35 protein-coding genes and 2 pseudogenes are annotated in these 54175 nt (G+C 63.6%); 9 read left to right on the top strand and 28 right to left on the bottom strand.

Going from position 1 to position 54175, the window contains the following annotated elements:
• Window positions 1–147 precede the first annotated feature (147 nt).
• Window positions 148–1071, bottom strand: a complete 924-nt coding sequence (locus tag HLH25_RS17575) for an AraC family transcriptional regulator (RefSeq protein WP_182975307.1) — start codon at window positions 1069–1071, stop codon at window positions 148–150.
• Window positions 1072–1465: 394 nt separating this feature from the next.
• Between HLH25_RS17575 and HLH25_RS17570 the strand changes: the two genes are divergently transcribed.
• From HLH25_RS17570 to HLH25_RS17550, 5 genes and pseudogenes are all read left to right on the top strand, one after another.
• On the top strand, window positions 1466–4651 hold the full coding sequence (locus tag HLH25_RS17570; RefSeq protein WP_182975306.1) for an efflux RND transporter permease subunit: 3186 nt from the start codon (window positions 1466–1468) through the stop codon (window positions 4649–4651).
• On the top strand, window positions 4644–5819 hold the full coding sequence (locus tag HLH25_RS17565; RefSeq protein ID WP_182975305.1) for an efflux RND transporter periplasmic adaptor subunit: 1176 nt from the start codon (window positions 4644–4646) through the stop codon (window positions 5817–5819). Before HLH25_RS17570 ends, HLH25_RS17565 begins: the two co-directional genes overlap by 8 nt.
• 2 nt (window positions 5820–5821) lie before the next feature.
• Entirely contained in the window at window positions 5822–7288 is a 1467-nt protein-coding gene (locus HLH25_RS17560; RefSeq protein WP_310889140.1) for an efflux transporter outer membrane subunit, read from the top strand.
• 189 nt (window positions 7289–7477) lie between these two features.
• Window positions 7478–7666 (top strand): type II toxin-antitoxin system CcdA family antitoxin, encoded by a 189-nt coding sequence (locus HLH25_RS17555; protein WP_182975311.1) that lies wholly within the window; start codon window positions 7478–7480, stop codon window positions 7664–7666.
• A pseudogene (locus tag HLH25_RS17550) lies at window positions 7667–7972 on the top strand (CcdB family protein).
• Window positions 7973–8157: 185 nt separating this feature from the next.
• Here the strand turns inward: HLH25_RS17550 and HLH25_RS17545 are convergent.
• The 17 genes from HLH25_RS17545 to HLH25_RS17465 all read right to left on the bottom strand — a co-directional run bounded on the left by HLH25_RS17545 (window position 8158) and on the right by HLH25_RS17465 (window position 34333).
• A complete protein-coding gene (locus tag HLH25_RS17545) occupies window positions 8158–10401 on the bottom strand; it encodes an AAA family ATPase (protein WP_182975304.1) in 2244 nt (747 codons plus the stop codon).
• 534 nt (window positions 10402–10935) lie between these two features.
• Window positions 10936–12003, bottom strand: coding sequence for a hypothetical protein (locus HLH25_RS17540; protein ID WP_220791888.1), 1068 nt, complete (start codon window positions 12001–12003; stop codon window positions 10936–10938).
• The gene (locus HLH25_RS17535) at window positions 12003–13055 is read right to left on the bottom strand and encodes a DNA cytosine methyltransferase (RefSeq protein ID WP_182975302.1); all 1053 of its coding nucleotides are present in this window, start codon (window positions 13053–13055) and stop codon (window positions 12003–12005) included. Before HLH25_RS17535 ends, HLH25_RS17540 begins: the two co-directional genes overlap by 1 nt.
• 473 nt (window positions 13056–13528) lie before the next feature.
• A complete protein-coding gene (locus HLH25_RS17530) occupies window positions 13529–14944 on the bottom strand; it encodes a TolC family protein (RefSeq protein ID WP_182975301.1) in 1416 nt (471 codons plus the stop codon).
• A 20-nt stretch (window positions 14945–14964) separates the two neighbouring features.
• Window positions 14965–16092 carry an ABC transporter permease gene (locus tag HLH25_RS17525; RefSeq protein ID WP_182975300.1) on the bottom strand — a complete coding sequence of 376 codons (1128 nt, stop codon included), beginning with the start codon at window positions 16090–16092 and terminating at the stop codon, window positions 14965–14967.
• The gene (gene rbbA, locus HLH25_RS17520; RefSeq protein WP_375288997.1) at window positions 16089–18869 is read right to left on the bottom strand and encodes a ribosome-associated ATPase/putative transporter RbbA; all 2781 of its coding nucleotides are present in this window, start codon (window positions 18867–18869) and stop codon (window positions 16089–16091) included. The genes HLH25_RS17525 and rbbA overlap by 4 nt, the downstream gene beginning before the upstream one ends.
• An 8-nt stretch (window positions 18870–18877) precedes the next feature.
• Complete coding sequence (locus HLH25_RS17515) at window positions 18878–19867, bottom strand: HlyD family secretion protein (protein ID WP_182975298.1); 990 nt, start codon at window positions 19865–19867, stop codon at window positions 18878–18880.
• 90 nt (window positions 19868–19957) lie between these two features.
• Window positions 19958–21223 (bottom strand): MFS transporter, encoded by a 1266-nt coding sequence (locus tag HLH25_RS17510; RefSeq protein ID WP_220791887.1) that lies wholly within the window; start codon window positions 21221–21223, stop codon window positions 19958–19960.
• Between the two features lie 86 nt (window positions 21224–21309).
• Window positions 21310–22680, bottom strand: coding sequence for a bifunctional enoyl-CoA hydratase/phosphate acetyltransferase (locus tag HLH25_RS17505; RefSeq protein ID WP_182975297.1), 1371 nt, complete (start codon window positions 22678–22680; stop codon window positions 21310–21312).
• Between the two features lie 277 nt (window positions 22681–22957).
• On the bottom strand, window positions 22958–23968 hold the full coding sequence (locus HLH25_RS17500) for a dihydroorotate dehydrogenase-like protein (RefSeq protein ID WP_182975296.1): 1011 nt from the start codon (window positions 23966–23968) through the stop codon (window positions 22958–22960).
• Window positions 23969–24184: 216 nt separating this feature from the next.
• Window positions 24185–27808: a pyruvate:ferredoxin (flavodoxin) oxidoreductase gene (gene nifJ / locus HLH25_RS17495; RefSeq protein WP_246402656.1), complete on the bottom strand. Its 3624-nt coding sequence runs from the start codon at window positions 27806–27808 to the stop codon at window positions 24185–24187.
• Window positions 27805–29457 carry an NAD(P)-binding protein gene (locus tag HLH25_RS17490; protein ID WP_246402653.1) on the bottom strand — a complete coding sequence of 551 codons (1653 nt, stop codon included), beginning with the start codon at window positions 29455–29457 and terminating at the stop codon, window positions 27805–27807. Before HLH25_RS17490 ends, nifJ begins: the two co-directional genes overlap by 4 nt.
• Before the next feature lie 305 nt (window positions 29458–29762).
• A complete protein-coding gene (locus HLH25_RS17485; protein ID WP_182975294.1) occupies window positions 29763–30674 on the bottom strand; it encodes an N-acetylmuramic acid 6-phosphate etherase in 912 nt (303 codons plus the stop codon).
• A 7-nt stretch (window positions 30675–30681) separates the two neighbouring features.
• On the bottom strand, window positions 30682–32193 hold the full coding sequence (locus HLH25_RS17480) for a sodium:solute symporter (protein ID WP_182975293.1): 1512 nt from the start codon (window positions 32191–32193) through the stop codon (window positions 30682–30684).
• 87 nt (window positions 32194–32280) lie between these two features.
• A complete protein-coding gene (gene cynS / locus HLH25_RS17475) occupies window positions 32281–32730 on the bottom strand; it encodes a cyanase (protein WP_182975292.1) in 450 nt (149 codons plus the stop codon).
• 15 nt (window positions 32731–32745) lie between these two features.
• Window positions 32746–34137 (bottom strand): sodium:solute symporter family protein, encoded by a 1392-nt coding sequence (locus tag HLH25_RS17470; protein ID WP_182975291.1) that lies wholly within the window; start codon window positions 34135–34137, stop codon window positions 32746–32748.
• Window positions 34130–34333 (bottom strand): DUF3311 domain-containing protein, encoded by a 204-nt coding sequence (locus HLH25_RS17465; RefSeq protein WP_182975290.1) that lies wholly within the window; start codon window positions 34331–34333, stop codon window positions 34130–34132. The genes HLH25_RS17470 and HLH25_RS17465 overlap by 8 nt, the downstream gene beginning before the upstream one ends.
• A gap of 181 nt (window positions 34334–34514) precedes the next feature.
• Between HLH25_RS17465 and HLH25_RS17460 the strand changes: the two genes are divergently transcribed.
• Window positions 34515–35627: a P1 family peptidase gene (locus tag HLH25_RS17460; protein WP_246402652.1), complete on the top strand. Its 1113-nt coding sequence runs from the start codon at window positions 34515–34517 to the stop codon at window positions 35625–35627.
• 27 nt (window positions 35628–35654) lie between these two features.
• Here the strand turns inward: HLH25_RS17460 and HLH25_RS17455 are convergent, their stop codons facing one another.
• From HLH25_RS17455 to HLH25_RS17445, 3 genes are all read right to left on the bottom strand, one after another.
• Window positions 35655–36119 carry a nuclear transport factor 2 family protein gene (locus HLH25_RS17455; RefSeq protein WP_182975288.1) on the bottom strand — a complete coding sequence of 155 codons (465 nt, stop codon included), beginning with the start codon at window positions 36117–36119 and terminating at the stop codon, window positions 35655–35657.
• Window positions 36120–36189: 70 nt separating this feature from the next.
• A complete protein-coding gene (locus tag HLH25_RS17450) occupies window positions 36190–37314 on the bottom strand; it encodes a phytanoyl-CoA dioxygenase family protein (RefSeq protein WP_182975287.1) in 1125 nt (374 codons plus the stop codon).
• Window positions 37315–37523: 209 nt separating this feature from the next.
• Window positions 37524–39620 (bottom strand): putative bifunctional diguanylate cyclase/phosphodiesterase, encoded by a 2097-nt coding sequence (locus HLH25_RS17445; RefSeq protein WP_246402651.1) that lies wholly within the window; start codon window positions 39618–39620, stop codon window positions 37524–37526.
• Window positions 39621–40395: 775 nt separating this feature from the next.
• Here HLH25_RS17445 and HLH25_RS17435 point away from each other — a divergent pair.
• On the top strand, window positions 40396–41490 hold the full coding sequence (locus HLH25_RS17435) for an ISL3 family transposase (protein ID WP_246402670.1): 1095 nt from the start codon (window positions 40396–40398) through the stop codon (window positions 41488–41490).
• A gap of 486 nt (window positions 41491–41976) precedes the next feature.
• Window positions 41977–42114: a hypothetical protein gene (locus tag HLH25_RS17430; RefSeq protein ID WP_182975285.1), complete on the top strand. Its 138-nt coding sequence runs from the start codon at window positions 41977–41979 to the stop codon at window positions 42112–42114.
• 13 nt (window positions 42115–42127) lie between these two features.
• On the opposite strand, the gene HLH25_RS17425 is transcribed toward HLH25_RS17430, so the two are convergent.
• From HLH25_RS17425 to HLH25_RS20685, 3 genes and pseudogenes are all read right to left on the bottom strand, one after another.
• Window positions 42128–43543 carry a GGDEF domain-containing protein gene (locus tag HLH25_RS17425; RefSeq protein WP_182975284.1) on the bottom strand — a complete coding sequence of 472 codons (1416 nt, stop codon included), beginning with the start codon at window positions 43541–43543 and terminating at the stop codon, window positions 42128–42130.
• Window positions 43544–43939: 396 nt separating this feature from the next.
• Window positions 43940–44356: pseudogene (locus HLH25_RS17420) on the bottom strand (integrase core domain-containing protein); the annotation flags it as partial.
• Between the two features lie 533 nt (window positions 44357–44889).
• Window positions 44890–45090 (bottom strand): hypothetical protein, encoded by a 201-nt coding sequence (locus HLH25_RS20685; protein ID WP_310889141.1) that lies wholly within the window; start codon window positions 45088–45090, stop codon window positions 44890–44892.
• An 82-nt stretch (window positions 45091–45172) separates the two neighbouring features.
• Between HLH25_RS20685 and HLH25_RS17415 the strand changes: the two genes are divergently transcribed.
• Window positions 45173–45490 (top strand): GNAT family N-acetyltransferase, encoded by a 318-nt coding sequence (locus HLH25_RS17415; protein WP_182975283.1) that lies wholly within the window; start codon window positions 45173–45175, stop codon window positions 45488–45490.
• Window positions 45491–45586: 96 nt separating this feature from the next.
• On the opposite strand, the gene HLH25_RS17410 is transcribed toward HLH25_RS17415, so the two are convergent.
• The 4 genes from HLH25_RS17410 to ilvD form a co-directional block, all read right to left on the bottom strand.
• On the bottom strand, window positions 45587–47185 hold the full coding sequence (locus tag HLH25_RS17410; RefSeq protein WP_182975282.1) for an efflux transporter outer membrane subunit: 1599 nt from the start codon (window positions 47183–47185) through the stop codon (window positions 45587–45589).
• Window positions 47182–48363 (bottom strand): efflux RND transporter periplasmic adaptor subunit, encoded by a 1182-nt coding sequence (locus HLH25_RS17405; RefSeq protein WP_182975281.1) that lies wholly within the window; start codon window positions 48361–48363, stop codon window positions 47182–47184. Before HLH25_RS17405 ends, HLH25_RS17410 begins: the two co-directional genes overlap by 4 nt.
• The gene (locus HLH25_RS17400; protein WP_182975280.1) at window positions 48363–51536 is read right to left on the bottom strand and encodes an efflux RND transporter permease subunit; all 3174 of its coding nucleotides are present in this window, start codon (window positions 51534–51536) and stop codon (window positions 48363–48365) included. Before HLH25_RS17400 ends, HLH25_RS17405 begins: the two co-directional genes overlap by 1 nt.
• A gap of 496 nt (window positions 51537–52032) precedes the next feature.
• Window positions 52033–53889, bottom strand: a complete 1857-nt coding sequence (gene ilvD / locus HLH25_RS17395; protein ID WP_182975279.1) for a dihydroxy-acid dehydratase — start codon at window positions 53887–53889, stop codon at window positions 52033–52035.
• Window positions 53890–54175 lie beyond the last annotated feature (286 nt).

Genomic DNA, 54175 nt, shown 5'->3' with positions numbered 1-54175 from the left:
AGGCACCCAAGACCATCCTTATCGCCATCGCACGCCAGCTTCTCGTCATCCTCAATGCCATGATCCAGAAAGGTCAGACTTTGCAGATCACATGATCAACACAGTTGCCCCTTTCATTGCCGAAAGGGGGGAAACCAGCCCGCGACGTCATTCCGCCATTGCAAGATCACGCACGCCGATCGCATTTTCCGCGCGGATACGCTGCGCATCCCTCGCCGGCGGGCTGCCGAACATCCGCCGATATTCCCGGCTGAACTGCGACGGGCTGTCATACCCCACCGCAAATCCGGCCTCGGCGGCATCCACCCCACCGCTCATCAATTGCCGCCGCGCCTCCTGAAGGCGCAGGCGGGTCCGGTATTGCAGCGGACTCATCATGGTGGCCGCCCGGAAATGACGGTGGAACGACGACGGACTCATGGCCGCCAGTCGCGCGACCTCCGCGATATCGAACGCTTGTGCATAATGCGTGCGGATCCAGGCGATCGCCCGGTTCAGATGGGAAAGATTGCTGCCGACGGTGGCGATCTGCCGCAACACCCCTCCCTGCGGTCCTTGCAGCAGGCGATAAAGCAGTTCCCGCACGATCGAATCCCGCAGAAACGCCATGTCTCCCGGCTCGTCCAGCAACCCGACCAGCCGCGTCACGGGGTCGAGGATATGCCGCGTCAGGTCGCTGACGACCATGCAGCGCGAACAATGCAGCGACTCTCCGCCCTGCCCGTGCTGCATTTCCAGCAGCACGTCGGCAATCTGCACGGGGTCCAGCGTCAGGCATAGCGCCAGATACGGCTCGTCCGCACTGGCACGGGTGATATGGCTGGTCACAGGCAGATCGACCGCCGTCACCATATATTTGCTGGCGTCGTAATCGAATGTCTGGTCGCACAGCATGACCTGCTTGCTGCCCTGCACGATCACGCAGAAGCGCGGTTCATACACCAGGTCCATGGGCGTGGTCGGCGCGTCGGCGCGAAACAGCAGAAGACCCGGCAGAAGCGTGTTCGTGCTCGGCTTCACACAATGCCGTTCGATCGCATCGCGCAGACGATCCAGCAGGTCTCGCGTCATCCTTCCCTCCCCGACAGGTTCCCGCTCCCCATAGCGCATATCCGATCCGATCACCGAGACGTTTCACCCCAGCAGCGCGGATCGTGCAATCTTTTGATCGGATCATGTCATCATAAAATACCAACCAAACAGAAATAAAAAAAATCATATTTATATACAGTCGTATAATAAGATCCCGCCATTCGACTGTTCCGCGCCAACCCGTCTATCTAACAGGATCATGCAATAACGCGGGCGGATCGCTCTACCGTTCCCGCCGTGAAAGGTTGCATGATCCCCGCAAGCCTCCGCCGGACGCGCTCCGCATCGTTCCACGACACAGCCATCGCGGACGGGGCAGCCCGGCATCTTCGGAGCACCCCGTCGCTCCTTCATCCATCACATAGAGAGACCCATGGGTATCGTCGCATTCGCGCTCCGACGGCCATACACGTTCTTCGTCGCGGGTGTCCTGATCCTGCTCACGGGCGTCACCGCACTGTTCCGCACGCCCACCGACGTCTTCCCCGCCATCGACATTCCGGTGGTGACGGTCGTCTGGTACTATGACGGGCTGGACGCGGCGGAAACGGAAAAACGCCTCAGCACCTATACGGAATTTTCCGAAAGCTTCTTCGTCAACAACCTGCGCACCATCGAAAGCCAGACCACCCCCGGCCTGGTGCTGCAAAAGCTGTATTTCCAACCCGGCGTGAATGTCGATCTCGCGGTGGCGCAGACCGTCTCGGCCACGAACTCGATCCGCTCCTTCCTGCCGCCCGGCGTGCAACCACCGATCATCATGCAGTACAGCGCCTCGTCCGTGCCCGTGCTGCAACTCTCGCTGTCATCCGACCACCTGACCGAGAGCGAACTGTACGATTACGGCGTCTATCGCATCCGCCAGCAGCTCGCCCCCATTCCCGGCACGATGCTGCCGCCGCCCTATGGCGGCAAGATCCGCCAGGTCATGGTGGATATCGACAGCACAAGACTGGCCGGCCTGGGGCTGACGCCGCTGGACGTGTCCAACGCCATCAATGCACAGAACCTCACCCTGCCCGCCGGGACGACCAAGTTCGGCCCCACGCAATACGATCTGCGCATGAACGGCATGCCCAATATCGCGGCCCAGCTCAATCAGGTGCCCCTGAAACGCGACCCCAGGACCGGCGCCATTGTGCGCATCGCCGACGTGGCGCAGGTGCGCGACGGCACGGCGGTGCAGCAGAACGTGGTGCGCCGCGAAGGGCAACGCTCGGTGCTGCTGTCGATCATGAAGGCCGGCAACGCCTCGACGCTCGACGTGGTCAACGCCATCCGCGACAAGGTGCTGCCGGTCACCCGCGCCGCGGCGCCGCCGGGCATGAAGATCGACGAACTGTTCGACCAGTCGGTCTTCGTCAAGGCCGCCATCTCCGGCGTGGCGTCCGAAGCCGTGATCGCCGGCCTGCTGACGGCGGCGATGATCCTGGCCTTCCTGGCAAGCTGGCGCTCGACGCTGATCGTCGCGGCGTCGATCCCGCTGGCCATCCTGTCCTCGATCGCCATTCTTTCGATGACGGGCCAGACCCTGAACCTGATGACATTGGGCGGCCTGGCCCTGGCTGTCGGCATCCTCGTCGACGACGCCACGGTCACGATCGAGAACATCCACCGCATCCGCCACGACGGCGCCGAACTGCGGCGTGCCGTCCTGGACGGCGCCGCCGGCATCGCGCTGCCCACCCTGGTCTCCACGCTGGCGATTTCCTGCGTGTTCGTCTCGGTGGAATTCCTGACCGGCCCGTCACGCTTCCTGTTCACGCCGATGGCTCTGGCCGTGGTCTACGCCATGCTGGCCTCCTACGCCATCAGCCGCACGCTGGTGCCGATCCTGGCCGCCCTGCTGCTGGGGGCGGAAGAAGAACAGGCCAGACGGCGGCGGGAAGCCGGCCTGCCACCCGGCCGCATCGCCCGCTTCGGGCAAAGGTTCGACCATTATTTCGAACGTCTGCGCGACCGCTATGTCGCCCTGCTGCACCGGCTGATCGCCAGTTCCTGGAAGGTACCCGCACTGGCAGGCGTCATGCTGGTGGCAGCGGGCCTCGTGGCCACCCAGGTCGGCCAGGATTTCTTTCCCGCCATCGATGCGGGCGAATTCCGCCTGCATGTCCGCGCCCCCGCCGGCACGCGGATCGAAAGCACCGAGAAGATCTTCGATCGCGTCGAAGACACGATCCGCCAGATCGTGCCGGACAGCGAGCGCGACCTGGTTCTGGACAATATCGGCATTCCATTCCGCTACAGCATGCCGTTCGACGACGGCACCACGATCGGCCCCAATGACGGACAGATCATGGTGGCGCTGAAGGAGCATCACCGCCCCACCGCCGATTATATCCGCACGCTGCGCACCGAACTGGCCCGGCGCTTCCCCGACTGCGTGTTCTATTTCCAGCCGGCGGACATCGTCACCCAGATCCTGAATTTCGGCATCCCGGCCCAGGTCGATATCCGCATCGCCGGCTACGACCAGGCCAACAATCGCAAGGTGATGCGCGCCATCCTGCACGAGGCCGCACAGATCCCCGGACTGGTGGACGTACACCTGCACCAGCAGATCGCGGCCCCCGAACTGCTGATCGCCATCGACAGGGTCAGGGCCGAGGATCTGGGGCTGACGCTGAACGACGTCGCGCGCAACGTCATGGTCTCGATGGCCTCGTCCAATACCGTCACGCCCAATTTCTGGGTCGATCCCGCCACCGGCATCCAGTATCCGCTGGCGGTGCAGACGCCGCAATATCGCGTCAACGGGCTGGGCGACCTGCTGAACACCGTGATATCCCCCGCCCGCGGCGCAACCGGTACGCCCTCCCTGCTCAGCAGCGTCGCCACGATCTCCCGCGGCATGGCGCAGAACGTGATTTCACACAGCAATATCCAGCCGGTTCTCGATATCGACGCCAGCGTCGAAGGACGCGACCTGGGTAGCATCGCACGCGCCATCGACCAGATCGTCGCCCGCCATCGCGGCCAGTTGTCACCCGGCAACACCATCACGGTGCAAGGCCAGATCGACAGCATGCGCTCGGCCTTCGGCCGGCTGGGCATCGGGCTGATGGTGGCGGCGCTGGCCGTCTACCTGCTGATGGTGGTCAATTTCCAGTCCTTCACCGACCCGTTCGTGGTGGTGCTGGGCCTGCCGGGCGCGATGTGCGGCATCGTCTTCATGCTGTTCGTCACCGGCACGACCTTCTCCGTCCCCTCGCTGATGGGCGCGATCATGAGCGTCGGCGTCGCCAGCGCCAATTCGATCCTGCTCGTCACCTTCGCCAAGGAACGCCGCGCCGACGGACATTCGGCGGCCGAGGCCGCGATCGCCGCCGGACAGGCGCGCCTGCGCCCGATCCTGATGACATCGCTGGCCATGGTGATCGGCATGCTGCCGATGTCGCTGGGGCTGGGCGATGGCGGTGAACAGAACGCGCCACTGGGCCGCGCCGTGATCGGCGGCCTGATGGTGGGAACCTGCGCCACGCTGTTCGTGGTGCCCTGGCTCTACAGCCGCCTGCGCCGGCACGAGAGCCGCCTTCTCGAGGATTATCGCGATGTCTGACATCTCTTCCCCCGCCACCCCGCCATCGCGCGCCGGCCGCACGACAGGCACCGCGATCGGCCTGGGCCTGATAACCCTGCTGGGCTACGGCGCCGTCACGCATGTCGAGCACGCCCGCGCCGTCCGGGCGCTGGCCGACACCCGCCGCAACCAGGTCCCCGAAGTGCTCACGGTGCGCGTCCACACCGATACGACACCGGTGGCGCTGGACCTGCCGGGCGAAACCGCCCCGCTGGAAACGGCGGCCATTGGCGCCAGGGCTTCGGGCTATATCGAAAAACGGTTCGTGGATATCGGCACTCCGGTCCATGCCGGCCAGGTCCTGGCCCTGATCCGCGCCCCGGAACTGGACCGGCAGGTCGCCCGGGCACAGGCGGCACTGGCGCAGGCCCAGGCCGACCTCGATCTGGCGCGCGTCACGGCGCGGCGATCGGCAGGACTGGTCGGCGGCGGCGCCGTCAGCCAGCAGAATTTCGACGTCGATCGCATCACCCAGCAGGCAAGGCTGGCCGAACAGGAAGCCGCACGCGCCGCGCTGGCCGACATCGCCCAGCGCCAGGCCTATACGACCATCACCGCACCCTTCGACGGCGTGGTGACCGCCCGCACGATCGAGGCCGGAGACCTGGTCGATGCCGACAACGTCCAGGCGGCACCGCTGTTCGTGGTCGCCCGTACCGACCGGCTGCGCGTGCGGGTCCATGTCCCCCAGGACCAGGCCACCGGCATCACGGTCGGCACGCCGGCCGCACTCTCGCTGCCCGCGCGTCCCGACCAGCGTTTCAACGGCACCGTCACACGAACCGGCCATGCGCTGGAACGCGACAGCCGCATGCTGCCCGTCGAAATCGAACTGGATAATCCGGATGGGCAACTGGCATCCGGCGTCTACGCCACCGTGCATTTCGACCTGCCACGCACGCACGGGGTCACGCTGGTCCCCGCCGAAGCCCTGAATTACGAAGCCGATGGACTGTCGGTCGAAACCGTCTCGCCCGACAACCGCGTGACGGTGCGACACGTCACGGTCGGGCGCGATTACGGCGACCGGATCGAGATCCTCGACAACCTCCCCGACGGCAGCCAGCTCATCGTCCACCCCCCCTCCGGGCTGCATGACGGCAGCACCGTCGCCCCCCACCACGATACCGAGACAAAGGGAGCCTGACGGTGCGGCCCATCAGACCCTTCGCGCCACTGGCCGCCGGCTTCGCCCTGCTGCTGTCCGGCTGCACCATGATCCCGGCCTGGCACCGTCCCGCCCCCGCCGTCGCAACGGCGTGGCCCACGGGCAACGAGGCCACCGACCGCACCGACCTGCCCGACTGGCGGCGCTTCTACCGCGATCCGGTCATGCGCCATCTGGTCGAACTGGCGCTGGCGAACAACCGCGACCTGCGGATCGCCCAGCATCAGGTCGAAGCCGCCAGCGCCCAGTTCGACATCGAAAATGCCGCGCTGTTCCCCACCCTGAATGGCGGTGCGCTGGCGAATGTCCAGAAGGAATATGCCAGGATCTGGAGCCTGTCGGAGACCAACGGCCCGTTCTACATGCGTCAGTACGCCGTGGGGTTCGGCGTTTCTGCCTATGAGGTCGATCTGTGGGGGCGCATCCGCAGCGCCTCGCAGGCCGCGTTCGACCGCTATATGGCCGACGCGCTGAACCGCGAGAACATGCAGTTGAGCCTGATCGCCGCCGTGGCATCGGGCATGCTGACCTGGGTCGCGGACAACCAGGCCGTCCTGGTCACCCAGCAGGTGCTCGACAGCCGCCAGCACACCTACAACCTGGTCCAGCAGGCGGCCCACACGGGCACGGTCACGGCGCTGGACGTGGCCCAGGCCGAATCCGCCCTGCACGATGCCGAAACCAGCCTGCAAATCTATACCCGCCAACGCGCCCAGGCCCTGGACCAACTGACGCTGCTGGTCGGCACCCCGCTGGACGACGCCACGACGCGGAGCTTGCAGACTCTCACATCCCTCGACGCCGTCACGGCTTTCCCCAACGTTCCAGCCGGCCTGCCATCGGACATGATCGCCCGCCGCCCCGACATCCTGTCGGCTGAAGACGTGCTGCGCGCGGCGAACGACGATATCGGCGCCGCCCGCGCCGAGTTCTTCCCCAAGATCCAGATCACGGCGGCGAACGGCACCGCCAGCAACAACATCACCCGCCTGTTCCAGAGCGGCATGGGCGCCTGGAACGTCGCCCCCCAGATCACCGTACCGCTTTTCGACGCCGGCCGCCTGACGGCACAGCTCCGCGTCGCGAAGGCGCGCAAGAAAGAAGAAATCGCCCGCTACGAAAAAACGATCCAGACCGCCTTCCGCGAAGTCGCCGACGCCCTGGCCGGCCGCGACACCTACCTGAAGCAGCGCCGCGCGCAGGACGCCCTGATCGCCGCCAACGACCGGCAATACCATTTGGCTCTCGCCCGCTTCCGCGCCGGCTACGACCCGTACCTGACCACCCTGGTGGCCCAGCGCGACCTCTACACGGCCCGCCTCGCCGGCATCACGACCCAACTCCAGACCATGGAAAACAGCGTGACCCTCTACAAGACCCTCGGCGGCGGCTGGGCCGGCACGACGCCGCCGCGCCCGACCGCATCCGCCGCCGGCCATATCCTGTAAGCCCTGCGGCCCCACCGGCTCCGGCCGCGCCGTTCGTCGATGGACAGGGTGCCACCGACGGTCGCCGCGCAATGCGGATCACGCCGCGGGGGCCGCGCCACGCCCCCGGACGCGGCAAAATAAACGCAACGACGCGGCGAGCGGCTTACGCGCGATGCGTACTCATATCCTCAAGCCCCGGCAAGAAGAATTCAGTTACTCGAGGAAGCCAAATCGCTTGATCTCAACATATCGCAGGCCTGCGAACAGGGGTTGAAGTCTGCGATCGCGTCGATCCGCGCTCAACAATGGCTCGCAGAAAACCGATCATCCCTTGAAGCATCCCGACAGTATGTCGAAGAAAACGGTCTTCCTCTCGCAGACTACCGGAACTTCTGAATGGCCCGTTTTGACGTGTATTGTCTGGCCGGACGAGATGAAGTGCGTTTCGTTCTGGATGTACAGGCAGACCTGCTGGACGAGTTGGGCACCCGCATGGTGGTGCCACTTTTATCACAGGAAGTGGCACCAAAACCGGCAAAGAGACTAAATCCTGTTTTTGTAGTCGACGACCATTCGTTCGTTATGATGAACGCAGTTTATGGCTGCTGTACCTGTCCGTGACCTAAAACAATCGTGACTTCATTGTCTATTTATCAGGATGAGATCACCCAGGCGCTTGATCTACTTCTAACTGGTTTCTGAAACAGAACCTTGATCGGTTTTCGTTCTCATCTCTGCCATCGAGACAGTTGTGGCAGCGTCCCGAAAGCGGATATTTTTCAGGCTTACTTCGATCGACAAAATTCGAAACGATACTTGCAACGTATCGGGTTCGAGGCGCAAAGAAGCAATAGCGTCAGCCAGATACACTCAATCTGATATAATGATCATGCTGCATCTTGCCCGCTGTTCATGACTGGAGATGCCGTGGGCACAGGTTCCGTACCCATCATCATGTGATAATGCTGCATGTGCCCGGTCTCTTCGAAAATACGTTTAAAGACGCCGAGATAGGCGTCCACTGTGGCAACATCCGTGGAGACGTATAGATCGTCATGCGTGCTGTGCGAGCCGTCGTTCACCCACGAAAAAAGCGATGCGCAGATTACCTTCTCACGGCCATCGAATTTCTCGATAATCTTGTCTTTGTCCATGTTGCCAAGGATTTTGAAATAGTTCTCCAGAATGCGGCGCAGTGTGTTCTGGATGGTGAGGTTGGAACGGTTCTCGTTGCGCACCTCGGACCAGAGTAACTCATAGGATGTCTTGATTGGGTTATGATCGAAGGATTCCAGCGTCGAGATATCATCGATCTTCTTGACGATCCAGAAGGTCTCGTGCGCGCGGCGCTCTCTCTTCCGCTCGGGATCGAACGACACCTCTTTGTGGAAATAAATGTTGTGGGTGAGCACGAACACCTGCCGAATCATGCTGTTCTGTGCACGACTCAACTCGAACACACGCTTGATCAAGCTGGAGACGATGAACAGAATATCGCTGTCGAGGCTCGAAATAGGGTCGTCGAACACAATGACCCGATTGCTCGTCATTCCGGATTCCGAAACGCTGCCGCGGATCAGATGGTAGAAATAAAGGAAGGTAACGAAAGTCTTCTCGCCTTCGCTCAGACTCCTAACGGCGTTGCTGCCGTCAAGACGGACGATCTCATATAGGTTGCCCTGATCGCCCGCTGTGGCGAGCTTGAAACCGCGAAAACCGAATGAGGCCAGCAGTGCATTGATCTCGGTCACGGTGGGCTTAACGCTCGTGATACCCTTCTCAAGATCACGCAACGTTTGCCGCATGGTTGCGAGGTCGCGGCGCTTGGTTATCAGGCTCGCTTCGATGCCGTTGATCGCTGCATCTACCGCCGTCTTGCTGGAATGGTAGTTATTGAGAACACTCTTGGCCTCTTCCAGTAGATACTTCCAGATTTCTCTAGTGAGCAGCGTCTTCTGATTGCCTATATCATCGACGGCTCGGTTATGTTCATTGATTGCCGCATTGGCGGCCATGAGAAAAGCCCGCACTTCCGCGAACAGGTCAGTGTTGTCCTCCACCGTGACGACGGCACTCGGCTCTTTCTGCTTTCGTGCGATATGCTGCTGATTGAGGGCAAGCCGCGCGGTCACACGTTCGACAAGGTCAGCCAGTTGATCAGCCTCAATGTAGCGTGAGCTGGTCTGCGATATCTCATTGAGCGCCTGGAGGTAGGCTACGCTCGCTGCCTCGTACCCTGTAACGAGACACGCGATATCCGCAATGTCGCGATCATAGACATCGTCGAAATAATCGCCGATGCGCTTCGCGAGATCGGCGTCGACATCCTGCTGACAGAATGGACATTGGGGCGCGCTCTTTACGAAATAGCTGATGCCCTGCTTCACCCAGTCACTGTTGCCAAGACGATCGATCAGACCGGCGATATCGACATCACCCTGACCAACGACTTTTTTCACGAGGATTGGCAACGCCTCCAGCCGGGTTAACTCGACACTATCGGGCACACGAATCACGCTCTCCCGTGCAAGTCCCTTTTCGAAAATGACGGCAGCACGCTTCTTCAAGTCCTCGAGCGGATGAAGCGTCGCCCGATTGGACGCCCACTGACTTAGGATTGCGTCACAGAAGCGCGCCCTGGAGCCGCGTAAGCCCGTGAAGGCGGAGTGGAAATCGGCGTCATAGCGGCTCTTCAGCTTCCAACATTCGTTCACGATATTCTCGTGCAGTACCGAACGGTCCCCGAGTTTACCGCTCGCGCCATCATCTCCATGAAGTACGATGTTACGCGCGCTGATATCGCGCTCAATCTCCGCAATCTTCCTTCGCGCCTGGTCGATCTGGTCCAGCACGGCTGCATCATGCTCGCCCAGCGTAAAAATGCCGGGCAGGTTAGACCGGAAATTCCGCTCCACGAAATCGGTGTTGTAGACGAGGCATTCAAGAGGCCGTTCATTGGCCCAACGGATCGTACACGCCGGATGATCTGCCGGAGCCGCGATTACGCGCGAGATGCTGGTCTTGCCTGAGCCGTTCGCGCCGTAGATAAAATTGATTTTTCGAAGCTCGGTAAGCCTCTGTCCCTCGACGCTATAGCTGGCGCATCCGGCGATTTTTATTTCTTCAATCAACGCGCCCCCTCGTTACCACGTCATCGGCTTGGCATGGATTATATACATCTAAAATACCTTTAGCCTTTATTGAAAGGCAAGCATGACGTATAGTCACCATAATCTTCGGTATCAGGGTATGCAAATCCAGACTTGAAACGACCATAATTGATCGGAAGCAGTCGATTCGGATTTATGCCTCTTATGGCTGACGCGGCCCGAATTCTGACCGGCAGGAAACTCGCCAAAGCGGCTTGTCTGCCAGGCAATCTTGAGCTAGCAGGCCGCATCCGCTTTCAACAGGTCATTCATGCCATCCTTTCTGCGGTCCGAAAGCGGACGGTGGTTCAGATATAACGCTACGAACGAAGACGGGCCGCAAACCGAAGTACCACTCACCGGCGACATTCGTAGCGCAGTTGCCATATAACTACCGACCGCACTCCCATTGAGGCCGTGGGACGCGGGCAGATAAGCATCTAATCTATAACGAAATCAACGTCGTGATTTTCGATATTATTTCCGGCGTAGCATTCGGCAGAGCATGGGTAGGTTTTAGGTGGCTTCGTCCAACCAACCTTCGACCGCAGCGTTGAACTTATCAATAATATCGGCGCGTCCGCACAAGCTTGGCGTCGTTAGATAGCTGTAGGTTTGCGTGACCGCGCGGCGCAGTTCGTCGGCGTTCAGTTCCATCGCGAAGACGTTGACGAAATCGTGAATGTCCACGACCGCAATGTCGCGACCATACGGCGCAAGGAAGCGTATCATATCGGCGGGTTCGGCAAGGTCGTCGTCGCTATTCACGTTCGACGCAATGATGGTGTATTTGCGCAGGCTCGCACCGTCCATCTTCTTACGGAAGTCGCCGACACGGTTCTTCCAATCAGGGCGGACCGTAACTTCGTAGGCGCGCACAAGGTCGCCGTTCAACATTTCCTCAATATCGCCAGCCGTCGCGTCGAAGCGGTCGGATGCATGAACGTGGTGTGTTCGAATGTCATAGCCGTGGCGTTGCCGATGGACGAACAGCAGCGCAGCGACAAGGAATTGCTGAACGTTGCCTTCGGACGGAATGGCAATCAGCAAATAAAATAGCTTCCGCGCACGGGCATAGGTCAACACGTCGTCTGCAACTGGCGGTAATGGCGCAATGACCTTCCGGCTTTCGGCGAACCGTGCGGCCATGTAGTCGGCGCATAGCGCCCGCTGTTCGGGGTTCATACCAGCAATCGCGCGGGCGAAGCCGTCGAACCGCACGTCGTTTTGAAGGCGGGAATTGGCGACGTTACCCTTCCACCCAAGGTTTTCGCCGAACGCTGTAACAGCGTTGTGAAGCGTGATGCTGCGAAGCCCCAATTGCGTCGCCAACCGCTTGTCGCCGTAAATGCCGCGAATGCCAGTCGGGATCGAATTGCAATCCCACGCCGTATCAACCGTCGCATAGAAGACGAAGAACAGCGACGCCAACCGGACGCTGTTCGAACCGTCGCCAAGCTGGCCGTCCATTGCAGCGCGGGCCGCAGCGTTGGGCAACGCCGTCAGCTTCTCGCCTTCAATGAAAGCATCCAGCCGTTCAAGCGCCACGTCTACCGCGTATTCGACCAACAAATTGCGAGACATTACGCTGTCATCAACAATGGCAATGAAGCTTCTGACTGATAGTGCGTCATCGGGCAAATCGTTGCGCCTTCAAGCTGGCGACGAAGTGCGACGCCAAGGGCGTGACCAAGCATTGGCGGAACAGCGTCGCCAACTTGCGTGTATTGGGACGACCGCGAACCGGCGAACCACATGTCGGCGGGGAAAGTTTGAATTAGCGCCGATTCTTCCAACGTCATTCGGCGCGCACCGGGAACAGCGCCATCGCGAGGCGCACCGCCTGCCATCAAGTGCGCCGAATACTCGGGCGCAATGTCCATCGTATCGATCCAATGCGTCTTGTAACCGCCCGCCGAAGCCAACAGCGTATGGCACGGCGTCGATAGGTCGATGGGACGACCTCCGCCGTTATAAACGTGACCGGCGTAGGGGCTTCGGCGCGGATCAGGATATTTCGCATACACGACCGGGCAATCGGGCGGTTCGCCAAGCGGCGATGCCTTGTCGATCACGCTACCCGACGCGACGTGCGGAATGTGAGCATCCGGTCCATGCGTTGGCTTCGGAAACCAAAACGTGCCCTTCTTCATGCCCACAATGATGAGACGCCGCCGCTTTTGCGGAACGCCATAGTCCGCGGCCGAGACTACGTTCCACGATACATTGAAGCCTAGCGTCTCAAATTCGCTCAACAATTCACCAAGATATTGAACCCGGTTGCGCGTTGCCAGGCCCGGCACGTTTTCGGCCAAGAACGCGGCGGGGCGGACCTCCTTCAGCACTCGCATAAATTCGGGAAACATGTTACGAGCATCGGCGGTACCTTTACGCAAGCCGCCTGTCGAAAACGGTTGGCATGGTGGGCCACCGAAAACTACGTCCACATTCCCGCGATAGCGTTCGAATGATATGCTACGAATGTCAGAGCGGTAGTGTTCAGCGTCCGGCGTGTGCGCGTCATACGTAGCCACCGCGTCCTTGCTTTTCTCGACGCATGCAACGGGTTCTATTCCGGCGCGCTTCATTCCAAGCGACAATCCGCCCGGTCCAGAAAATAAGTCGAGTGCTTTCATACGCTGAAACATGCAACACCACTGCGACGAAGGCAAGTTTGTTCCCGTTTAGTTTCGATGGACGCCACGACGAAACGTTCGCGGAGGCAGGGTAGGCGACCAACTTGCACCGCCTTCCCATGACCTACCCGACGCGGCCCCAAAGGCCATTTTGATATCAGCCGACTCAGGCGTGGTGCCAACGAATGGCCGCTCACCTCAGGTACTCGCCCCAAAGCCGCCATTCCGGTTTCCAAAAAAAAAACCGACCTCCCCAGGATGCTGAAAGCCGCCTCCACAAACAGCAGCAACAGGGACGACCACACCCCTTCCGGGCATAAGGCAGAGATCAGGCCCATAAGCGCTAACTCAGGATCCCTGATACTGCATTCCCGGCGCGCCAAACGGCACGCAAGCGAATGGCTGCCAGACAACAGAAGCCTCCGAAATGCAGTAAAAATCCCCACCTTCGCGCCTATGCAACAACACCGCCGTCAAGGCACCCCACCCCCCAGCGCCATCGCCAGCCTGACCGTCGCCAGCGCCCGCCCGTCTTCCGAGCGCACCAGCGCATCCTCCACCGCAATGGCATTCAGCCGCGCCTGAAGCGCGTCGAGCAGCACTCCCTGCCCGCCATCGAACAGCCCCATCCGGTCCCGCGCCTCACGCTGCGCCGTCGCCAGCGCGGCGGCGAGCCCCTGCCCCTGCCCGTCCAGCGCGGCACGGCTTTCATACGCCGTCTCCACCTCGGACAGCGCCGTCAGCAGCGCCTGGTCATACAGCGTCACGGCCTCGTCCAGCCGCGCATCGGCGCCCTGAATCTGCGCCTGGATACGCCCGGCGGTGAAGATCGGCAGATAGGCCGTCAACGCCATCAACCCGCCACTCCCCGACAGGCCGGGCAACCCGTCGAAGCGCAGCCGCCCGTTACCCCCGAAGAATTCCAGCCCGAAACGCGGCAGCAGATCGGTCCGCGCACTGCGCAACCGCTCCAGCGCGGCGGCGACCAGATCGCGCCGGGCCAGGATATCGGGCCGCCGCTCCATCACCGCCACGGGCACGATCCCGGCCGGCGCCGGCGGAATCACGAATGCCGCCGGTTCCGGGATGGCCGGCGCCTGCTCAGGCGGCAGGCCCGACAGCACGGCGATCCGCCGCCGCCGCGTATCCATGTCCGCCACCAGCATCGGCCGGGTCGCCAGCAACGCCCGCCGCCGCGCCCGCACGGCATCGAGATCCGCCCGCGTCGCCTGCCCCGCCGCCATCCGCGCGGCGGCATAGGTCTCCATGCGGTCCAGCACCGTCGCCGAACGGTCGATCAGCGCCACCCGCCGCCGGTCGTCCACCGCCCCGACATAGCTCTCCACCACATCCGCCGCGACCAGCATGCGGGTGCCATGAAGCTGCTCCTCCACCGACTGCGCAACCGCCCGCACCGCGCGCAGGTCGGCATGCCGGCCGCCGAAGAGATCCGGCTCCCACGCCGCCGCCAACCCGGCCAGATGCCCATCCGTCGCCGGATCGCCCAGATTGGGGGCCAGCACCGCCGGCACGGCCGGATTGCTCCAGCCCAGCCCGCCCCCCGCGATGTTCCCGGTCGCCTCCACGGTGGGATAAAGCGCGGAACGCGCCACCGCCACATAGGCCCCGGCCTGCCGCACATGCTCCCGCGCCACGGCCAGATCCAGGTTGGCCGCCAAAGCTCCCTCGACCAGCCGGTCCAGCACCGGATCACGCCATTGCGTCCACCAGCGGGCGAGGTCAGCAGGCGCCCCGCCCCCCGCCGGCGCCTCGGCAAAGCGCGCCGGCACCACCACCCGCGACGGCGGCGCGGCGCTGTCCTTTCGGGTGCACCCCCCGGCCAACCCCACACCCAGCGCCAGAGTCGCCAGCCACAGACAGCGGGACATTCGTCTCACACCCAATCTCCTCACCCCTGCCGCGCCAGCATGGAGCGGAACCGCACCAGCGCCGTCAGCAGAAACAGCACGGCCGACACCACGATCACCAGCAGCGGCAGCCACACGGTTTCCAGCCCCGCGCCGCGATACAGGATGGATTGCGTCAGGCTGACGAACTGCGTCGTCGGCAGCACACCAATCACCGCCTGCAACAGGCTCGGCATGTTCGCCACCGGCGTCGCGGCGCCCGACAGCAGATAGGCCACGGCATAGACCGGCACCGCCAGCAGGCCGAATTGCGGCATCGCCGGCGCCACCGTCGCCAGCATCATCCCCAGCGCCGAAACCGCGATCACATAAGCGAACAGGCACAGCGCGAACAGCGCCAGCGACCCCGCCAGCGGCACCCCCAGCCAGACATGCACCACCAGCAGCAGCGACAGCAGGGCGGCGACGAAGATCACCAGCCCATTGGCCACGATCTTGGCCACCGCGATCTCGCTCGCCGAAACCGGCAACACCAGCAGATGCTCGATCGTGCCATGCTCCCGCTCGCGGATCACGGCGGCCCCGACAAGGATGATCGACAGCACGGTCACATTGGTCACGATCTGCATCACCGAGGAAAACCAGGCGGATTCCGCATTGGGGTTGAAGCGGATGCGCGGCACCAGATGAAACGGCAGCGCCGGCCCCGCAACCGGGCGCGGCATCGCCTCGGCGATCCGGTTGAGAAAAATGGATTGCAGATACACGACGCCCAGCCCCGCCTGGGTCATGGCGGTGGCATCGACCTGAACATCCAGCGACGGCATCCGCCCCGCCAGCAGATCGGCCTCGAAACGCGGCGGCACATCGACGACGAAGATCAGCGTCCCCCGGTCCAGCCGCTCGCGCGCCGTCTCGCGGTCCACCACCACCGGGGTCTGGAAATAGGGCTCCTGCACATCCTCGCGCAACTGGCGCGACAGGGTGGAGCGGTCCTCGTCGATAAAAGCGATGGTGGCATGCGACACTTCGGCCTTCACCCCGTTGGCGACGACAAGGATCGCGGCGGTAAAGGCAAAGACGATCAGCCCCAGCAACACGCCGTCGCGGCGCAGGCTCACCGCCTCCTTGCGGCACAGCAGCCCGACGGTGATCCACCAGCGCCTCACCGCTCCTGCTTCCGAATCATCAGGCGCGCCCCCAGCATGCAGACGACCGCCGAAACCGCCAGCACCAGATAGGCCGTCACGAACGTCGCGGCCCCGACCCCCTTGGTAAAACTGCCCAGACTGATGATCTGGAACCACCCGGCGGGAAACCCCATCCCCACCCCATAGCCCAGCCCCGAAAGGGTCGAGACCGGATAGAGCAGGCCCGAGAAATTGACACCCGGAATCAGGCAGATCAGCGCCGCGCCAAAGATCGCGGCCACCTGCGAGGTCGTAAAGGCCGAAACCAGCAGCCCCAGCCCCGTCGCCGCGAACAGATACAGCAGCGCACCGAACGACAGCGCCAGGAACGACCCTTTCAGCGGCACCCCCAGCAGCGTCACCGACAGCAGCACCAGCACCAGATAGGCCACCAGCGCCACCAGCACATAGGGCACCTGCTTGCCCACCAGATACTGCCCCACCGTCGCGGGCGAGGCATAGAGGTTGATGATCGAACCGATCTCCTTCTCCCGCACCACCCCCAGCGCCGTCAGCATGGTCGGGATCAGGATCAGCGCCAGCATGATGGTGCCCGGCGTCATCGCATAAACGCTGCGGAATTCCTGATTATAGACGAAACGCGGCAGGATCTGGACCGGCGCGGCCTCCGTCCTGACCACGCCCTTCTCGCGCATCATGGTCAGCACCGCCTGCATCACCACACCTTGCGCGTAAGAGCGGATATTCGCCCCCAGGAACGGCACCGCCCCGTCGATCGCAAGCCCGATCGCCGGGTCGCGCCCGGCCGCCACATCGCGGCCGAACGCGACGGGGATATCGATGCCGATATCGACCTCGCCGCGCCGCAGCCGCTCCTCCAGCGTCGCACTGTCGGGCGACGCCGCCCGCTCCACGAAATAGCGCGATCCCCGAAACTGCTCCACCAGTTCCCGACTGGCCTGCGTCCGGTCATGATCACAGACCGTGAAACGGACGGTATTGATGTCGAACGAGATGCTGAACGCCGCAATCAGCAGCAGCACCGCCGGCCCGCCGACGGCGAACAGCAGCCGCAACCGGTCGCGCATCAGTTCCACCGCCTCGCGCCGCCCGAACGCATAGGCCCGCGCCACCCAGCCGCGCAGACCCGTCGCCGGCCCATGCCGGCCCGACGCGGCAACGGCCGGCCCGGCGGCCGCCTCTCCTGCCGGCACGTTCTCCCGGTCCCCCGCCATCGCCTCTTCAAGATACGCGACGAAGGCATCCTCCAGCGTCGCGGCGTGCCGGGCCTGCACCAGCTCATCCGGCGTCCCCACCGCCAGCACCCGCCCGCGATGCATGAACGAGATCCGGTCGCACCGCGCGGCCTCGTTCATGAAATGGGTGGAGACAAAGATCGTCACCTGTTTCTCGCGCGACAGCGCCACCAGATGCTTCCAGAACATCTCCCGCGCGGCCGGGTCCACCCCCGATGTCGGCTCGTCGAGGATCAGGATCGACGGATCGTTGATGCACGCAGCCGCCAGTTGCAGCCGCTGGCGAATACCCAGCGGCAATCCCGCCGGCCGCAGATCGGCCACGCCCTCCAGCGCGAAATCCGCCAGCGCCGCCCGCACCCGCGTCTCGGCCTCACCCGCCGAAAACCGGAAAAGCCTCGCCTGCAAAATCAGGTTCTGCCGAACCGTCAATTCCTCATACAGCGAAAACGCCTGCGACATGTAGCCGATATCCATCCGGCTCTCCAGATCGCCCGCGCGCACCGGCTTCCCGAAAACCTTGGCGCTTCCCGCGCTCACATCCAGCAGGCCGGTCAGCATCTTCATCGTGGTCGATTTGCCGCAACCGTTGGAGCCGAGAAATCCGAAGATCTCCCCCCGCCCGATATGAAAACTGACATGATCGACGGCCACGAAGCGCCCGAACTGCTTGGTCAGCCCATCCGCCTCGATCGCGGGCGCCCCGCCCGGATCGCGATAAGGCGGAATCGAGAAGGCCGAGGCCCCCGCCCGCTCGGCCTCGGGCAACAGAGAAATATAGGCGTCTTCCAGCGTGGCCCGCCCGGTACGGCGCAGGATGGCTTCCGTCCGGTCGCAGGCCAGCACCTGCCCGTCATTCATCGCCACCAGCCATTCGAACCGCTCGGCTTCTTCCATATAGGCGGTGGAGACGATCACGGTCATGCCCGGCCGCCGGGCACGCAACTGGTCCACCAGCGTCCAGAACTGCCGGCGCGACAGCGGATCGACGCCGGTCGTCGGCTCGTCCAGAATCACCAGGTCGGGGTCATGCACCAGCGCGCAACACAGGCTGACCTTCTGCTTCATGCCGCCCGAAAGCTGGGCGGCCGGACGATCGGGAAAAGGCGCCAGCCCGGTCGCCTCCAGAAGCTGCCCGATCCGCGCCGCGCGGGTCCGCGCATCCAGCCCGAACAGCCGCGCGAAGAAATCGATATTCTCCCGCACCGACAGGGTCGGATACAGATTCTTCCCCAACCCCTGCGGCATGAAGGCAACGCGGCTGAGAAAGGCTTCCCGCTCCCGCCGGTCGGCCATGTCGCATCCCAGCGTCAGCACCCGCCCGCCCTGAAGCCGCCGCACCCCGGCGATCAGCCCCAGCAGCGTCGATTTCCCAACCCCGTCCGGCCCGATCACGCCGATGGTCGTCCCCGCCGGCAGATCCACCGAAACATCGCGCAGCGCCTCGGTCTTCCCATAGCAATGCCCAACGTTCTCCACCCGTATCCCCGCCCCCGGCGCGGCAGGCGGCGGCACGGCGGGCGCGTCGGGCACGGACACGGCGCCGCTCACGGCGCGGCCCGGCGCGCTCCGGCGGGGCCGGCCGGCCATGGGGCCGAGGCATCGGTCCGCACATAGCCCTCCCCCGTCATGCCGGCCTTCAGCAGGCCCCCCAGATCCTTCTGGGCCGTGCGCTCCACCCGCAGCCGCACGCGATAGACCAGTTGCTCGCGCTCGGTCGCGGTCTCCACATATTTCGGCGTAAACTGCGCCTCGGGCGAGATATAGGAAATCCGCGCCGCAACCGCGCCGGTGCCCAGATCGTCAAACACGATCCGCGCCTCGTCCCCCACTCGCAGTTGCCGGACGACCCGCGCCGGAAAGAAAACCGTCAGATACGGGTCCACCGGATCCAGCAGCGCATAAAGCCGCCCGCCCGCCGGCAGCACGCTGCCCGCCTCGACAACGCGATATTCGATCCGCCCGCCGACCGGCGCACGGATCACCATGTCATCGACCGCCGTCCGGGCCTGCGCCACCATCGCCGCCGCCGCCTCCACCGCGCGGCCAGCCTCCTGAACCGCCTCCGCCGCACCGTCACGCGCGCGCTCGGCGACATCCAGCGCCGTCTGGCGCTGCGTCACTTCCATGTCGGAGACCAGCATCTGCCGTCGCATGGTCCGGGCATGGGCCAGTTCGTCCCCCGCCAGCCGCGCGGCCTGGGTCCGCGCCGCCAGTTCCGCCCGTGCCCGGCCGACCGCCGCCTCGGCCTGCCCCTGCCGGGCCACGGCCGCCGCAAGCTGGGCCCGCGCCTCGGACTCATCCTCGCGGGCCAGAATCTGGCCTTTGGTAACGACATCCCCTTCCTGCGCGTCCAACGCGCCGATCCGCCCCGGATATTTCACCGCCACGTCGATCCGCGTCAGTTCCAGCCGCCCGTTGGAATGATACAGGCCCGGCACCGCCCGTCCCAGTTGCCGGTCCCACAGCCATCCGGCCACGGCGATAACGGCCAGCAGACCGGCCAGACCGCCGGCAACGAGGATCTTGCGTGACATCTGCACCCGCTTCCCGTTCATCCCGACAGACACCCTATCCCGTTCTCCGGCCGGCAAGAAGCCAAAGTGACACGGGCAGTTATGCCGGTCCTACCCCGCCCGCACCGCAGACCCGGTTTCGCGAATGAACAGGGCGACGACACCGGCCAGCACGATCCCCACCACACCGACCGAGAAGCCTTCACGAAACACCGTCTCCGTCAATCCGGCGGTCCCGGCAAGCCGTTGCAGAAGCCACCCGAACAGCGGCGACGCCACCGCGCTCATCACGAACACCAGGAAATTGATCGCCCCGGTGGCGCTGCCCTTCACGCCGTCGGGATTCACTTCCTTGATGATGCTGTACGGGATCATGGCCGCCCCCGAGGCAAAGCCCAGGATAAAGGCCAGGATATAGGGCGGGAACAGGCCCGGCGGCGGATAGATGATCGCCACGGAAGACAGCAGCATCGCCACGATCCCCCCGAACAGCACCGGCTTCCGCCGCCCCAGATGATCGGCCAGATACCCCATGACAGGGCAGCCGAAGACCCAGCCGATCGGCACCATCGCGGCCCGACTCACGGCTTCGTGATAGCTCAGATGCCATCCATGCGTCATGAACGACACGCCCCAGGTCATGCTGCCCACCGTGGTCGGCAGAAACAGCAGGCCCGAACACAGGCCGCACAGCCACGATTGCCGATTGCCCAGCACGATCCGGTAAGGTGCCAGCAGCGACCCTTGCGGGGCCACGGCGCTCTTTTCCGGGCGCGGCGTGCCCAGAAAGATCGCCACCGCCACGACCGCCGTCGCCACCCCGGCATCGACCCAGAACGACCGCCACGGCACCACGCCATGGATCAGCCACGCCACGGTCGATTGCCCCATCGCCCCGCCCAGCATCCCCACGCACTGGGTCACCCCGATCGCGGTGGCCAGATAGCGCGCCGGAAAACCGTGCGACGCCAGATAGACCGCACCGACGAAGGCGAACGCCGCCCCGGCCCCCTGCAACAGGCGCCCCAGTTCCGCCATCCACACCGGCCCGGCGCCGAACATGGCGATCCCGACGGCCAGCACGAATGTCCCCGCCGGCAGCGCGATCTTCGCCCCCCACCGGTCCATCGACGCACCCGAGATCAGCGAGCACGCCGAATAGGTGTAGTAATAAAGCCCCAGCAGCGAGGCCAGCCCCGCCGTCGTCAGCCCCATGGTCGCGGTCAGTTCGTCCATCATGACGCTGGGCGCCGACCGCACGGAATATTGCAGGAAATAGAACAGCAGGCAGAACGCCCAGGCCAGCACATAGCCAGCCTGAAAGCCTCCCTTCGCCTGCACGCCGCCCACAGGCGGCGCACTGGTAGTCATGGTCATCGGCGTCTCCTCCCCTCGCCACGGCGTGGCGGGTTTTTATTGTTTTACCGAATCGAAAAAGACCGCTGCCGCCCCAGGCGGCGCCCTCATGCCACGCCGTGAGCCATGATCAGCGCAATGGCGCAGGAGGTCAGCCGCGCCTGCTCGGAATCCGCACGGCTGGTCAAAATCACCGGTACCTTGGCACCCAGCACCACGCCCGCGGCATCCGCACCGGCCAGGAAGGACAGTTCCTTGGCCAGCATGTTGCCCGCCTCCAGCGTCGGCACGATCACGATATCCGCCCGTCCGGCCACGGGAGAATCGATATGCTTGATCTTCGCGGCATTCAGGTTCACCGCATTGTCGAAGGCCAGCGGCCCATCGACGATGCCGCCCGTGATCTGCTTGCGGTCGGCCATCTTCGACAGCACGGCCGCATCCAGCGTGGACTGGATCGCCGGGTTGACGGTCTCCACCGCCGAAAGAACCGCCACGCGCGGTTCGGCCAGCCCCAGCACATGCGCGAAATCGATCACGTTCTGCACGATGTCATGCTTGGCCCGCACGTCCGGCGCAATGTTCACCACCGCGTCGCTGATCATCAGCAACCGGTCATAGAACGGCACATCCATGACGAAGACATGGCTCAGGCGGCGATCGGCGCACAGGCCGGTCGGGCGCGCCACCACTTCGTGGAGCAGCACATCGGTATGCACGGCCCCCTTCATCAGCAGGCGCGCACGCCCCGAGCGCACCAGCGCCACCGCCTGGACCGACGCCGCATGCGCGTCCTCGGCCTCGACAATCTCCAGCCCGTCGATCGACAGGCCGGAATCCTTGGCGACGGATTCGATCAGCGCCTTCGGCCCGACCAGGATCGGCTGTCCCAGTCCACGCTGGGCCGCATCGCAGGCCGAGCGCAGCGAGAGGTCATCACAGGGATAGGCCACGGCGATCGGCAGGGCCGGCAACTGGGCCGCCTTCTCGCACAGGGCGCGGAAACGGCGATGCGTCACGATATGCTCGAACGACGAACAGGCCATGACCACCGATTGCGGCGCCTGCGGCGCCTGGATCTGCATGGTGCCCCGCGCAACCTCGCCCCCGTCCTGCCGCACACTGACGAAGGACAGGTCCAGCAGCGCATCCGCATCATGCTTCGCCACCACCTGGCAGGTCACCACCACCCGGTCGCCGACCGACAGGACATCCCCTCCCAGCGTCAGCGCATAGCCGCGCACCACGCTGCCCACACCGGGGAAGCGGGTGCTGACCAGCCGCATGACCAGAATGCCGATCCACACGCTCGCCACCGACTGCGATACGGAAGCCGTCTCGACCCCTGCCCCATCGGGCTGCCATCCGCCCAGCAGATCCGCATTGTCCCTGGTCAGGATCTCGGTCACGTCGGCCTTCTCACCAACCGCGATATCCTTGAACAACCGGTTGGTCACGAGTTCCTGGGTCTTATCCACCAGCGATTTTCCTTCGGACAAAAAAGGATGAACGATCAATTTCCCGTTATAATACCGGCGAACAGGCAACCGCGTTGATCCCGGTCAAAGCAGACCCATTACTGCCGATTTTAGAGACGGCCAGAGAAATCGGCCCGCCGAGCGCGCATGCCGCAAAGCAGTACGCCCGGCGTGTATTTTCAAGCATCTGAGCGGAACGGCCCTGATGGCCGCCCACTTTTGCAGAAGTGCCCCGTGCAGCCTGACCGAAAATTCGGTCAGACTCTTACACAGGCTCTTACAGTCGCGAAGCCGATTGCGCATCATAGGTGGTCAGGATCGTCCGATACTGCGCCCGCAGGAACTGCGCCGCCTCATCGGGCTGCCCACCGGCCGCAAGCTGCCCCTTGAAGGCCGCCACCGACTCATGGCCCCGGCGCTGCATCCAGCCGCGCAGTTCGCCCAGCAACGTGCCCAGATACGCCGGCCCATGCCGCAACAGCGCGGAGGTCGTCATCACCGCATCCGCCCCCGCCAGCAGATATTTCACCACATCCGCCCCGCTCCACACACCCGTCGATGCCGCGATCGAGGTCGGAATCCGCCGCGACAACAGCCCGACCCACATCAGCGGCAGGCGAATGTCGTAAGGATTGCTCAGATGCAGGTCATCGCGCGCCGTCAGCGCCGCCAGATCGACATCCGGCCCGTAGAACCGGTTGAACAGCACCAGCCCATCCGCGCCGGCCTCGGCGAACTGCGCCGCCATATGGCCGGGCGCACTGAAGAAGGGCGCCATCTTCACGCTGACCGGCACCCCCACAGCCGCCTTCACCCGGCGCAGGATCTCCAGCGCCGCCGCCTCGACCGAGGCGCCGCTTTCCGCCGGGTCGGCGGGCACGCGATAGATGTTGAGTTCGATCGCCGACGCCCCCGCCTGCTCCAGCTTGCGGGCGAAATCGACCCATCCGCTGGCCGAACAGCCGTTCAGGCTGGCGATGATCGGCACCCCGGCCCGCTCCACCGCGCGCCGCAGAATTTCCAGCCGCCCATCCAGCACGTTGCTGCCCGCATCCGGCGGCCAATAACCCGCCGCTTCCGGCTGGGAGTCGGTCCCCATCTCCGTCATGGCCGCCTCGGCCAGTTCCTGGGCGACGATCTGCTCCTCGAAGATCGACGACAGCACAACCGCCGCCGCCCCCGCATCGGCCAGCCGCATGATGCCATCCAGATCGGCACAAAGCGGCGACGCCGAAGCAACGATCGGATGCGCCAGTTCAAGACCAAGATAAGTCGTTCTCAAATCCATATCCCCAACCCTCTCAAGACACCGGTTCTCAAAAAATCGTCAAATGTCATCGAAGTTTATGCCCGAAAACGTGGGCTGGTGAGCGAGAGCGGCCCTGCGGGCCGCGCCCGTCGTGCGTGTCCGAGCACCGGAGCGGAGCGGCCTCAATGGCCGTGAGCACCGGAGCGCAGGAAACGCGCGTCGGATCGCCACCAGCGCGCGTTTCCGGGCATAAACTCAGGGGATGTCTTCCCAGTGGGGTAGAAACCGGCTGCCGTCGCGGGCGGCCATGTCTTCATAGACGCGGTAGCGTTCCTGCGCCGCCGCCTCGGCCTGTTGCAGCAGATGCCCGGCCGATTCCGGATGCGTGCGCAGCAGGGTCTTGTACCGCAGTTCCCGATAGGCATATTCCTTCAGCGGAATACGCTGCGGCGGCGAATCCAGCCGGAACGGATTCAACCCGCTCTTACGCATCGTGGGGTCGAAGCGGAACAGCGGCCAGTACCCCGACGCCACAGCCCGCGCCTGCTGCTTCATGCCGGTCCGCATGTCGATGCCATGGGCGATGCACTGCGAATAGGCCAGGATCAGCGACGGCCCGTCATAGGCTTCCGCCTCGCGCATCGCGATCAGCGCCTGCTCCGGGTTCGCCCCCAGCGCGATCTGCGCCACATAGACGGTGCCGTAGGAAATCGCCTGCAACGCCAGGTCCTTGCGCGGCACCCGCTTGCCGGCGGCCGCGAACTTCGCGCTCGCCCCCAGCGGCGTCGCCTTCGAGGACTGGCCGCCGGTGTTCGAATAGACCTCGGTATCCAGCACCAGCACGTTCACATTGCGGCCCTGCGCCAGCACATGGTCCAGCCCACCATAATCGATGTCATAGGCCCAGCCATCGCCCCCGACGATCCAGATCGAACGCCGGACCAGGAAATCCGCCAGGATCAGCAGGTTTTTCGCATCCGGCCCGTCGATCGCGGCCAGCCGCGTCTTCAGCGCCGCCACCCGCTCGCGTTGCTCGACATAATCGCGCTCGGTGTGCTGCGTCCTGGCAAGGATGGTCTCCGCCAGATCCTGCCCCACCTTCGGCGCCAGCCGGGTCAGCAGATCGCGCGCCAGCCCGGTCTGCTTGTCCACCGCCAGACGGAAACCCAGCCCGAACTCCGCATTGTCCTCGAACAGCGAATTCGACCAGGCCACGCCGCGCCCTTCGTCATTCGCCTTCCAGGCATGGGCCGGCATATTGCCGGCATAAATCGCCGAGCAGCCCGTGGCATTGGCAATCTGCAACCGGTCACCGAAAAGCTGCGAGATCAGCTTGAGATACGGCGTCTCGCCACACCCCGCACAGGCACCGCTGAACTCGAACAATGGTTCGAGCAACTGCACACCCCGAACATTGGCCTGATTCACCGTCGTCCGGTCCGCCGTCGGCAGAGTTTCAAAAAAGCGAATATTCTCCCGCTCCTGCTCCAGGATCGGCAGCTTCTCGCCCATATTGATGGCCCGATGCACGCCATCCTCGGCAATGGCAGGGCAGTTTTCCACGCACACGCCGCAGCCCGTGCAATCCTCGACATAGAATTGCAGCGAGAAACGCGAATCCGGATACCCACGCGCATTGACGGGCGCGGAGCGGAAATGCTCCGGCGCCCCCGCCAGCGCATCCTCGTCATAGATCTTGGCGCGGATCACGCTATGCGGGCAGACAATGCTGCACTGGCCGCACTGGATGCACGCATCCTGCTCCCAGATCGGCACCTCGACCGCGATATTGCGCTTTTCATATTGCGTGGTGCCACCAGGGAATGTCCCATCGGCCGGAATCTTGCTGACCGGAATCGCCTCGCCCCGGCTGGCCATGATCTCGCCCGTCACCTCGCGCACGAACAGCGGCGCGGTCGCCGGCACGATCGGCGGCATCGCGACCGTCCCCGTGGCCGCCTGCGGCACCGTCACTTCATGCAGCGCGGCAACCGCTCCATCCACGGCGGCGAAATTCAGCTTCACCACCGCATCGCCCTTGGCGCCATAGCTCTTGGTGATGAAATGCTTGATCTGCGCCACCGCCTCGTCGGGCGGCAGCACCTTGGATAGATGGAAGAAGCAGGTCTGCAACACCGTGTTCACACGCGGCCCCAGCCCGATCTTCAACGCCACGTCCGAGGCATCGATCACGAAGAAGCGCAGCTTCTTGGCCACGATCTGGTCCTGCACCCGGCGCGGCAGCTTGTCCCACACCACATCCGGCCCATACGGGCTGTTCAGCAGGAAGGTCGCCCCGTCGATGGCCGGCCCGAGAATATCGCGCTTGAACAGGAATTCGAACTTGTGGCAGGCCACGAAATCCGCATGGCGGATCAGATAAGGCGCCGCGATCTGCGCCGTGCCGAACCGCAGGTGCGAAATCGTCTCGCCGCCCGATTTGTGCGAATCATAGTCGAAATAGGCCTGCGCGAACCGCCCCGGCTGTTCGCTGAGAATCTTCACGCTGTTCTTGTTCGCCCCCACCGTGCCGTCGGCGCCCAGCCCGTAGAACAGGCAGCGCACGGTATCTTTCGGCTCGATATCGAGGTTCTGGTCGTATTCCAGCGTGGTATGGCTCACATCGTCATCGATGCCGAGCGTGAAATTATTCTTGGGCACGGGCTTCGCCAGTTCGTCGAAGACCGCCTTGACCATGCCCGGATTGAAATCGCGCGACGACAGGCCATAACGTCCGCCGACCACGCGCGGCATCGCGGCAATCGTCCCGTTGCCGAACGCCTGCGCCAGCACGCCCAGCACGTCGGCATAAAGCGGCTCCATCGGCGCGCCCGGTTCCTTGGTGCGGTCCAGCACCGCGATCGCCTTCACCCCCGGCGGCAGCGCCGCCAGGAAATGCTCGGCCGAGAACGGGCGATAAAGCAGCACCTGCAAGGCGCCCACCTTCTCGCCGGGCCGGTTCGCTCCTTGGCGGTTCATCCACAGCGCGGTCTCCCGCACCACTTCCGCGCCCGACCCCATGCTGATGATCACGCGCTCGGCATCCGCCGGCCCGTCATAACGGAACAGACGATAGGCCCGGCCGGTCTGGGCGGCAAACCGGTCCATCACCTCCTGCACGATCCCCGGCACCTTCGCATAGTACGGGTTCACCGCCTCGCGCGTCTGGAAATAAGTATCGGGATTCTGCCAGGTACCGCGAATGAACGGATTGTTCGGCGTCAGCGCGCGGTTGCGATGCGCATGCACAAGGTCGTCGTCGATCATGGCCCGGATCACGCTGTCGGGCATGATCTTCAGCATGTTGTATTCGTGCGACGTGCGGAACCCGTCGGTGAAGTGGATAAACGGCACCCGCGCCGCCAGCGTCGCCGCCTGCGCGACCAGCGCCAGGTCATGCCCTTCCTGCACCGAGGCCGCACCCAGGATCGCGAACCCCGTCGGCCGCGCCGCCATGATATCCTGATGGTCGCCGAAGATCGACGATCCACCCGCCGCCAGCGCACGCGCCGCCACATGGAAGACCGTGGCGGTCAGTTCGCCGGCGATCTTGTACATGTTGGGCAGCATCAGCATCAGCCCCTGCGACGCCGTAAAGGTCGTCGTCAGGGCACCGCTTTGCAGCGATCCATGCACGCAGCCCGCGGCACCGCCTTCGGCCTGCATTTCCTGCACTTCGGGGATATCGCCCCAGATATTGCGCAGCCCCTGGTCCGACCAGGCATCGGCCAGTTCGGCCATCGGCGAGGACGGCGTGATGGGATAGATGGCGCAGATCTCATTGACCCGATAGGCCACATGCGCGACGGCGGTGTTGCCATCCATCGTGGCGGTCTGTTCGGTCATGTCGACCTTCTCCGTTCCTGTCATGTCGCTCATGCCCGCACCTTGAAGGCCGACGGTGCCGGAGAGGTATCCGCTCCCACGGCTTCCGGCTCCATTTCGATCGCATGGCAGGGGCACTGCTCGAAACAGGCCGCGCATCCGGTGCACAGATCCATCGAAACCGCATAACCCTGCCCCGGCCCCAGCCGGGTAATCGCCTGTTCCGGACAGGCGGCATAGCAATTATCGCACTCGAAGCAATTGCCGCATGAAAGGCAGCGCCGCGCCTCATAGCGGGCGTGGCGCTCGTCCAGCCCGGCATCGACCTCCGCGAAATCGTGGCGTTCGGCCACCGGCGTCTCGGCCTGCACGCTGCGCGGCGCATCGCGGTAATCCGGCAGATGCAGCATGTCGAAGCTGACCAGCGGATGCGCCGCCGGATGGTCGTAGGTCCGGCCCGCCAGCCACGCATCAATCGCCCGCGCCGCCAGCTTGCCGTGCCCGGTCGCCGTCGTCATGGTCCGTGCGCCACCGATGCAGTCGCCGCCGGCGAAAATACCGGCCTGCCCGGTCATCAGGTCGGCATCCACCGCAACGGTGCCGTCCTTTTGCACCGTCACCGCCGTCGCCTCCGCCAGCAGCGACAGGTCGGTGTGCTGGCCCACCGCCAGCACCACCGCATCGGCGGCCAGCCGCTCCGTCTCGCCCGTCGGCGTCACGCTGCCATCGGGGTTCATGGTCACTTTCTCGACCACCAGCCCATCGGCACCGAAATGATCGACCACGCTCAGCCAGCGCACCTTGGCCCCTTCGGCGACGGCCTCGGCCGCTTCGGCCGGCAGGGCCTCCATATGCTGCTGGTCATAGCGGAAGATGATGACCGTATCGGTCGCGCCGAGCCGCCGCGCGGTCCGCGCGGCATCCATCGCCACGTTGCCGCCGCCGACCACCGCCACCACGCGCCCCAGCGCCGGGCGCCCGCCCCGGCTGACATCGCCCAGCAGGCTGATCGCATCGGTCATCTTCCGGCCATCCATGGCCGGAATGTTCAGGCGGTTGGCCAACTGCGCGCCAACCCCCACGAACACCGCGTCGAAGCCCCCGTCCTGCTTCGCCCGCACCACGTCGTCCACCTTCTGGCCACACCGCAATGTCACCCCAGGCACCCCCGTGATTCGGGCGATCTCCCTCCCCATCACCTCTCGGGGCAGACGGTACGCCGGGATGCCGTAGCGCATCATTCCACCCGGCTGCTCCGCCGCGTCGCGGATCTCCACCTGGTGCCCCATGCGCGCCAGATGCCAGGCGCAGGACAACCCCGCCGGCCCCGCCCCGACAACCAGAACCTTCTTGCCGCTGGCCGGCGCCACCGAAACCTGCCAGTCCTTCTCGGTCGCCAGATCGCCCAGAAACCGTTCGACCGCATGAATGGCCACCGGCGCATCCAGTTCGCCCCGGTTGCAGCCGCCTTCGCACGGATGGTAGCAGGCCCGGCCATGGATGGCGGGCATGGGGTTGTTGGCGACCAGCGCGTGCCACGCCTTCTCGTATTCGCCCGCCTGGGCCAGCGCCAGCCAGCCCTGAATGTCCTCGCCGGCCGGGCAGGCATGGTTACAGGGCGGCAGGAAATGCTTGTAGACGGGCTTCTGCCAACGTCGGCTGCCAACCCCGCGCCGCGTCGTCTCCTGCAGCACCTGCGTCATGTCATCGAGTTTCAATACCATCCCAACCCCCAGCGCACCGGGCCGGCCCGCGCATTATTGGCGCGTGACCGACCCCTGCCGCACGATCGGTATCGCGACTCTTATCGTTTCGATACCGATCCAGATAAACCCTCGACCGGCTGCCGGCACAGAATTCGGCACCGTCCGCCCTCACAAGGATTTCGTGGGATTTGTGATAACATCGAACGACCATCGGCCCGTTTGACCGAGGTCAATTACGAAAAATTTCTCTGATCTGTCATGAAGATGGCCGCCCTGCCCCACGGAGGCAGAGACGCCCGCCGTCAGTGCCCCAGCACCGCCCGCAGATCACCACCATGCTCCCGGAGCGCCGCTTCGGCGTCCGCCAGGCTCATGCCATGCCGGATCAGCACCGCCCGCTTGACGTTGCCGCCCGAGGCTTCGAGCGCCTCGGCAATCTGCGCATCCGTGCCGCCCGCCAGCAGCCGCACCATCCGCGCCGCCCGCCTTTGCAGCTTGGCATTGACCACACGCATATCCACCATCTGCCCGCGATAGGCATGGCCCAGCCGGACCATCAGCGCGGTCGAGAGCATGTTCAGCGCCGCCTTCTGCGCGGTCCCCGCCTTCAGCCGCGTCGAGCCGGCAATAACCTCCGGCCCGGTCGGCAGCACAATCCCCAGTTCCGCCTCACGCAACAGCCGTCCATCGGGATTCGATGCAACGCCCACCGTCAGCGCGCCGCACACCCGCGCGGCGACGATCGCGGCGCAGGTATAGGGCGTGGCCCCGCTGGCGGCGATGCCCAGCACCACATCCTGCGGCCCCGGATCATGCGACAGGATCTCGGCCCGGGCCGCCTCTTCCTGGTCCTCGGCTCCTTCCACGGATTCGAACAGCGCAGCCGGCCCTCCAGCCAGCATCAGCACCAGCCGCTCACCCGGCCAGCCGAAGGTCGGCGTCAGTTCCACGCCATCCTGCAACCCGATCCGCCCCGACGTGCCGGCCCCGACATAAAACAGCCGCCCCCCGGCCCGCAGACCCGGCAGCGCGGCCTCGACCACCGCCTCCATCTGCGGCACGGCGGCCCGCACGATGGCCACCGCCGTCATCTGCGCCTCAGCCAGCGCATCGAGAATCGCGCCGGTCGGCCAGAGATCGATCTCGGCATAACGCGGATCGCATTGTTCGGTGCCGATACCCGGCACGGGGGCGGAAAACGGGCCTGTCGTCATGCTCTGATCACTTCTCGGCAACGGAATCCGCCCTGCCTGCAACGCGGGGCGCGGGAAACATCATGGAAAGACAGGCCGGTACCAGCATCATCCCGATCCCGGCCGGGACCAGCCACGGAAAGGCGATCACCCAGCCCACACGCTGGGCCAACATCATCAGCGCGGCCATGCCGGCAAGCGAGACCACGACCCCGAACGCCGCATCACGCCCCCTACCGGCCGGACACAGCATCCCGAACAAAAACGCCCCCAGAGTCGGCCCATAAGACCATCCCGCGACGGTCAATCCGAGGATCACAGCCGATTTCGTCCCCTCCCCCAGCACCATGGTCACGCCAACCAGCGCCACGGCCCAGAAGGCGGTCAGCGCGCGGGCAGCAAACAGCGGCCCCGCACGCCACCCGCAAGACGCCGCAAGACGCCCCAGAACCCGCGCCGGCACCGGCCCGAAATCCGTCAGGACAGACCCGGCCATCGCATTGAGCGTCGCGGACAGCGATCCCATGGTGGCGCTCAACACCCCCGCCACCAGCAGGCCGCTCAACCCCGCCGGCAGGCCGGTGACGATGAAATGCGGGAACAACTCATCCGCCGAACGAAACCCCAGCGCCGCCAGCGACGCCCCGCCCGACCGCACCCACAACTCAACCCCGACCAGCGACAGCAGCGTAAACAGCACCCCCACCAGCACGGCGCTGCCGATCAGCGCCATCCGCGCCGCCCGCAGGCTGCGCGCCGCCAGCAATCGCTGAACCATCAACTGGTCGGTACCATGCGACGCCACGGACAGGATCGCCCCACCCAGCAACGCGGCGGCAGGGGTAAACGGGTCGGCAAACCACCGCCCGCCGGGCCGAACGTGAAAGAGCGCCAGCCGCCCGGCCCGCCAGGCGTCGTGCCAGCCATCGGCTCCGCACCACAAAAGGCCCACGCACAACGCGGCGCCGAACAGATAGATGACCAGTTGCACGCTGTCCGACCACACAACGGCCCGCAGGCCGCCGAACAGCGTATAGGCCAGCGTCACCATCATGATCGCGACCAGTACCGCCCCCCGCCCCACCGGCAGGCCGGCATGGGTCAGCAGCCAGACCAGCGGCAACATCCCGGCCAGCAGGCGCACCCCCTCCGCCACCAGCCGCGTCAGCAGGAAGGCCCCGGCGGCGATCCGCTGCACCCCATGCCCGAACCGGCGGCCGAGATACTGGTAGGCACTGCTCATCCGCCCCTGAATGTAAAGCGGCAGAAACCACACGGCCACGACCACCCGCCCGATCAGATAACCCGCTGCCAGACCGGCAAAAACCAGGCCGCTGGTATAACCAACCCCCGGCACGCTGATGAATGTCAGGGTCGAGGTCTCGGTCGCCACCAGCGACAGGCACAGCGCCCACCAGGGCAGATCATGATGCGCCGACAGGAAATCCCCCGCCGAACGCCCCCGTCGCGCCAGAGTCAGCGTAACGGCCAGCAGGACCACGAAATACAGGCAGATCACGGCAATGTCGGCAGGTCGCATAGGCCCCCTCAGGCGGCGAAAATCATGAACCGCGCCCGGACGACCGCATCATACCGACGCAGTCGAACGCGAGAAAGTCCCGGCCTGTCAGAACGGCTTGTACGGCAGAAACTTGCCGGAAATCGTGACATGGACCCGATCCCCCGCCGGATCGGCCTCACGCCCCACCGCCATGCGGAAATCGATCGCGCTCATGATCCCGTCGCCGAATTCCTCATGGATCAGCTCCTTCAGCGCCGGCCCATAGACGCTGAGCATCTCATACCAGCGATACAGCAGCGGATCACTCGGCGCCCCACCGTCGAAACTGCCCTTGTACGGCACCGCGCACAGCCAGGGCAGCGCCGTCTGGTCCAGGTCGAACAGACCGATCACGATGCGCGCCTCGTCCTCCGAGAACACCATCTGCCCCAGACAGGCGCAGGTGGTCCATTCCTTGCTACGCCCGACCTGCCGGGCAATGTCGGCCCAGTTCAGACCCTTGCGAACCCTGGCGATCACGATCGCCTCGGTCACGTCTTCCCGGCTGGTATACATGCATGCCTCCCTTCGTCAGGCGATGTCGGAAGCCGGTCCCGCGACACGCTTCCGGCGTTCCATCCACTGGATCGCACCGGCCACCAGCACATTGGCCACCAGACCGATCATGCCGGTATTGAGCCCCGCCGGCTGCAAACCTGCAAGCGCGCCCCCCATGGCCACCACATCGCCCACCACCAACCCCGCCCCCAGCGCCCGCGCCGACAACGGCCAACGCCAGACGATCGCGGCAACACCGGGAATAAACTGCGACACGCCAAGGTAGTAGAAGCTGGTCAGCGTCACCATCAGCCCGGACAGATGCCCCGCCGCCAGGATCGAGAACAGCAGATAACACGCGATCACCGCCTGCGCCCCCCGCCGCTGCCCGGCATCGGAGAGGCCATGCAGCAGATTGCGCGACACCAGCGGACCGATGGCCAGACAGGTACCGGCCAGGATCACCAGTCCCGACAACGCGCAGGCACCGGCGACCAGCCCCACCATCCAGTCCGGCAGCAGCACCCCCGCCGCCACCAGAAACACCGCATTGGGCGATGGCACAGGCAGTTCCGCCGACCGCGCATACAGCGCCACCAGATAGAGAAAGGGAAACATCACCATATAAAGCGGCATGACGATCTGGTTGCGGCGCACCGTCCGCGCCGAACGCGCGGTAAACACGAAGGCAACGGTCTGGGGCGCCACGCAGAACGCCACGGCCAGAAGCGGAATGGTGGAGAGCGCATAGATCTGGTCCCGCAGCCCCACCGGGTGGCCGGTCCATGCCACTGCCGGCAGATGCGCCATGCCTCCGGCCCGCAGGGCGGCCAACCCCACGACCGTCACCGCGATCAGCACCAGGCTGTCCTTGATCACCGAGACATAAGCCGGCGCGCGTATGCCCGAGAGCATGATCCAGGCAAAGGTCAGGCCGGCGGCGGCGGTCGTCGTCCACTGCTCGGGCAGCGCCCAGTGAAACTGGTCGATGACGCGCAACAGACCGACAATCTGCAATTCGCCCATCGGCAGCAGGCACAGGATCGCGGTCAGCACCACCAGCCGTTCCAGCCCCCGGCTGCCGAAGCGGGCGCGGAACAGATCGGCCATGGTCAGGGCCTGACAATCCCGCCCGGCCCGCCAGATCAGCGGATTGAGGAAATAGCCGACCGGATAGGCCAGCACGATATAGCTGAGGAACCAGATGATGAACGACGTGCCGGCACTGTAAGCCGCCGACGGAAACCCCATGATGCTGCCGATGCTGTAGGTTTCCCCCACCGCCAGCATGAAGACCAGGATGCCGCCGAACTGCCCGGACGCCACGAAGAAATCCCGACTGTCCTGATGCCCATGGCCACGTCGCGAGAACAGCGCCACCATGATGGACAGCAGAATGACCAGAAAGAAGACGATGCTAGCCATCATCCCCTCCGCGATCGAACGCCAGCCAGACGACGACCAAACACAGCGACGTCAGGAAGAAGCAGCCGAACAGCCAGCACACCACCAACGGCACACCGAAGATCAGCAGCCGGCTTGAACTCAGGATGGGCAGCAGCAGCACGATCGCGGCGAACGGCACCCCGACTCCCACGCCGACACGCCAGACATCTTTCATGCATTCTCCCGTCGATCGCGGTTGCAGTGCGCCATAATCCCTTACGACATCGTTCCAATTTCAGCCACCCGGTCGCGGGGGCTCCTACCGCATTCTGCCAGCATGCACCCCACCGGCCCATCCCCTTCTCACGCGCCTGAACACCCAATCGTCCAAGGTTTCTTCCCCGATGAAAAGACGCATGTTTCTCGGCCTCACGGCCACCCTGCCCATGCTGGCAACCCGCAGGACAGAAGCCCGTGCAGCCGAGGGCAACCCGCTGCATCCCGGTCCCGGCCATGTCGGCCCCACCAACCTCATCACCGATGTCACCGGCCTGACGGTCGGCGAGGCGCATGACGCCAGATCCCGCACCGGGGTCACGGTCATCCTGCCCGACCAGCGCGTGGCCTGCGCGGTGGATGTGCGCGGCGGCGGCCCCGGCACGCGCGAAACCGATGCACTCACGGCCGGCAATCTGGTGCGCAGCGTCGACGCCATCGTGCTGTCCGGCGGCTCGGTCTACGGGCTGGGCTCGGCCGACGGCGTCGCCGCCTGGCTGGGCGCGCGCGGACGCGGCTTTTCCATGACGAAGCAACCCGGCGTGCCGCCCTCGCCCATCGTCCCCACCGCGATCCTGTTTGATCTCGCCAACGGCGGCGACAAGAACTGGGGCCTCAATCCGCCCTACCGAGACCTGGCATTGAGGGCCATGGACCACCCATCCCGCGGCGTCACCCTCGGCACCGCTGGCGCGGGCTACGGGGCACAGGCCGGCGCGCTCAAGGGGGGCCTGGGCTCGGCCTCATTCGTCACCGCCGACGGGCTGACCATCGGCGCGCTGGTGGCGGTCAACAGCCTCGGCTCGGTGGTCGTACCGGGCACACGCCATTTCTGGGCCGGCCCTTTCGAAATAGGCCGCGAATTCGGCGGCCTCGGCGCCAGCGCCGCCCACGTCGATCCCGAGGATTGGGGCCGGGCCAAACTCAACCCGGCGGCCCGCGCCAACACCACCATTGCCTGCATCGCCACCGATGCCGATATCGATGCCGACGACCTCAAGCGCATAGCCATGATGGCACAGGACGGCCTGGCCCGCGCCATTCGCCCGGTCCACTCCCCCTTCGACGGCGATGTCATTTTCGCGCTGTCCACAGGTCACCGCCCGCTTCCCCCCGGTCCGCGCGCGCTCTATGTCGCCCGGCTGGGCGCGTTGGCGGCCGATGTGCTGGCCCGCGCCGTCGCGCGCGGCGTCTACGAGGCTAGCCTCCCCCCAGGCATGGGCGGACCGACCTGGAAAAGCCTGCCAGGGTGAGGCACAGGCAGGCGCCTTCGCCCACGGTCACAATCCAAGCTCACTGAGCGACGGATGATCATCGGGCCGCCTGCCGGACGGCCAGTGGAATTTTCGGTCTTCCTCCCGGATGGCCAGATCGTTGATCGAGGCGATCCGCCGACGCATCAACCCGTCCTCGCCGAATTCCCAGTTCTCGTTGCCGTAAGAGCGAAACCACTGGCCGCCACTATCATGCCACTCATAGGCAAAGCGAACGGCCATCCGGTCGCCGGCAAAGGCCCAGACCTCCTTGATCAACCGGTAATCCTGTTCCCGCTCCCATTTGCGCGGCAGGAACGCCACGATCTCCTCGCGCCCCTGAATGAACTCGGCCCGGTTCCGCCACCGACAATCCGGCGTATAGGCCAGCGACACGCGCTGCGGGTCTCGGCTGTTCCATGCGTCTTCGGCCAATCGGGCCTTCTGCCGCGCCGTTTCGGCCGTGAAGGGAGGAAACGGTGGAAGATGCATTGCATTTTTCCTGGCAATGAACAGTGATATGCACCGAATTATGCTACAAAAACCCGTCCAGGAAGCAAGCCTACCGGCGCACGAGCCGCCGGAGCATATGCGCACTCACCTGTCCGAACCAACCCGGCGCGCCGGGGGCAATATGCAGCATCTCATGCCCTCCCACGTCGCGGTCGAAAGCGCCGACATTGCCGCGCTTCCGCCAGACATGTACCCCGAACCCACTTTCCTCCAGCCAGTCATGGAACGCCCACATCACGGATGCCCGGCGCCGCCCGATCGCCCGGATGCGCCACAGATCAATCAAGGGCGCAAAGAAGGGATTGCCCCGTTCATACGCCCAGATCTCCACCCGGATACCGGGCTCCGCGCTGACACCGCGCGCATGAAAGCCGCCGGTGTCGGCGACGATCAGCGTATTGGCGGGCACGGCCACGGCGCGCGGGGCCGCGTAGCCCATCGCAGCGATCGCTTCCGCGTCGACACGGAAAGATCCCCGCCCGCTCAGACGATCGCCGGAACCCGCCGCCTCCAGGCTCATCCGCTTTTCCCAGGCCTGCCGCGCCGGGTTCAGCCGGTGCGATCCGGGAACGTACACAAAGGGGCCACTCTCATCCGCCGTCTCGGTCAGGGTGAACCACGCCTTGACGGTAGGGTGGAACGTATCGGCATGAAACTGAAGCTGCGGATCTGGGTCGCCGGTAACGGCATGGGGCAGAATCGTCTGGACATAATAAAGCGGCTCACAATCCCGGCTGCCGGCCAGTCGGATCAGCCGCCCCAGAAGCGGCAGGTCCAGCAACCGCCGCACGCCGGGCATGCGGGTCAGGACACAGGGCTCCAGCGCGATGCGACGCGTCACCGTATCGCCCTGAATGGTCTCACGCGCTTCCCCGCGATACTGCCGGACATCCTCCAGAATCTGCCTGAACGTCTCCGCCGGCAGGAAATCGCGAATAACGACAAACCCGTCGCGATCGAACTCGGCGAGCAGATGCGGAGGAATTCCGCGCCTCAGCCGCCGCCGCCGCCAGGCAGCAGCCCGATGGGCCAGGCTCTGGCGCACCACGTGAAGGCCCGTCTCATTCAGCCGGCGGCTACCGATCAAGGGATTATCGCGAAAGGATTTCGTGCCGGTGAAAAGCTGAAATACCCACACGGGATAGGTCAGAACAGTCTTGATGATCTTATGCATAATATCCGGTCGGCCATAACGGCGAAGGAACGCTCCCCGTCTCCTGAAGTTGCAGTCTCGCTGCACCACGCAAGATGCAATAGCATCATCAGAATATGATGCAAAATCGCGCGCTAATGCACTTGAATCATAAAAGAAATTTCCACCAGAAAAACGACGGCCCCAGGCGCGATCCCGCCCCGTTCCTCCTCACCGACTCCGCATGCCGATCAGGCACCCAGACAGGATAAAAGCTCTTCCACCGGCCGGGGCCGCCCGAACAGATAGCCCTGGACCTCATCGCAGCCCATCCCGGCGAGAAGCCTATGCTGTTCGTCCGTTTCCACCCCTTCAGCCGTGACACACAGTTCCAGAGAATGGGCGAGGCTGAGAATGGTCTGCGTGATCCTGAGAACCTTGTCCTGCGACATCGCCTGGACAAATCCGCAATCGATCTTGATCTTGCTGAACGGAAAGGACCAGAGATATTTCAACGAGGAATAGCCAGTCCCAAAATCGTCCAGTACCAGTCGGCAACCAATCTCGACCAGCCTGCGCAGCGCGGCCTGATTCGATTTTTCATTTTTCAGGAAAGATGTTTCGGTAATCTCGATTTCCAGCCGATGCGCCGGCAGGCCGGTCTGCTGCAAGATTCTCAACACCATGTCGGGAAAGGCCGCATCGCCGAGTTGGATTGGCGACACGTTCACCGCCACCCTCACGCCAGCAGGCCAGGCTACCGCCTCACGGCACGCGGCCTGTAGAACCCACTGCCCCAGCGTGTGGATCAACCCGTTCTGCTCGGCCAGCGCAATGAACTGGTCCGGCATGATCAGCCCATGCACCGGATGCCGCCAGCGTACCAGGGCCTCGCAACTCGTCACCTGGCGGCCCGTGCGATCGTAGATCGGCTGGAAATGCACGGTCAGGGCATCGGTCGCCAGCGCATCGCGCAACTCCCCGGTCAGGATCGCGGCACTTCTCACCTCTTCGCTCAACGCGGCCTGGAACTGGGCGAAGCGGTTCCGCCCCTGGGCCTTAGCGCGATACATCGCCATGTCCGCATGCTGCAGTAGGGTCTCCGCACTGTCGGCATCTTCGGGAAAACGGGCAGACCCGATACTGGCCCCGATCACAATCCGCTTGCCATCCACCTGATAGGGCGCGCTCAGCGACGCCAGGAGCGGCGTCATCCGCCCGTCGATTTCCAACGGCGAGGCGGTATTGGGCCACAGAATGGCGAATTCATCCCCACCAAGACGGGCAATCAGGTCGCCGGGCCGGCTGTGCTCACGCAGACGGCCGGCCACCAGGCGCAGCAGGGCGTCTCCCGCTGCATGACCATGGACATCATTTACGGTCTTGAAATAATCAAGGTCGATATAGAATAGAACGCCCTGCCTGTTTTCGCCGCACAACGCCTCCAGTTGCACGCTGAACAGCCGGCGATTGCACAGGTCGGTCACCTTGTCATAATGAGCCAGCCGCTCGATCTGCCGCTCGTTATCCCGATAAACCGTCACGTCATCAAAAACATACAGATCCCATAACGGCGTCCCCGACTGATCAGCGATCAGCAGGCGATTGATGATCAGGTCCCGCCGGTTTCCCTGTGGGTCGTCCAGGGAACACTCCATGGTCGCCTGCCCGTCATCCGCCGGCACCCCATCCGTCATGCAGGATGCCATACCAATCATCTTTTCAGACAGGGCGAAGTCCTCGAACCGCTTTGCCGCGCGGTTCATCAGAATGACGTCCCCGTCCACAACCGACCGGACGATCAGCGGCGACGGCACATTCTGGACGATCCGGTCGATGAACAGCTTGTCACGCAGGATCTTCTCATTCGCCACATGCAGCCTGTCCGTCGCCATGCGCAGTTCGGAGAGCGCCGTCTGTTTGGCGGCATGCGCGTGACGAACCAGATCAATAGCCGACCCTACCCCCAGGCATATCCCGCGTTCGACCACAATGAAGCCCAGCAGCAGTTCCGAGGCGTTCGCCCCCAGTGCCTGCGGTAGAAAGTCCGCCACCAGCACGTCAGCCTCCACGATGGTCGGGCGCGGATCCATCAGCAGCGTGACCGGGCGCCGATGATAGACCGAATATCCATACTGGCCGGCCATCCGCACATGAAAAGTGTGACGGTCGACAAGCCCCAGCGCGCGTCCGCCGTGATCGACGATCACAATATACAGCAGGTCGGGATCACGCTCGAAATACTGCATGACATCCCCGCCAACGGCCGTTTCCGGCAGGATGGGCACCACGGCCGCGATATCGCGCATCGTCTGCGCGGCCACCGCACCATTCTCCTGCATCGTCATCGTGGAACCTTCAAATGCATTTGCAGCGAATTACAGAACACCCTATTTAAAGAATAAAAATATAGAACCCCATGCAAACAATTATGCATATCCGACCTGAACAAGAATTTTTTATTTCAGCCAGGCTCCCATGATCATCTGGCCAGAACGTCATCCGAACGTGTCAATGCTGTCCTGATTATATATCGCAACTGACGATTTCATTGTCCACTCTCTCATACCCGATCTTCGCCGGTGCCACCTGCACAACAACGCCGCTTACGAGCACATCCCTGTCAGATGCCGCGCCAGATCGCGAGCCTGCTGCCGAATCTCGGGAATCGCCGTCGTTTCGAACAAGGTCCCCGCCCGCCTCGGCCCGATCGCGTACGGCACGCGCGAACAGGCACCAGATGCGTCCTCAAGCGCACCGTGCGCATCAGTCACCAACGTCGCCTCCATATCCTCCGCAACCGCGTATCCTTCCAGGAACAGCATCCGCAGCAAGGGAGATTCGACCCGACGGTAGTCGGTGACCGACCCCGTGCAGTTGATGACGCACGAAGCAGCTAAACTCTCAGTCCCCCGTGTTGTCACGATCGTCAGCCGCCCGGCAACGCCCGAGATTGTTAATTTTCACCGAGAACTGGGTTCATCCGCACTTTGCGTGCAGGAGGTGATTGTACGGCGGCCGTAGATTTGGGAATGGCTGAGGATCTGCCACTGATCCGGATTTCGTGCCCTTGATCTCCCCTCGTCCTTGTCGTCTGGTCGTGCGGTCATTGTAGCCGACAGTATGCAGGTCGAGACGAAATCCCGTTCTCATGGAGCAGCCTGTCCGGATTGTGGCACGCTATCGCATCGGCTTCACAGTCATTACGTTCGCAAGCTCGCCGATATGCCGGCGCATGGACGTCGTGTTTCCCTGTCGATGACAGTGCGACGTTTCCGTTGCACCGATAAAGGATGTCGGTGCCGCACTTTCGTCGAGCCATTGGGGGGATTCGCGGCTCCCTACGCGCGGCAGACGTCCCGGCTGACAGACCTCCACTTCGACGCGGCCTGCGCACTGGGCGGGAGCGCGGGCGCCCGTATGGCGACGCGCCTGCGCTGCCCGGTCAGCGCCGACACGCTGATACGGCGTATCGTCAGGATGGTTCCGATTACCGAACGGCATGAAACGCCCCGTGTTCTCGGCGTCGACGACTGGGCCTGGCGGCGTGGTCATCATTATGGCACCATTCTCGTGGATCTCGAACGAAACAAGGTGGTCGATCTGCTGGCCGATCGGCAGGGCAGCACACTCGCGGCGTGGCTCCGCGATCATCCCGGCATTGAGATTGTCGCCCGCGATCGCGCAGGAGCCTATGCCGACGGCATTCGGCAGGGTGCCCCAGCAGCCATCCAGGTCGCGGATCGATGGCATCTGATCCGTAATCTCCATGATGCCTTCCTGACCGTCGTCGATCGGCACACCGCCCTGGCCAGACGCATCATGGCCGATATCACGAATGAGGTATCTCCGGTCGAACAGCCGATCGACGCGGAAATAGTGAGCAATCCGGGTGAGGCCGGGCCCGTTGCGTCCAGTCACGCCCGTCATGGAGAGAGAGAAGAGCAATACCGGCAGGCAGTCGCCATGCGGGCGAAGGGACAGACGATCAGCCGTATCGCGCAGACAATCGGCGCGGAACGCAAGACTGTCCGGCGGTGGTTGCGACAGGGTCCCCCCTCGACATGGCAGCGTCGCATCTTTCGGCCCGGCATCATGGTCCCCTATGCCGCCTATCTCGATCAACGCCTGATGGAAGGATGTCACAATGCAGCTCGTCTGCATCGCGAAATCATGGCCATGGGTTTCTCCGGCCGATATGGCAGCGTCAGGGACTAGATTGTATCGAGACGGTCCTCGGCAACTGCATGTCATCCTGTGCCAGCCAAGCCCATGCCCATGGGCAGAAATCTGGCACGGATGCTTACGACTGGATCCGACAATCGGTCGGAAAAAGACGTCCTGTTTATCCAACGCCTGATGACAGATGCGCCAGCGCTTGCGCAAGCCACGGCCTGGGTAAGAGACATGCAGGACCTTTTTACCAAAAAATCACAAACACCTCTGGAAGCTCTTCTCGAAGAAGGAGAGAAAACGCCTTTATCCCGTCTTGTAAATGGCTTGCGGCGAGACCTCTCTGCCGTTCAGGCCGCGTTGCATACCCCCCCTGGACCATCAGTCCCGTCGAAGGGCAGATCGGCCGCCTCAAGATGATCAAGCGCACCATGTTCGGCAGAGCAGGTTTCAAACTCCTCCGCGCCCGTGTCCTGCACGCAAAGTGCGGATGAACCCCCAAAAGGGTCACTTCTCAACGCAAATCAACATGTGATCGGTCCCGACCTGACGATCCGCACCGTCCTGTCCCATCCGCCCGCGCGCGGCAGGCATTTCAATGACATCATTCAGGCGGCAGAAGCCTTCGGGCTGGACGATATCCCCCTCCGCCCGGTCCGGGCGGCCTGAAACACCCGCTGCCTTACCGCGTTTCACTCACAGGAAAAGGGACAAGATCCGCGGCAGGTTCCCTGAAAAGCATATAGCCATCACGACCGGCCGCCTTTGTCGCATAGAGGGCGGTATCGGCGCGATGGATCAGTTCATCGGCGGTGATGCGGTCCATTCCGGTCATCACCGCGCCGATGCTCGCCGTAACCGACCGCGTGACGCCTGCAATGCAGTAAGGCGTCCGCAGCGCATCCGAGACCATGATGCACAGTGCCTCACATTCCACGGCGGAAAACGCACCTGGAATGAATGCGGCAAACTCATCGCCGCCAAACCGGCCGACACAGCCGCCACGCCACGACACAAGGTCGCGCAGCCGGACACTGAACGCCTTGAGGAATGCATCTCCCGCCTGATGCCCTAGACTGTCATTAACCCCCTTGAAATCGTCGATGTCGATGAAGAGAACCACACCCGGTTGCATCGCGTCGACCACTGACTTCAGCACCGTCTCGAATTTCTGCCGATTCATGGTCGATGTCAGCATGTCATGAGTCGCTGCATGTTCCAGATTAGCCTTCATCATCAGAAGCCTACGGGTATCGCGCCGCTTTTCGCCCACCGCATTATTGATCGGCAGCACGACCAGCAACAGCGAGAACAGGTACGGCTGCATCATGCCCTCGCGCATCAGACTACCGTCCGGCGACAATCGGGCGATCGGCCCCAGTCCCCACGCCGACAGGGCCGAGGCAAAGGTCGAGACGAAGAAAACGGCCGTCAAGCTCCACGCCGGCCTTGCATGAAAGGCGAGCATCGCCAACGCCGGATAGAGAAACAGAAATAGCGGAGAACGTCCCCAGACGAAGCTGAGGATCGTCAACATGATACACGACACCAGCAGGGCAACGTTCTCTTTCTCGACCCGCCAGACCACCTGTCCCGGCCGCGCATAGCGGAGTAGCGCCAGAACGGCGGGCGTAGCCAGCAGCAGCCCCAACGCATCGCACAGAACCCATTGCATCCATTCACGAACTGGTGGCGTGGCATCACCCAGCAGCATATACTCGGTGGCGACTCCAATCGCCGCCTCGATGGCCGCAGACAGCAGCGCGATGATGGTAAACGCCGCAAACCGGCGCGGTCGGGTGAGATCGATCGTCGCCCCGCAGAATCGGCGCGTCATCGGTGCCGCGACAAGCACCTGCACGACATTGAGCGCACAGGCAAGAAAGCTCACGGTTGGCGACAAGCCGCCGGCAAAACTGTTGATCTCGAAATTAAGAGCAAGACACGCCACCAGCACCAAAGCGGCCATACGCGGGCGCAAGCGCAACAGAGCGACCAACATCGCCGCATTCGGCGGCCAGAAGGAAGAATAGCCGAATGCATCCGTGACGAAGAAACGGGAGATCAGGCAACTTAGGCCAAAAACCGCCACAAGCATCGCGGCCGTTCCATTACCGCGTCTGATTTCCGCTGAACGATAAGGTCTCCAGCTCAATCAAGCCCCCCCGCACAGCATGCCTAGTACAATTAGTACCCCGATAACCATCAAAAATAAACGCTATTCAACACACGGGCGCGATGCCGTCTGTCAGCCGCGTCCCGGATCAGGCGTTCAGATAGTCGCGCCTCCCCGCCGATGGCAGGATCAGTGCCGCTGGGCCGCCCGCTCTCGCAATGACCAGCAAAGCGGAAAACACGGCCAGCTCCCAGTTCCAACTCCAACGTCAGATCATATCAATGGTCGCTCCGACCGATATCAATCGTGACTTCGACCGATCCCTGCGGAGGCACAACTGTACTGGCCTCGGTTTTTGAGACATTTGGTTGGAACGTAAGCGGCGAGAGCCGCGCTGGAAAGGGCTTTGGCGCGCACGGCGGCAGGAGACAGGAGACAGGAGACAGGAGACAGGAGGCCGTGCCGTTCGATGAGCCAGGTTTCATTGTATAGATCGCGGAATTCCAGCAATGCCTGTCGAAGTTCCTCGACGGTATCGAATGTCCGGACCCAGAGCAGGTTTTCCTTCAGGGTCCGGATGAAGCGTTCGGCGCATCCGTTGCCCTCCGGGGCTCGGACGAAGGCGGGCGAACTTTCGATGCCGAGGAAGCGAATTTCGTTCTGGAAATCATCGGACATATACTGGCTGCCGTGATCGTGGCGCAGGGAAAGTCCGGTTGCTCCTTTTTCGGCGAATCCGCCAAAGCAGCGCTCAGAAAACCGGGAGGCGGGAGACAACCATCTCCCGCCGCGTCTCCCTGTAAACGTCCGTGATCACAATCGTGTCCACGACGCTGGCATGCAGGCCCAATCGCAGCATGACCGCATCTGAAGATACTCCCTCTCCCAAGGTCACCGCGAATCCGACGACGCAGATCGCAAAACGTCGATAGAAGCCGTTGGGGGCATGTATCGTCACCGGCCCATCTCCCGCGCACGCAAAGACATGGCTGTCCTCGGCCCCGACCGTGTAAGGACGCACACTCCAGGAACACAGCCTCCTGTGCGCCCGGCACAGGCCAGCCGAATCCTGCCATCAGCCTCCAGATCGGCATGCAGATCATAAAGGAAGGGGCCAAACCGGGCGCGACCCGACTTCATACCGGGCAGAACCTGCGGATCGGGAATGCCTGGCGGCGACAGGCGGCACGAAGCCCGGGGTCGGGCCGGATAGACCGCCGTATCCAGCAGGCCCTCTGGCCATGACCTGCGAATTGACCCAGCCTCCCGTAATCCCGGGCTATATCAGAAGAGCCGGCACCCTGGGGCCAAGGTCCACCGGTACACCATCATACACCTCGCCCGTCAGCGGAATGCTGCTCACTCCCCTCCTCCCCCAAGGCGGCAAACAGGAGGCGGCACCTGGTCAAAAAAGCCGTCTTCGCCCAGACATCCGGATGCCGCACAAAAATATCCATCAGGCGCGAGATCAGAACTTCCCCATAGCCGGGCGGCGCATCGGGATGTTCCGAAAGGACAGCGGGCGGCACGATCCACGACACTTACGGGAGGCAGCCATTCGTCACATCCCGCTCGAACGCCTCAACCAGATACCGGCCGTCCGAATTGTGCATGTTCGCGCGATTGGAACCAGCAACGATTCGCCGCCCGCTGATATTGGCAGGATTGCCAATCCAGGTCACGAAAGGCGACGAACGCACGCAACCGGCAGAGTATGTCGAGGTCAGTGGCATATACACCCATCCCGACCGTCGTGGCCGCGGCTCTGCCGGTTTCTTCATGCGGGAAGTCGCGACCCGTATCCTGGCGCGCGGAACCATACCCTTCCTGCATTGCCATACAACCAATAGTGGCGCGATTGCCCTTTACAGACCTCTGGGCTTTACGCCCTTCCAGACCGTCACTGCCGCCATCTTCTCAGCCACATGACAAGTGAGGGCGTATCTCGTCCCACGGCACGAGAACGAAAAAGGCGGAGCGATAAAATCGCCCCACCTTCCTCGGTTTCACCCTTCCGGCCAGCAGCTAACGCCCAGTCTGGACCGATGTCGTCCCCATGTCGAGTGCCGGGGCCCCGCCGCTCAGATTGTCGAACGGTGTCTCGTCCCGCACGCTGTCGATGCCACCGGTCGGAGCGGGATGATGCAGCCCGTCATATTGCAGCACCGAGAACGTCATCGTCTGGTCCGGCGTCGGCAGCAGCCGGTCGTTCCATCCACCGCCAAGCGCGCGGATGAGTCCGATTTCCGCCTGGAAATAGCGTGTCTCGACCTGCACCTGCGCAATCTGGGCCTCCAGTGCCGCTTCCTGGGCGATGATCGCGTCCAGATAGGCGGACACTCCCCCCTTGTAGAGGGTCATGGTCATGGTCTGCATGTCCAGCGCCGCGGACGTCGCCGCCTTCAGGCGGTCATTCTCGGCCCACAGCCGGTTGGTGCGCGAAAGCCCGTCCTCCACTTCGCGGAACGCCGCGAGCACCGAAGACCGGTAATGATCGCGCGTCTCGCGATAGCTGGCCCAGGATGCCTGCAAGGCCGCGCGGCGCATGCCGCCCTCGAAGATCGGCATCGAGGCGGAAGCACCATAGGACCACATGCTGTTTGCCAGATTGGCCAGATCGAAGCCATTGGCATCGAACCCACCATTGGCATGGAGCGAGATATGCGGATAGAACGCCGCCCGCGAAACCCCGATGGCGCGATTGGCCTGTGCCATCTCGCGTTCTGCCGAAGCGACGTCGGGGCGCCTCTGCAACAGGTCGGAGGGCACACCGACCGGGATATGGGCGCGCACGAACGTCAATGTATCGGTCGGCGCGATGTGGAAATCGGACGGTGCGCTGTTGGTCAGTACCGCGATCGCATGTTCCGTCACCTCACGCTCGGCCTGGATGTCCAGTTCCGCCGCCTGGGTCACATACAGGCGGTTCTGGGCACGGGCGAGGTCGAGACGCGGCGCCGCCTGGTTGACGAGCTGCGTCTGCGTCACCTTCAGGGCCTGCTGGTAATAGGCGATAGATTTGCGATAGATCGCATCCTGCGCGTCATAGCCACGCAATGCGACATAATCGCTGGCCAGTTCCGACTGCAGGCTCAGTCGGGCACCGGCGTAATCGGCTGCCTTCTCCTGGGCGGAAAACTTCGCCATGCGCACCTGGTTGCGGATCTCCGACCAGAAATCCGGCTCCCACGACGCCAGGCCGCCATAGAACTCGTCAGTCTGCGTCAACGCTCCCTTATAACGGAACAGCCGGTCGGCCGACTGCTTGTTGTCCGACGCCCCGAAGGCCAGACCGAAATGCGGCAGCAGGTCCGCGCGCGCGCTCATGACCATGGCCCGCGCCTGGACGAAGCGTTCGGCCGCCGCCTGCAAATCCGCGTTCGCGGCAACGGCCCTGTCTTCCAGAGCGTCGAGCTGCGGATCATGCAGCAGTGTCCACCAGTTGGAAGGCAGTTGCGTGTCCGCCGGCGTCGCGGTGGCGAACGCCCCCTGACCATGCCAGCTTGCGGGCACGATATAGGTCGGGGGATGGTAAGCGGGCGCCAGATCGCAGGCAGACAGCGCCACCAGCGACAGCATCGCCCCGCCGGACAGCATGGTCCGGCGCAGAGACCGCATGATCATCCCTCGATTTCCTCGTTTTCCTGGTCGTACCCCTTGGCCGGCTGGACGACATGCACCTTCTGCCCCTCCAGCAGGTCCGCCGGCGGGTTGTTGATGATCCGGTCAGAGGGCGAGACCCCCGACGTCACGTCGGTCTCGGCATCGGCCATCCGCCCCACCTGGATGTTGTGGTAATGCACCACATCGTTGGCATCCAGCACCGCGACCTGCATGCCCTTCTCTTCGAACACGAGGGCGGCCGTCGGAATCTGGAACACGCCTGGCGTCGAGGGTGCGGTCATCTTCACCGATGCGAAAGTGCCGGGCCACAGCTCATGCCTGTCGTTATCTATGGTAAATTCCGTAATCGCCGTGCGGGTGTTGGGATCATATCCCCGCGCGATGGTCAGGAAATCGGCCTTGAAGGTCCGGTTTGCAAACTGCGGAACGCTGACCTCCGCCGTCATGCCTGGCTTAAGAATATAGGAGAACGTCTCGGGCACCGACACGAACAGGCGCATCTTGTGCATGTCCGATACGGTGAAGAGCTGGCTGGCATCGCCATTGCTGCCGTGCTCGCCCGTCCCGCTGCTGACATAATCGCCCACATTGATATCGCGCGACGTCACCACGCCGTCGAACGGCGCCTCGATGGTCTTGAAGCGTTCCAGCGCCTCGAACTGATCGACCTTGTGCTCGGCCGCCTGCATCATCGCCAGCCCGGCCTTCTCGTTCGCATCGGCCACCGAGACCGACTGGCCCGATACCGCCTGCGACTTGGCCATGGCCCGCCAGCGATTGGCGCTGACGACGGCCAGGTTGTATTTGGCCTGTGCCTCCGCCAGATCGGCCTTGGCCTGGGCGTATTGCGCGTCCAGGCTGGGAGCGTTGATCTCGGCCAGGACGTCGCCCTTCTTCACTTCCGCGCCGTAATCCTTGTACCACATCTTCACATAGCCCGATGCCTGCGGAAACAGCGGGGCCTGGTACCAGGCGTCGATATTCCCCGGCAGGGTCAGGGTCACGGTCTTGGGCGAAGGCTTCGCCTGGATCACCGCGACGTCGGGCAGCGCATTGCGCACTGTCTCGGCGCGCAGTTCCGTCACCGCGTGAACCCGGGTGACCACCTGATAGCCGACCAGCCCGACCAGGACACATGCCCCGGCGGCCAGAAGGGTGTTGCGTGACAGGGAAGCCATCAGACGGTCTCCTTCCGGCTCGACGAGCGGTTGTAGATAATCGCGTAGACACAAGGAACGAACAGAAGCGTGGAAATGGTGGCAACGATCAAGCCGCCGATCACCGCCTTGCCCAGCGGCGCATTCTGCGAGTTGCTGATCGACATCGGCACCATGCCGACAATCATGGCGGCCGCCGTCATCAGGACGGGACGGATACGCCCGTATCCCGCCTCCAATGCCGCCTTCAACGCATCTCCGTGCACTTCAAAACGTTCACGGGCATAAGAGACGACCAGGATCGAGTTCGCAGTCGCGGTTCCCATGCACATAATGGCACCTGTCAGGGCTGGCACGGACAGGTGCGTATGCGTCAGGAACAGGCTCCAGGCAATACCCGCCAGCGCCCCCGGCAGAGCCGAGATGATGATGAACGGATCGAGCCAGGACTGGAAATTGACGACGATCAGCAGATAGATGAGCGCGATCGAGACGGCGAGACCGCCAACCAACTGCACATAGGCGCTGCGCATCGTCGTGGCCTGCCCTTCGACATCCACAGCCGCGCCGCGCGGCACGTCAGCGGCCGTCTGCGCGATGACCTTGTTGACGCCGGCCAGCACGCTGCCCAGATCGGTGCCTTCCGCCGACACGTAGATGTCGAAGGCGGGCATCGAATTGTAATGCGAAACCTGTCCGGGCGTCCCCTTCGCCGTAATCGTGCTGATCGCGCCGAGCAACTGCATGCCCTTGCCCGAGGGATCGCCGTCTCCCTTGTCGACCGGGATCGACAGGAGGTCATTGAAATGCGTCAACTGGTTCTGCGTCACATACGTATTCAGCAGGAAGGTGACGCCCCAGACCGGATCATACCAATATTGCGGATCGACCGTCGAACTGCCCGACAGGGTCATCAATTCGTTGTCCGCCAAGTCAGCCGCATTGACACCGGTCGCCTGGCTGAAGCTCCGGTCGCCCTGCACGAACAGCGTCGGCGTCTTCATCGTCTGCTGCAATGTCACGTCGCTGGCGCCGGGGACGAGGCGCAGCTTGTTCACCAGTTCCAGGGCGTACTGATAGCTCTTGCCCAGTTCCGGTCCCGCGATCTTGATATCGATCGGCGCCGGGGAACCGAAATTCAGGATGCGCGCCGTCAAGTCGGCGGGCTGGAAGGTAAAGACGGTGCCGGGGAAGCTCGCCGACAGGCCCTTGCGCAGCACGGCGCGATAATCCCAGACCGGCGATTCGGCATTGGTCAGCGTGATGGTCAGGTCGCAATCCTGCGTCCCGATCGTCGGTGTCGGAATGAATGCCTGGTTATGAGGCCCTTCCGGCAGGCCGCAATTGCTCACCACGTCATCGACCTTGCCGGGCAGCAACTGGTGGATGCGGTCGCCGACGAGCGTCGCGATTCGTCCAGCCACCTCGATGCGGGTCCCCAGGGGGGCACGCATATGCATCTGCAACTGGTCGGATTTGATTTCGGGGAAGAAATCACGACCCGCCACGATATACAGTCCGAGAGACAGGACGGACGCGCCGAGGAAGATGGAGACGAACCGCCCCCTGCGGGCGATCGAACGCTCGAGGAATCTGCCATAGGCCTCACGGAAGGCCGTGAAACGGCGCTCGAACCCCCTCTGGAAGCGCGAGAAGATATTCCCGCCCTGGAGGTGGTCCTCGTGCCCGTCGTGCCCATGGGCACCGTGCGTCTGCCCGGCGAGCAGGAACTTCGCCATCGTCGGCACCAGCGTGCGCGACAGGATGAAGGAGGCGATCATCGCGAAGATGATGGCTTCGGCCATCGGCATGAACAGCCAGCCCGCAACGCCGCCCAGTTCGAACAACGGTAGCCAGACGATGCAGATGCAGGTCGTCGAAACGAAGGTCGGGATCACGATCTGGTTGGCCGCGTCGATGATCGCGACCTCCAGTTCCTTGCCCATTTCCAGATGGGTATCGATATTCTCGATCATGACGGTGGCGTCATCAACCAGGATACCAACTGCCAGGGCGAGGCCGCCCAGTGTCATGACGTTGATGGTCTGCCCGGCCCAGCCCAGACAGATGACCGCGCAGAGGATCGCCAGCGGGATCGAGGTAGCGATGATGATCGTCGAGCGCCAAGAACCCAGGAACAGCAGCACCACAAGTCCGGTCAGGAACGCCGCCGTCACCATTTCGCGCAGCACGTCGACGATCGAATCCCGCACGAAGCCGGACGCATCGTTCAGCACCGAGATATGCGCTGTCGACGGAATGACCTTCTGCAGACGGGGCATCAATGCCTTCACACCCGAAACCACGTCCAGCGTCGAGGCCTCGCCGCTCTTCATCACGACCATGATGACGGCCTGCCGCCCCTTTACCAGCACGAGGTTGGTCTGCGGATGGCCCCCACGATACACCTGTCCGAGGTCATGCATGTAGATGACGGAATTGCCGACACGCTTGATGGGGATGTTGGCCAGTTCCTCCATCGACCTCGGCTGGGCATTGGTCGCGACCATCCAGTCGGTCGACCCGATCTTCTGGTCGCCGGCTGGGCGGACGATGTTCTGCTTGTCCAGAACATTCTGCACGTCCATCGCCGACAGATGGTGCGCCTGCAACTGCTTCTGATCGAGTGCGAACATCACGAAGGCGTCCATGCCGCCGTAGGGATGCGGCACGATCGCCCCGGGGACGGTCACCAGCAGTGTACGCACGCGGATCTGCGCCAGCTTGAACAGGTCCGACGGCGTCATGGTATCGGAGGTCAGTTCAAGCGTGATGACCGGAACCGAAGACGCCTCCAGCTTCATGATCATCGGCGCCGGAATCTTCTCCGGCAACTGCATCAGCACGGTCTGCGAGATCGCGGTCACATCCGCCTCGGCCGATCCGATATCCGTGCCGGGCTGGAAGAAGATCTTCACGATGCCACGGCCGTAATAGGAATCGGACTCCATGTGCTCGATTCCCTCGACCGTCGAGGTCACGCCCTGCTCGTAATTGTACATGACGCGGGCCGCGAACTCGTCGGGCAGCAGACCGCCATAGGTCCATACCACGGCGATCGCCGGAATTTTGATATTGGGAAAGACGTCTGTCGGCGTCTTGAGGGCGGACATGACGCCGAACAAAACGATCAGGATCGACAGAACGACAAAGGTGTACGGCCGCCGCAGCGCCGTCACGACGATTGCATTCATATGTGAGCTTTTCCCCGTCCAGGGCTTTTACCAGCATCAGGAAGAAACAGGCCGCACGGCCGGATCCGGAAGACGGGATGTGTCAAATTATTTCTCATCAGAAACAATTATCGGCACACCTGCTGCCGCCAGGGCCGCGTCGGCCAGGTCACCGCGCCGGGCGCGGGACAAGTTTCCTGCTTAGATCAGGGATTATGCAGTGTGATAGTCATCTCGAGCTCCCCGTGCGTGCGTGCCCGTCAGAGCGACGCTGTCTCTCAACAGCCTATACATAGGTATATTTCAAAACATGTATGAAAAAATGTCCATGTTCTGAAAACAAATTTCATGAAGCCCGTGTCATCGCACAGATAGGGCCATTTTATGCCCAACTCTTCATCATTTTATGGAAATTTATTGCGCAACGTAACATAAAACAGACATCATTACGTTGTAATGACAAGAAAGCGGCCGAGTTTCCCCGGCCGCTTTCTTTGCCCGACATATTATCCGCGACTTATCCGCGACGGCGAAGCTGCCCCACATCGCGCACCGCGCCCCGCGCGGCGCTGGTGGTCAGCGCGGCATAGGCCTGCAACGCGACCGACACGGAGCGTGTGCGATCGGGCTGCCAGGCGGCCTCCCCCGTCTCTTCCATCTGCAACCGGCGCGCGGAGAGTTCCGCGTCCGGCAGGTCGACGCGCAGGACCCGGCCGGGAATATCGATCTCGATCACATCCCCTTCGCGCAGCAGGCCGATCGCCCCGCCCTCCGCCGCTTCGGGCGAGATATGGCCGATGGACAGGCCCGAACTGCCGCCCGAGAAGCGGCCATCGGTGATCAACGCGCAGGATTCGGCCAGCCCCTTCGATTTCAGGTAGCTGGTCGGATACAGCATTTCCTGCATGCCGGGGCCGCCCTTGGGGCCTTCATAGCGAATCACGACCACATCGCCCGCCACGATCCGGTTGCCCAGGATGGCCGACACAGCGTCGTCCTGGCTCTCGAATATCCGCGCCGGCCCCTTGAAGCGCAGCAGGCCCGCCGCCACGCCGGCCGTCTTCACGATCGCACCGTCTTCGGCGATGTTGCCGTACAGTACCGCCAACCCGCCATCCTGGCTGAAGGCGTGTGCGCCATCGCGAATAGCACCGTCCGCCCGGTCGAGGTCGAGCGCACGGTATCGGCTGGCCTGCGAGAAGGCCTGCGTGGTGCGCACCCCGCCCGGTGCCGCGCGGAACAGTGTCTTCGCCTCATCGGCCGCGTCAGGCGCCGTCACGTCCCACTGTTCCAGTGCCTGAGCCAGCGATGGCGCATGCACCATCGACACCTCGCGGTGCAGCAGACCCAGCCGGTTCAGTTCGCCCATGATGGCGAAGATACCGCCCGCATGATGTACGTCCTCCATATGCACGTCGGCCTTCGACGGCGCGACCTTGCACAGATGCGGCACCCGACGCGACAGCCGGTCGATATCGGCCATGGTGAACGGCACCCCGCCCTCATGAGCGGCAGCCAGCAGATGCAGCACGGTGTTGGTCGAACCGCCCATGGCGATATCGACCGTCATCGCGTTCTCGAACGCTTCCATGGTGGCGATGCCGCGCGGCAGGGCACTTGCATCGTCCTGTTCGTACCAGCGACGGGCCAGGCCAACGATCCGCCGCCCGGCCTCCAGGAATAGTTCGCGCCGGTCGGCATGGGTCGCCACCAGGCTGCCATTGCCCGGCAGCGCCAGGCCCAGCGCCTCGGTCAGGCAGTTCATCGAATTGGCGGTGAACATGCCCGAGCACGATCCGCAGGTCGGGCAGGCCGACCGTTCGATCGACTGGGATTCGGCATCGCTGACACGCGGATCGGCCGCCGAGACCATCGACGTCACGAGGTCCACATGCCGTTCGATGCCGCCTTCCGTTATCCGGCCGGCCTCCATCGGGCCGCCCGAGACGAAGATGGCGGGGATGTTCAGCCGCATCGCCGCCATCAGCATGCCGGGCGTGATCTTGTCGCAATTGCTGATGCACACCAGCGCGTCGGCGCAGTGGGCGTTGCACATATATTCCACCGCGTCGGCGATCAACTCACGCGAGGGCAGGCTGTACAGCATGCCGCCATGCCCCATGGCGATCCCATCATCGACCGCAATGGTATTGAATTCCCGCCCGATTCCACCTGCTTCGGCCACCGCGCCGGCCACGAGCTGGCCCAGATCCTTCAGGTGGACATGCCCCGGCACGAACTGGGTGAAGGAATTGGCGATGGCGATGATCGGCTTGCCGAAATCGGAATCCTGCATGCCCGTGGCACGCCACAGGCTGCGGGCCCCGGCCATGTTGCGGCCATGCGTGGTGGTGCGGGAGCGATAGGCGGGCATGATATGTAAAGCCTTTCCGGACAGGGGCGGATCGTTGCGGGGATGCGGCCCCGGTGCGCCGAGTCCCGGCGCGCCCCCCTTATATGAGACGTTTCCCCTCGCCGTGAAGCACCACGCTATCCCCGCCGTGTTCTCACGCCATCATGAACGGATGCAGCCATTGTTCCGCGGCCGGCCCCCCTGTCTGTTGGTGATGTGCGAGGATGTATAGCGGAAGGGAGCCCGTCCCCCCCGAGGGTCTGGAGCCCGTTTGGGAGCATGGGTCCCTTCCGCCTTTGCTCAACCC

This window comes from Gluconacetobacter dulcium (assembly GCF_014174165.1).
Taxonomy (GTDB): domain Bacteria; phylum Pseudomonadota; class Alphaproteobacteria; order Acetobacterales; family Acetobacteraceae; genus Gluconacetobacter; species Gluconacetobacter dulcium.
This window is presented reverse-complemented; position numbering and strand designations above follow the sequence as displayed.

Bases quoted from the DNA above. Each gene is read 5' to 3' on its own strand.
- HLH25_RS17465 (WP_182975290.1), bottom strand. From the start codon at position 34,333: ATGAAAGATGTCTGGCGTGTCGGCGTGGGAGTCGGGGTGCCGTTCGCC.
- HLH25_RS17450 (WP_182975287.1), bottom strand. From the start codon at position 37,314: ATGCATAAGATCATCAAGACTGTTCTGACCTATCCCGTGTGGGTATTT.
- HLH25_RS17535 (WP_182975302.1), bottom strand. From the start codon at position 13,055: ATGAAAGCACTCGACTTATTTTCTGGACCGGGCGGATTGTCGCTTGGA.
- HLH25_RS17500 (WP_182975296.1), bottom strand. From the start codon at position 23,968: ATGGATTTGAGAACGACTTATCTTGGTCTTGAACTGGCGCATCCGATC.
- HLH25_RS17490 (WP_246402653.1), bottom strand. From the start codon at position 29,457: ATGACGCAGGTGCTGCAGGAGACGACGCGGCGCGGGGTTGGCAGCCGA.
- HLH25_RS17400 (WP_182975280.1), bottom strand. From the start codon at position 51,536: ATGAATGCAATCGTCGTGACGGCGCTGCGGCGGCCGTACACCTTTGTC.
- HLH25_RS17410 (WP_182975282.1), bottom strand. From the start codon at position 47,185: ATGATCATGCGGTCTCTGCGCCGGACCATGCTGTCCGGCGGGGCGATG.
- HLH25_RS17530 (WP_182975301.1), bottom strand. From the start codon at position 14,944: ATGTCCCGCTGTCTGTGGCTGGCGACTCTGGCGCTGGGTGTGGGGTTG.
- HLH25_RS17540 (WP_220791888.1), bottom strand. From the start codon at position 12,003: ATGTCTCGCAATTTGTTGGTCGAATACGCGGTAGACGTGGCGCTTGAA.
- ilvD (WP_182975279.1), bottom strand. From the start codon at position 53,889: ATGCCCGCCTATCGCTCCCGCACCACCACGCATGGCCGCAACATGGCC.
- HLH25_RS17480 (WP_182975293.1), bottom strand. From the start codon at position 32,193: ATGCGACCTGCCGACATTGCCGTGATCTGCCTGTATTTCGTGGTCCTG.
- HLH25_RS17515 (WP_182975298.1), bottom strand. From the start codon at position 19,867: ATGTCACGCAAGATCCTCGTTGCCGGCGGTCTGGCCGGTCTGCTGGCC.
- HLH25_RS17445 (WP_246402651.1), bottom strand. From the start codon at position 39,620: ATGACGATGCAGGAGAATGGTGCGGTGGCCGCGCAGACGATGCGCGAT.
- HLH25_RS17425 (WP_182975284.1), bottom strand. From the start codon at position 43,543: ATGCTTGTGGCGGTTTTTGGCCTAAGTTGCCTGATCTCCCGTTTCTTC.
- HLH25_RS17485 (WP_182975294.1), bottom strand. From the start codon at position 30,674: ATGACGACAGGCCCGTTTTCCGCCCCCGTGCCGGGTATCGGCACCGAA.
- HLH25_RS17405 (WP_182975281.1), bottom strand. From the start codon at position 48,363: ATGGCTTCCCTGTCACGCAACACCCTTCTGGCCGCCGGGGCATGTGTC.
- HLH25_RS17435 (WP_246402670.1), top strand. From the start codon at position 40,396: ATGCAGGTCGAGACGAAATCCCGTTCTCATGGAGCAGCCTGTCCGGAT.
- HLH25_RS17510 (WP_220791887.1), bottom strand. From the start codon at position 21,223: ATGACCATGACTACCAGTGCGCCGCCTGTGGGCGGCGTGCAGGCGAAG.
- HLH25_RS17470 (WP_182975291.1), bottom strand. From the start codon at position 34,137: ATGGCTAGCATCGTCTTCTTTCTGGTCATTCTGCTGTCCATCATGGTG.
- HLH25_RS17415 (WP_182975283.1), top strand. From the start codon at position 45,173: ATGTTCGCGCGATTGGAACCAGCAACGATTCGCCGCCCGCTGATATTG.
- HLH25_RS17460 (WP_246402652.1), top strand. From the start codon at position 34,515: ATGTTTCTCGGCCTCACGGCCACCCTGCCCATGCTGGCAACCCGCAGG.
- cynS (WP_182975292.1), bottom strand. From the start codon at position 32,730: ATGTATACCAGCCGGGAAGACGTGACCGAGGCGATCGTGATCGCCAGG.
- HLH25_RS17570 (WP_182975306.1), top strand. From the start codon at position 1,466: ATGGGTATCGTCGCATTCGCGCTCCGACGGCCATACACGTTCTTCGTC.
- HLH25_RS17565 (WP_182975305.1), top strand. From the start codon at position 4,644: ATGTCTGACATCTCTTCCCCCGCCACCCCGCCATCGCGCGCCGGCCGC.
- HLH25_RS17575 (WP_182975307.1), bottom strand. From the start codon at position 1,071: ATGACGCGAGACCTGCTGGATCGTCTGCGCGATGCGATCGAACGGCAT.
- HLH25_RS17455 (WP_182975288.1), bottom strand. From the start codon at position 36,119: ATGCATCTTCCACCGTTTCCTCCCTTCACGGCCGAAACGGCGCGGCAG.
- nifJ (WP_246402656.1), bottom strand. From the start codon at position 27,808: ATGAGCGACATGACAGGAACGGAGAAGGTCGACATGACCGAACAGACC.